Raw genomic sequence first — 55,323 nt, forward strand, 5'->3', positions numbered from 1 at the left:
TTAAAAAAAAGCGGTTTGGCGATTGATTACCAAGGCTTATCTGTTCCGAGCGCCTCAGCCAGGGCCTTGCTGTGTTTTAAGCGGTTTTTTCGTTCTCCGGCGCGCTGAACGGCCGTCTTGTGAAGCATGATTTCTTCCTCGGTTTCAGGCACGATCCGCGGAACGGGCACCGATTTCCCGTTTGAATCGAGCGCGACGAATGTCAGAAACGACGTTGCCGCAAGCTCGCGTTCACCCGTCATCAGATGCTCTTTAATGACTTTGACAAACACCTCCATAGACGATGTGCCGACCCATGTGACGTAGGATTCAAGACATACGGAATCCTGTTGGCCGATCGGGCGCAAAAAATCTACAGAGTCCATTGAGGCCGTGACTGTTTCACATCGGCAGTGGCGGGCCGCGGAAATTGAGGCGATGTCATCTATGTAGCTCATCAGCTTTCCGCCAAACAGTGTATTGTGATTATTCGTATCGAGCGGAAAAACCCTGCTTGTCTTGACAACCCTTGTTTCTTTGCAAAACCTTGATTCTGGCAAATTCATATGATTTAAACTCCCCTTTGTGTCTGGTCGTACTGCATCTGTACCTTATTAAACAATAATTTGACCATTTTGTCTAAAATTTTAAATGTTAAGTTGGTTAGATATTCTATCAGAAATGTTTCATTATTCATCGCATCCGGGAATAATAAACGCACATTGATTACTGATAGGAGGCTGTCACATGGACGTATCCATTCCCAAATTCACACAGAAACCGGCATGCCGAAGTGAATATGATGCTTTGAAGACCGTTATCTTATGCCGGCCGGAACACATGGCCATCAAAGATATTATTAACGGAACACAAAAACATTTCAAACAAGAAAATATTGACATCCCCGCCGCCCTCAAACAGCATGATGCATTTATTGACATTTTAAAATCCCATCAGATTGAAGTCGTCCTGCTTCCCGCCGATCCCGGTTTGCCTGAGCAGGTATTCACCCGGGATATCGGATTTGTCTTAGGAGAGACGGCGTTTATTTCAAGCATGGCGGCTTCAGTCAGACAGGGAGAAGAAAAAGTCTTTCAAAACCTGCTTGACGAGGAGAACATCCCTTATACGCGGCTCAGAAAAGCGAACATTGAAGGCGGCGACGTCATGATCGCAGACGGCACCGTTTATGCCGGGCTGAGCGAGCGCACGGATAAAACGGCTGTCCGGGAGCTGCAGGAAGCGCTGCCGGAGATGACCGTTGTGCCGATCCCTCTCAAGGAGGATTTCTTACATTTGGACTGTGTATTTAATATGATCTCGGAAACGGAGGCGCTATACTGCAAAAATGGCTTGGGGCAAAAAGAAATTGATCTTCTCGCCGAACGTTTTGAGCTGATAGAAGTGCCTGAAGAAGAGCAATTTACGCTCGGCCCGAATATCCTGTCTATCGGGAATCAGACAATTATCAGCCTGCCCCAGCACCGTCATACGAACCGCGAGCTCAGAAAAAGAGGATATAAAGTCATTGAAACCGAGTTTTCCGAAATTATTAAATCAGGCGGTTCCTTCCGCTGCTGCACCCTTCCGCTTGTCAGAACATCTTAAACATTTACAAGGCAGTTTCCTTCAAGATACGTTAATATAGAGAAGACAAGACTTAAAGGGGGAAACCGAATGGCTAAGTACATAGGATATGCGGGAACATATACAAAAGGCGGAAGCGAAGGTATTTATTGTTTTGAACTTGATACAGAAGCGAAACGGCTCAGCCGGCCGAAGCTGGCTGCAAAGCTCGGCAACCCGACGTACGTCACACCGAACTCTGATAACAGCATGCTGTATTCCATTGAAAAAGCAGACGGTAAAGGCGGCGTGGCAGCCTATCAGATTCATCAGAACAGCGGGGAATTAACTTTTGTGAACCATCAGCTGATTGAAGGCCCGTCACCGTGCCACGTCAGCATTGATGAGAAACACGAATACGTTTTAACCGCGAATTACCACAGCGGAAAAGTGCACGCCTTTCCGGTCAATGAGGACGGAAGCCTGCGGGAGCCGGCAGCCGAAGCCGCTCATACGGGGACCGGCCCTCATGAAAGACAAGAGAAGCCTCATGCCCATTTCGCGGGCTATACACCTGAGCATAACTACATTGCAGCCCTCGATTTAGGGACGGATACGCTGTATACGTACCAAATGAAAAACGGTGCGCTCACTGAGGTGAAAACCCATTCTTTCGCACCCGGTTCAGGGCCGCGCCACATCGTTTTCCATCCGGCGGAGAAATACGCCTATGTCATGACGGAAATCAGCAATGAAGTCATTGCGCTTGAATACAACCCGACCTTAGGTGAATTCAGAGAGCTGCAGGTCATTTCCGCTTTGCCAGAAGGATTTACGGACAAATCGCAGGGCAGCGCGATCCGCATATCTAAAGACGGCAGATTTCTTTATGCCGCCAACCGCGGACATGACAGCATCGCCATCTTTAAGATCAACCAGTATTCTGGTGAATTGTCTCTTCTTGAATGGGTGCCGACAGAAGGAAACTGGCCGCGTGATTTCGCGTTTGATCCGTCCGAAACATTCCTTGTCGCGTCAAATGAAGAAACGGGAAATCTGGTTTTGTTTGAACGCGACTCCGAAACGGGCGTACTGACTCTGCTTCAATCCGACGTACCGGTTCCGTATCCGGTCTGCGTGTCATTTCTCCATCAGGTTTAATCAAAAAGAAAGCTGACGGCATAAGGTCAGCTTTCTTTTTTGTATAAGTGGCAGGCGACAAAACGCCCTGTCTTCACTTCCTCAAGCTCAGGCGTGATTCTCCCGCAGATCTCCATCGCTTCAGGACATCGCGTCCTGAACACACAGCCGCTCGGCGGGTTAAGGGGACTCGGCAGCTCCCCTTTCAGAATGATCCGTTCACGCTTGTCCTCAAGAAGCGGATCAGGAATCGGGATTGAGGATAAAAGCGCCTTCGTGTAAGGGTGAAGCGGTTCCTTATAAAGCGCAGCGCTTTCTGTGATTTCCATCATGCGCCCCAGATACATCACGCCGATCCGGTCGCTGATGTGCTTAACCATTGATAAATCGTGGGCTATAAATAAAAATGTCAGCCCTTTCTCTTTCTGAAGCCTTTTTAAAAGGTTGACGACCTGAGCCTGTACGGACACATCAAGCGCGGAAATCGGCTCATCCGCCACAATAAACTCGGGGTGCAGAGAAAGCGCTCTGGCAATCCCGATTCTCTGCCTCTGTCCGCCGCTGAATTCGTGGGGATACCGGCTGCCGAAATCCGGATGGAGCCCGACAGATTCAAGCAGTTCATCGGCCATCATCAGCCGGGCTTTACGTGTATTGTAAAGATCATGGATTTCCATCGGCTCCATAATAATTTCCCGTACGGTCAAACGCGGATTTAACGAGGCGTACGGGTCTTGGAAAATCATCTGCAGCTTACGGAAGAGGACGGACCGCTGTTCTGCCGCGGTACGGTGTATGTCCGTCCCTTCATATAATACCGAACCGGCAGTCGGGTCATACAGACGGAGAATAACTCTTCCGAGCGTCGATTTACCGCAACCCGATTCTCCGACGAGTCCGAATGTTTCCCCTCTTTGAATGTGAAAACTGACACCGTCGACTGCTTTGACGGCTTTCTTTCTTCCGGCGTCAAAATGCATTTTCAGCCCGCTGACTTCAAGGAGCGGAGATGCCGTCATATTCATTCCCCCTTTTCGCTTATACAGCGGCGTACGGTGCATAATTCTTTTTCATAGACGGTTGCTTTCAAACGCAGCACTTCGATGGCTTTTCCCGTTTTCGGGGAGTGCAGCATCCTGCCGTCTCCAAGCGCCAAACCGACATGGTGGATCGCGCCTTTCCCTTCTTCATAGGCGAAAAACAAAAGGTCAGCCGGCCGGATATCGTTTACTTCTGCGCCGCGTCCCGCTTTTGCCTGGTCCCGGGCATCTCGGGGAAGGGTATAGCCGTTTGCTTTAAATATCGAATACATCAATCCGGAGCAATCAAACCCGAAACCGCTCAGTCCTCCCCATAAATACGGAAGCCCGAGAAACATCATGCCCGTTTCAATGACATCTGCGGCCCGCCCTTCCGTATGCCGAAATTCGTCTGCGTCAGCTTCATTTATGAGCCGTTCCCCGAACGGCGTCATCACACGAAAAAAGCCTTTTTCACGTCCTGATGCCGGAAGACGCGTTAAGAAACTCACTTCCAAGTCCGGTTCGCCGTTTGTGTGATATAAAAAAGCTGTCGGTTTGGTAATCCAGACGGCGGGAGAAGATGTTTGAAAGCCGGATGCTGAAAGCTGGCTTTTCTTCATCCAGCCCGGATATCCGCGCGCGTCCTTTTTTGAAGGCTGACCGGGAACGGCAACAAAAGCCCATTCTCCTTCTTCTTTGAGAAGGATCACCTCTTCCCCGAAGAGCACTTGCGTTTGGACAAGATTGTCCGTGCATAATTGGAGCCGCTCTTCATATCCCATAGCCGCCAGCCATTTTCTGATCTTGGGCGGGTTTTCAAGCATTGGCGCATCATGCGAACGGGGAGATGACGGCAGCGTCCATATGTTGGCTGCCGCCGCTGTTACGGCTGCTCTCATTGTTTCGCCTCCTCTTGTTTCGACACACCGGTAATGCCGAGACCCGGTTCATCGGGGATCGTAATCTGGCTGCCGCTGTATATGATGCCGCCTTTAATGAGATCATTTTTCAGCATAAGCGGCGCATCAAAATCAAACTTTGTCACATTGCGTTTGCCCGCTGCAAAATGGGCTGCGGCGGTGATGCCGAGCTTGGTCTCAATCATGCTGCCGACCATGCATTCCACCCCGCACGTTTCCGCCATCGCATTGATTGTTTCCGCCTGCTTGATGCCGCCCGCTTTCATCAGCTTAATATTGATTAAATCGGCGCTTCTTGTATGCAGCACGCAAAAGGCCTGACGGGGCGTAAACACGCTCTCATCCGCCATAATCGGCGTGTCTACGGCATCAGTGACCTGTTTCAGCCCGCCGATATCGTCTTTGTGAACAGGCTGTTCGACCAGCTCAATGCCGAGTCCGGCGTCTTCCATCTTTCGGATCGCGGCCACGGCTTCTTTCGGCGTCCAGCCTTGATTCGCGTCCAGTCTCAGTTTGACGTTTGCGCCGACACGTGATCTGACCGCCTGAATCCGCGCCACATCGTCTGATATGTCACCTATGCCGACTTTTATTTTTAAAATACGAAACCCTTTATTTACATAATAATCTGCGTCCCCCGCCATCTCCTCTGGAGAATTGACGCTGACGGTAAAATCCGTTTCCAGTGTATTCCGGCAGCCGCCGAGCAGCCGGTAAAGCGGCTGCCCATGCATTTGCGCCCATCCGTCATATACAGCCATATCTACAGCAGCTTTTGCGCTTTGATTTCTTTCCAACAGCCGGCTGATATCATACAGCACAGCTTCCATGCCGGAAAGGCTCCGCCCCAAGAGAGCGGGCTTCAGCACATCGCAAACAGCGCTTTCAATACCGGCCGCGCTGTCACCTGTAATAACAACCGTCGGCGGTGCCTCGCCCCAGCCGGTCAGACCGTTGTCAAATGTGAGCTTCACAATGACAGATTCAGCATGGTAAACCGTGCGCAAAGCGGTCTTAAACGGCTTTTTCAGCGGGACGGATATCCGCCCCGTTTGAATATCTGTTATCCTCACGCCTGATCACTCCCTTCCGGAAACTCCCGATTCAATCGTTACCGCTTTGGCCGCCGTATCCATAACCGCGCGGGCTCCGATCGGAACGGCGAAGCTCGGTGAACAATGACCGATTTTAAAGCCTTTAAGCGCAGGCTTTCCTGATTTGACAATGTAATCGTTCAGCACTTGCTCTAAAGTAAGAGACTTTTCTTTATTCTTCGGTTCGCATTGGTGAAAATCACAGACCAGAATTCCTGCTGCGTCTGACAGTTTTCCGGCCATTTTTAATTGATTCAGCATTCTGTCGATTTGATACGGCTCCTCATCAATATCCTCGATAAACAGCAATTTGTTTTTTGTATCAATTTCAAACGGCGTGCCGAGTGTCGATGTAATGAGGGACAGATTGCCGCCCGCAAGCTCTCCCTCGGCTCTTCCGTCTGTCAGCACCTCTAATGGGGAAATGTCCTCCGTATAGGTGAATTCCGTTTCTGCGAAAAGCTGGTGATATGACGCCTTTGTCAGCGGATCAGCATCATCAAGCCCGACATCCGTACTCAGCATCGGGCCGTGAAATGTGACGAGTCCCGTATTTTGATGAATGGCGGTATGTAAAAACGTAATATCGCTGTATCCCCAGAAAATTTTCGGATTGCGGCGGATTAAGCCGAAGTCCATATCAGCGGCAATGCGGCCCGTGCCGAATCCTCCGCACGCGCATATCACTGCTTTGACTTTCTGATCGCTAAACATGTCATGAAGATCATCGAGACGCGCGCGATCCTCTCCCGCCAAATAGCCGTGACGGGCTTTCAGCGCCCGGCCGGGTTTCACTCGAAGACCAAGCTCATCTTCTAAAAAAAGCAGCGCGGTTTGCAGCATCCTGCTCTCAGGCGGGCTCGCAGGGGCAATCACACCGACCGTGTCGCCTTTTTGCAGTGCTTTCGGTTTATGGTTCATGGCTTTTTCAATCTCCTTTTCCATGGATTGAAAAGTGAAACAGACCGCTCCTTTACCGTCAAAAGAGCGGTATTTGTTTCCGTTGTGATATCAGGACTTTTCCGCCCATTTCAGATCAATGTAACCGACGGGATGCCGGACAATGCCTTTCACACCGCTGTTCTGCAGATGCACCTGATTGTAAAAATAAATCGGAATGATCGGTGCCTCGTTCATGAGCAGCTTTTCCGCTTTATGCATGAGCGCAAAACGTTTTTTTGCATCGGCTTCCTGTTTTGCCTGCTTAATATATTCGTCGTAATCCGCGCTGCCCCAGCCTGTGCGGTTCATGGAATTCCCCGTCTGGAAAGCTTCAAGAAAACTGATCGGATCTGCGTAATCCGGTAAAAATGAGCTTTGAGAAAACTGGAACTTCAGTCCTTTCTGCTCCTCTAAAAAGACGTTCCATTCCATATTGGCGAGCTTAATGTCTATACCGAGCACACTTTTGAGCTTCTGCTGTATCGCTTCCGCTATTTTCTTATGCTCCGGTTTTGTGCTGTATGTCAGTGTGACATCAGGCAGCTTGTCATAATGCTCTTCTGCCATGCCCTTTTCCAGCAGTTTTTTGGCTTCTGATTCATTCGGGGTTAATAAACTGCCGCCCGCTTCGCGGAAATCTTTCCCGTCAGGCTGCGTAAATCCGGGAGATACGAAAGCATGCGCCGGCTTTTCCCTGTTTTTGGTCACATAATCCGTGATTTCTTTTTGATCAATGGCTGCAGCAAACGCTTTTCTGATCTTTTCATTTTGGAACGGCTCCATTTTTACGTTAAAGCGATAGAAATAAAGTCCGGCCTGATCCCACGTGCGGACGTTTTTTCCGCCCATCAGCTGCTCACTCAGTTCTGCCGGCACGAAAGCGGTATCCAAATCCCCCGACTGGAACATTTGATAGTCTGTATTCCGGTCACTGACCATCGCCCATGTGACTTGATCCAGTTTCACCGTCTTTTTATCCCAGTACGTCTCGTTTTTGACCATCGTCATGCTGTCATCATGCTTCCATTCCGTCAGCTTGAACGGTCCGTTGCCGACAAAGGTTTTCGCTTCAGTGAACCATTTCGGATCAGCCTTGGCGGCCCTTTCATTAATCGGGAAATACGCCGGATTGGACACGACGCTCAGAAAATAATCCTGCGGTGCCGCCAATGTGACGACCAGTGTTTTTTTATCTTTTGCCTCAACTTTCACGTCTTCTTTTTTGCCTTTTCCGCTGTTAAATTCTTCCCCGCCTTTGATCATGTAGCCGAGAAACGCGGAAGATGCGCCCGTTTTCGGATCAAGCATCCGTTTCCAGGCGTAGACGAAGTCCTCCGCCGTGACTGGATCGCCATTTGTCCATTTGGCATTATCACGGATATTGAAGGTATATGTCAGCTTATCAGCGGACACCTTCCAGCTTTCCGCCATGGCCGGTTCGGGCTTATTATCTTTTCCAAGCCTCGTTAAGCCTTCCATGATGTTATTCAGCGGCTGCCAGGAAGCATTATTAAATCCGATCGGCGGATCAAGTGAGGTCGGCTCATTTTCGTTATTGAGCCGGAGCACCGTTTCGCCCCCCTGTTCTTTTGCTTTGCCGGGTTCTGTCCCCGCCTGCTCATTGGCCGTACAGCCCATCAAAGCAAACGAAACAACAGCAATCACTCCGATCGCCCATTTCTTTTTCATTTGAATCCCCCTTTTTCCTCTGCTGCCGTCAGCTGTTTGTGCTTCAGCCGCTCTGCACGGTGATCCCGAAGCCAGCAATTGACGAAATGGCTTTTGGATTTCACGGTTGTTTCCGGATATACCTTTTCACAGACGATCATCCTGTCCGGACAGCGGGCGGCAAACGGACAGCCCGGCGGCGGATCGAATAAATCAGGCGGAGTCCCGTCAATCGGCGAAAGCTCACTGTCCTCCATATCCAGCCGCGGCACTGAGCGGAGCAGCCCCTTTGTGTAGGGATGAGCCGGCCGGTAAAAAATATCATGCCTCGTGCCGATTTCGGCGATTTTTCCCGCATACATGACGGCGACCCTGTCAGCGGTTTGAGCGACAACACCGAGGTCATGTGTGATCAGAATTATAGATACGCCTGTTTTTCTTTGAATCTTCTTAAATAATTCAAGGATTTGCGCTTGAATCGTCACGTCAAGAGCCGTTGTCGGTTCATCGGCGATCATGATTTCCGGCTCACAGATCAGCGCCATCGCGATCACGATCCGCTGCCTCATGCCCCCGCTTAATTGGTGAGGATACTGCTTCAGGCGGGATTTCGAATCAGGGATTCCGACCAGATCCAGCATAGCGAGAACCTCGGATTCAGCTTTTTTTCTCGTCATGGCGCGGTGTTCCAACAGCGCTTCCGAAAGCTGATCCCCTATGGTCAACGTCGGATTGAGCGCCGTCATCGGGTCCTGAAAAATCATAGAAATGTCGCGCCCCCGAATTGCCCGCATTTCCCGCTCCGTCATTTGGCAAAGGTCTTTCTGTTTAAATTGTATGCTCCCGGATTCAATCTTTGCCGAATGTTTCGGAAGAAGACCCATCACGGCTTGTGACGTCACGCTTTTTCCGCAGCCCGATTCACCGACGATCGCAAACGTTTCACCTTTATATAAATCAAAGCCGACGCCTCTGACGGCTTTTACGGTGCCGCCGTATGTCGAAAAAGTAACATGCAGATTTTGAACTGAAAGAATTGGCTGCGTCATTTTTCCTACCTCCTCAGTTTCGGATCTAACGCGTCCTGCAAGCCGTCTCCAAGCACGTTAAACGCGTACATCGTTAAGGAAATGAAAAAGGCGGGGAAAAACAGCCGCCACCAATGGCCTGATAAAATCGCTGGAAGCCCGTCGTTTGCCATGACGCCCCAGCTTGCAAACGGCGCCTGAATGCCGAGTCCGAGAAAACTTAGAAATGATTCCGCAAAAATCGCCGCCGGCACCGTCAGCGTCATTTGGACAATAATGGCTCCCATCGTATTCGGCAGCAGATTTTTCTTAATGATCCGAAATGTTTTCGCTCCAAACGTTTTCGAAGCAAGCACGTGTTCATCATGCTTCATCCTCAGCACCTGCCCTCTGACAATCCGCGCCATGCCGACCCATCCCGTCACGGTCAGAGCGACGATGATGGAACCGAGCCCCGGTCCCATCAGCACCATTAACAAAATGACAACGAGCAGATACGGTAAGCCGTAGAGAACTTCGATGATTCTCATCATGGCGCTGTCTGTCCGCCCACCTTTGTAGCCGGCGACGCCTCCGTAAATGACGCCGATCAAAAAGTCGATCAACGCCGCCATCACACCGACAAATAAAGAGATCCTCGCTCCGTACCATGTTCTTGTAAACACGTCCCGCCCAAGCTCGTCGGTTCCGAACCAATGTGAAAAAGACGGCGGAAGATTCTGCTCGGCGAGCGTCTGCCTCGTCACACTGTGCGGTGATATCAGCGGACCGAACACTGCTGAAAGAAACAGGCAGCATAAAATCACAAGGCCGGCCATCGCCAATTTGTTCTTTTTAAGCCGCCGCCACGCATCCTGAGTGTAAGACAGGCTCGGACGCTTCACCGACTCGGTTTCACCCTTTCTTTCCATGCCCGGCTGAAACCAGTCATCTGGCACTTCTGTGTGTTTTACCGTTTCTTGCGGGAGACTCATCAGGCTCACCCTTTCTTATGAAGTTTTATGCGCGGATCCAGCAGGCCGTATGCCAAATCAACCAGAAACAGCATGACGATCAGAATCACACTGTAAAAAACGGTCGTTCCCATAATCACCGGGTAGTCACGCTGATTGATGCTTTCCACGAAATATTTGCCCATCCCCGGAATGGCAAAGATTTTCTCGATGACGAAACTGCCCGTCAGGATACTTGCGGCAAGCGTGCCGAGTACTGTCACAACGGGCATAAGAGCATTTTTCAAGGCGTGTTTGATGATAATTTTGACAGGGGAAAGACCTTTTGCTTTTGCCGTGCGGATATAATCCTGAGTCAGCACTTCTGCCATGCTTGACCTTGTCAGCCTCGCGATAATGGCCATAGGGCCGACGGCAAGCGCAACAGTCGGCAGCACCATGTGTATGGGGCTCGTCCAGGTGGCTGCCGGAAACCATTTCAGATGAACCGCAAATTGCTGAATCAGCAATGTCGCCATAATAAAATTCGGAATGGAAATCCCCAGCACCGCAAGGCTCATGGCTGCATAATCGAGAAAGCCGCCGCGTCTGAGAGCGGCCGTTATGCCGAGCGCAAGTCCTGAAATAACAGCGACAATGATCGCCGTTATGCCAAGCTCAAAGGAAACGGGAAATCCGCGGTCAAGCATGGCGTTTACACTGTCTGACGGTTTTTTGATTGAAGGACCGAAATCAAAGGTGAGAATGGATTTTAGATAAATGGCGTATTGAGTGATAAGAGGTTCGTTCAGATGGTAGTAGGATTCGAGATTTCGCTGGACCGCTTCGTTTGTGCCCCGCTCTTCGTTAAAAGGCGAGCCGGGTATCACTTTCATCATGACAAATGTCAGAGTGGTGATGACGAGCACGGTCACAATCATGGCGATAAAACGTTTGATAAAATACCGCAGCATGCCGTTCACCCCTTTAACAGAATGTTGTTCTCATGGCGAGTTCTGTCATGACGAGCATGGCCTGATAAGCTTCCGGCATGTCTTTTGCCTGAAATTGAACGGTTGTCGTTCCCGGTACAATTTCTGTGCCCGGCATTAAATGGGCCCATTCAGCCTGTCCGTAGTTGGCAAATTCAATGCCTAATACAGGTCGATCAGGCGGTGTCAGCGGCTTGACCTTATCTTTATTTTTGAGCGCATAAGCTGTTTTTTCCGTCAGGAGCCGCCCGGCTTTTTGAGGAGACAGGCATTTGACAGCAGTTCTTGAAATGGATTGTTTGACGGCGGCAGTCGTCACATTCGGTATCAGCTCCTCCGCTTCTTTTGCGGCGCAATCGTCTCCGGCTGCCATGATAACCGGGACGCCGTAAAATCCGGCGAGGTAGGCATTCAGCCCCAGTTCACCGACCGGCTGATCATTTATGTAAAAATGGCGCACGCCGAAAATCATGCTGTGTGACATGACGCCCGGCATCGAGGCTCTTGCATGATAGCCGATAAACATCACGCCCGAATATGATTCATCAAGCCCCTGCATCATAGAAAACGGCTTGACATCCCCCGTGATCAGCTCTGCCTCAGGATGAAGTTTTTCTGCAAGCAGATTATTCATCTTAGAGTGGCTGTCATTCACAGTCACTTCCGTGCATCCGTTATTAAACGCTTCAGCGATGCACCAGTTTGCTTCTTCAGTCATCAGAACCCTGCCGCGCTCATAATTGTGCATGCGGGAATTGACAAATGTTTCATCCGGCAGTCCGGAAATCCCCTCCATGTCTACAGATAGATACAGTTTCATATAATGCCTCCTTTTTTATTTAAATTCCGATATTAAATTATGAATATTCTAACAAATTATATTAAAAAAGGATGAAACATGCAATATACCATTATGCCTTTATAGGAAAAAACAAACCCTTTTCACAGGGAAAAGGGTTTGCTGATAGAAAAAGTTACATCCTGTTTTTGTTTATAGGGTGACCCTGAAACTGTCTGACCGCACTTCTGTATTCGCGATCGGGAATGACCTGATGCCTGATCGGTTCAGGAACCTGCGGCGAAGGCTCTTCAGGCGCCTGCCTGCGTACGGCATGCGGTTTATGCGCCAGCTTATGTCCCATGCCGGTCGCATTCATGACAAATGATAAACACACTAAAAGCAGGCTAAAGATAAAAGCAATTAGAAACAGATCGCTGTATGTCCCCATCAGCTGGTCATGCGGCGATTGTGTGCTGCGCGCCCCCCAAAGCGTGCCCGAAGCATCTCTTTTCGTAAAGTACCCGATTAATACAGGAGCGCCCATATAAATGAACAGCCGTAAAAACTGAACGGCCGTCATGCGTTTCACCAGTTCCGGAAGCGGCCCGCCCAACGCGGCGCCCATCAGTCCGGCCGCCACGATAAGCCCTGTCCCTGCCGCCAGCATCACGAAAAGACCCGCAAATAGAATAAGCGGCAGATGATGATCCGTCGTCATCCATTGAAAATTCACGAACACCAATATCACAGAGCCTGTTATGCCGAGCATGCCCGGGCCGACTTTATCATATGCTAAAGCACTGATGACAGCGGCAACGGCCACGCCTCCCAAAAGGCTCGCATATAAGAATATTAACTGGGTTTGTGATAAATGGTATGCCGTCTGAAGCTCCCCGCGAAATGCAGAAAGGCTGACCGCTATGGAAATGCTGGCCGCGGCGATCATGAAAACACCCAGAATCGGCTTTGGAATAAGCATAAGTTTAATCGAAATCAGCGCATGTTCGTTTCTGTACTGCATAATCAGCAGGATCAGCAGAATGACGAAGCTTCCGCCAAATCCCGCCAATGTATGCCAAGACGAAAAGCCCCATTTCGGCAGATGAATAAACGTATAAGCGGTCAGCACGGCTGATATACCGGCCAAAAGAAAACCGATGCCGTCAAATGGAGATTTTTCAGCATTTTTATGAGCATCATCCCGCAGCCACATATAACTGAAAATCAAGCCGAATAGAGACAGCAGGCCAAAAATGATAAACAGCCAATGCCAATGGCCAGCGCTTGCCGCCGCCGTGCCTAATACGGTCCCCATAATGACGGCTCCGTAAAATCCGCCGATTAACACAAATAATGCGTAATTGCGCCGCTCAATCGGAAACGAAAGCACCAGCATCGGAATCATAATCATCAGCATAGTGCCCGCCGCAGCTCCCTGCAGCAAACGGCCCGCAGCGAGCAGGTAAATATCATTCGTCACAGCAGCGAGCAGCGCACCGATGACACCCGCGGCCATCGAAATCATATAGACAGGCCGGGAGCCGAACCTTTTTCTTAAATACGGCCCAGCCGGCACAAATAAGGCGAATGCCATATTACCGATAATAATCGGATGAAAAGAGTCAAAGTTTTCCCCGCCGACCGTCTGCCGGACAAGGCTTTGGACAGCCGCAAGAGCGGTGTTCGACATCAGTCCCGGCCCGACCGCCAGCACAGCAAGCAGAGAAATAATCCAGTGATGTTTTTCTTTCATTTGACAGCCCCTTTCTAAAATTTGACAAAGTGAAAAAGCTAACAGATTTCCCCCATTAGCTTGACAGAATTTTCATATCTTTTCATGTGAAGGATTGAACATAATATCTTATTTATTATTTCAAATCCGATGGAAATTGTCAACATAGAGCGCCGCCGTCCGATTACGTCTTTTTCACAATTTCCCACAATCTTTTCATTATTATCCCACATTTTTTGTTTAAGATGGAGTCAGTAATAATAGGCAAATCATGCTATGATGAAATAGAGAAACGGAGTGAACATGATGGATAACTATCGTGATGAAAATCGGACAGACCAAAAAGAACAGGAAGTCCTTTTAGTAAAAGAAAATCAGCAGCCGGCGAGATATTCCGAGCCGGACGAGGACAAGAAAAAACGAAGCTTCGGCTGGTTCAGACCGCTTCTCGGCGGGGTGATCGGCGGAGGGCTCGCCCTCGGCATCTATACATTTACGCCGCTTGGAGACCATCAGACTCAAGATACTTCAAATCCGGCTCCCGCTCAGGAAACGTCTTCAGTAACCGCTAAGCAGACATCTTCTGATTCCGGCAGCGGCAAATCGGCAAACAGCTCATCAGCAAATTCAAGCAGCATTTCGAATATGGTGGAAGACATTTCACCGGCGATCGTCGGAATCACCAATCTGCAAAAGCAGCAAAACAGTTCAGATTTATTCGGATTCGGTTCCGGTTCAGATTCGAACTCAAATTCATCGGGTGAAGATGCGGAAACAGGCTCAGGTTCAGGCGTTATCTTTAAGAAAGCAAACGGCAAAGCGTATATTATTACGAATAACCACGTGGTTGAAGGCGCCTCTTCTCTTAAAGTGTCATTATATGACGGCACCGATGTAACAGCTAAACTCGTCGGCCGTGATTCGCTGACAGACTTGGCCGTATTAGAAATCAGTGATAAACACGTAACAAAAACGGCAAGCTTCGGCAGTTCATCCGCTCTCAGAACGGGTGAATCCGTGATCGCCATTGGTGATCCGCTCGGCAAAGACCTTTCCCGCACCGTCACACAGGGAATCGTGAGCGGTTTAAACAGAACGGTCTCGATTTCCACATCAGCCGGCGAGTCAAGTATCAACGTCATTCAAACCGATGCCGCGATCAATCCCGGAAACAGCGGCGGGCCGCTCTTGAATACAGACGGCAAAATCATCGGCATCAACAGCATGAAAATCAGTGAAAATGATGTAGAAGGCATCGGTTTTGCGATTCCGAGCAACGATGTAAAACCGATTGCCGAAGAGCTTCTCACGAAAGGACAGGTGGAGCGCCCTTATATCGGGGTGAGCATGATCGACTTGGAGCAAGTGCCGCAAAACTATCAGGAAGGCACACTCGGCCTTTTCGGCAAACAGCTGAATAAAGGGGTTTACATTCGCGAAGTGGCGCAGGGATCCCCTGCAGCCAAAGCCGGATTAAAAGCAGAAGACATCATTATCAGCTTGAAAGGGAAAGAAACTGACACGGGCAGCGAACTTCGCAATATTCTCTATAAGAATACGAAAGTCGGCAGCACCGTTGACGTGAAGATTATCAGAAACGGCAAGGAAATGACAAAAAAAATGAAACTGACTCAAAAAGAAGAAACTTCGTCTTAACAAAAATCCAAGGCAGCGGCCTTGGATTTTTTATATACAGATGAAACTTTAGGCTTAGATCAGCCGTATGACTTAGTGTACAAAGGAGGATACATACCTATGAAACATACCGGACTTTTGCTGGTCGTTACCGGCCTTATCTTATTGCAGCTGAGCATTCAGCTTCCTCAGCAAAACGTGGCTTGGGGCATGACGCTGGGTGCAAGCATTTTATTGAACCTGACGGGAACCGGCTTGATCATGCGCTCTCTGCACATCCAGACCGGCCGCAGATGAATGAAAAAAACCGCGGGACACGATGTGTTCTTGCGGTTTTTATTTTTGACATAAAAGCACCCTGCCCGCTGGCCGGACAGGGTGTTTCGATTAAGACATATGCTGATCCCGATAAACCTTTTCGTTTTTAATGCCGTACGCTTTTTGCACGATATAGAGCGGACGGTCTTTTGCTTCATCATAAATCCTTCCGATATATTCGCCGATCATTCCGAGCATTAAAAGAACGATGCCGCTGAATAACAGCTGTATCACAATCAGAGAGGACCAGCCCGTTATGGTGCTGTCTGTAAAGAGTTTCATATATAAAACGATAAACATATAGAGAAAACCCGCCCCGGACATCATCATTCCCGCGTAGCTTGCCGCCTTGAGCGGTTTATGGGAGAACGTTGTGATACCGTCCATGGAAAGCTTCAGCATTTTTTTAAGCGGGTATTTCGTTTCTCCCGCAAGCCTCTCATCACGTTCATATTCAACAGCAGTCTGCTTGAAGCCGACCCAGCTGACGAGCCCTCTGACAAAAGGATTTTTCTCTTTTAATCTTTTCATTTCGTCACAGACTTTTCGGTCAAGCAGGCGGAAATCTCCGGTATCGAGCGGAATATCAATATCAGTCACGCTCCGAAGCAGCCGGTAAAACATAGAAGCCGTCTGTTTCTTGAAAAAGGTTTCTCCCTTTCGTTTTGTTCTGACGGCGTACACGACATCGTAGCCTTCTTTCCACTGTTCAATCATATCAAGGATTAGTTCGGGAGGGTCCTGCAAATCGGCGTCAATGACGACGATTGCATTTCCCTCTGCGTAATCCATGCCCGCGGTGATCGCGATCTGGTGTCCGAAGTTTCTGGAAAAATCAATAATTTTCACTCTCGGATCAATCAGACTGTGTTCTCGTAATATTTCAATACTGCGGTCTTTGCTTCCGTCATTAACAAAGATTAATTCATAATGGTCTTTTGTTTGATCCATGACTTCTTTCAGACGCTGATAGGTTGTCTGAATGACGGGTTCTTCGTTATACACCGGGACGACAATTGAATATTGAATATGTCTGCTCATATTTTTTCCTCCTATTCATCAGATTGCAGTTCGTATAGTGAAGCTGACTGATTCATTCCGCCGGGGCCGCCGCCCATCCGGCTGTTTTCACCTGAGGTCTTGCTGCGCTTTGTATCAGCTGCATCATGATTTTTCGTTTTCTGATCTGTGCTTGTTTGCCATTTATCTGAAGATACTTTCTTACCGTTTTTCTCAACCCATTCAACAATTTCGTTGTTTCCGCCTTTGCCCATTCCGGATGTTAAGAAGTATTTTACTTTCCCTTCTTTTACGAGCTTTTTAAATTGAGTCAGCGTGATGGCCGGGTCAGATCCGCTGAATCCGCCGATCGCCATGACCGCTTTTTTCGTTTTGATAATGTAAGGCGCCGCGGTGTTGGAATCCGTTGTTGCAAATAGATAGTCCGCTCCGGCGTTATGTTTCTCTAAATAGTTGATCAGTTTTTTATTTACAGAGGCGTTATTCATTCCCATGCCTTTCCCGCTTGTTGACGCAAGCTGGGGGCCTGTTTCAGGCAATGAGCTGTTGCCCCCGTACAGAAGCGGTGTGCTCGCCCAATATAACGGCATCACCAGCAAGACGAGAAGAGCGGCAAGTGACAGATAATAACTGAACGGTTTTTGGCGCTGTTTGAACACGGACAGAGCGATTGCAGACAAAGCTCCGATAACGCCAACACCGATGCTCCAGCCTGCGCCGATTTGATCAATCCAGTTTCTGAGGATAAACAGCTCAAATCCGGTTGTCACAAAAATAGCTGCCGGCAGAAGCCAAGACTTCCAGCCTGTCTCCGCGCGGTACAGATGAACGAGGGCGACCCATCCCGCACCGGCAAGAGCAGCAATCGGAGGGGCCAGCATAATGAGATAATAATGGTGGAAAAATTCCGCCACACTGAAGAATCCGGCAATCGGCACTAGCCACGCTGCCCAAAAGATCGTTTCCTTCTGTTCTTCTGACAATCTTCTTCTTTCTCTCGCCCCGGCGATCAGTAAACCGGCCATTCCAAAAATCGCAAACGGCAGGAGCCAGCTGATCTGATCAGATAATTCTTGTTGGAAGAGCCGCAACGGACCGGGGGTTCCCGTCCCGAACATTCCTGAACCTGATTGCATTTTCGAGCCGGTGCCTGCGCCTCCTTTTCCCCCGCCGCTTGGAGGGCCTCCTTGACCGCCGCTTGGCATTTGCCCGTTAGATGGAGGTGCCGTCATGTTGCCGTTTTGAGATTTGCCTTCGCTTGAAGACTGTCCGGGCGGCGCCTGCATTTGTGAAGAACCGGCGGAAGAAGCCTTTTCTTTCGAAGCGTTTCCGTGCGGCATGCCCTGACCGCCGCCCGAACTTTGGCCTGTCAGCCGCTGAATGCCGTTATATCCGAAAGCCAATTCCAATACGGAGTTGGTCTGGCTGCTTCCGACATATGGCCGTTTGCCGGCAGGGATATTGTCAACAATGAGCGGCCATGACAACGAAACGGCCGCTAATACGGCCAGCGCGCTTACCAATGAAATGATTTTTTTCTTAATGGTTGTATTTGCCGCAATCATATAGAACAGCAAGAAAGCCGGTAAAATCATATAAGCTTGAAGCATTTTTGTATTAAAACCTACCCCGACGACAAAGAACGCCGCCAGAAGCCAAATCAGTTTTCCTTTTCGAATCGCTTTAAAGAGGAGCCATGTGGCGAACAGCAGGAAAAAGACCAGTAAAGCATCGACATTGTTTGTCCGCGCGACCGCTGCAGCGATCGGGGTGCATGCCATGACAAATGAGGCGATGCGGGCCGCCGTTTTTCCGAACGTCGGCTTTATTAATAAGTACATGAACAGAACCGAGCCTACACCCGCCAATGCTTGAGGCAGGATGACACTCCACCCGTGCATACCGAATATCAGCGCGCTGATCGTTTGAATCTGGTATGTAACAGGCGGTTTATCTACCGTGATAAATCCGGCTGCGTCAAATGAAGCGTAAAAGAAATTATGAAAGCTTTGTAGCATACTCGTTACCGCTGCGGTGTAATAAGGGTTCACCGTATCGTCATTCCAGATGTTGTACATATTCAAGAATGCGGAAACGAGTAAAATGAGGATTAAGACTGCGTCTATCTCGCGTTTTTTCATTTTCACCTGTATTTTCACTCCTTTGGTTGAACTTTGAACAAGTGTAACAACCAAATGTGAAAAATTTATTAATAAACAAAGACAATTATTTTGCCGTTTACAAATGGGTAAAAAGAAGGACAAAACGGTTTTAGAAAGTAAAAAAAGATGCCTCCCTCAAGCCGCGGGAGGCATCTGTCATTATTCCTGATTTATTGAATCGGTTTCAGCCGCGCTTCTATTTCAGAACGGCGGTGTTCGAGATAAGGCGGAAGCGCCACCGTTTTGCCGAGCTCCTCAGGTTTTTCATCAACCATAAATCCCGGACCGTCCGTTGACAATTCAAACAGAATTCCGTTCGGTTCCCGGAAGTACAGCGCTTTGAAATAATAACGCTCTACGATGCCTGAGTTGCTGAAACCTTCTTTTGTAATGATGCGGTGCCATAAAGCAAGCTCCTCTTCATTCTGAACGCGGAAGGCCACATGGTGGACGCTGCCTTTCCCCGGACGCTCGCGCGGAAGATCGTTTCTTTCAATCAGATGGACTTCCGTGCGCGCGCCTCCGTTTCCTGATTCCAGCACTGTAACTGTGCCCCGGTCTTCATGGGTTTCTTTTCCGATTTCAGTGAAGCCGAGCACATCGGTTAACACACGCAGCGTCGGCTCCTCATACGGGACAGTCAATTCAACGGGACCAAGACCGCGGAAAGAATATTCTTCCGGAATGCCGCTTTGTTTCACCGCTTCACCGATGTCTTTTCCTTTTTCGTCAGCCGTCAGTACAAGCCGCTGTCCTTCATGATCCTGAAAAGCGAGTGTCTCTCTGCCCGCTATTGTCACGATGTCGCCATGAGCGACCTGATGCTCTTCGAATCGTTTTTTCCAATATTGCAGCGCTTGTGCATCCGGGACACGCAGGCCGATTGAAGAAATACTGTTTGTTCCCGCATGAAACGGCGCAATCCGCGGGATTTCGAAAAACGTCAATTCAGATCCCGGATTGGCTGTTTCATCACCGTAAAACAAATGATACATCGTCGGTTCATCTTGGTTTACGGACTTTTTCACAAGTTTCAGTCCCAGGATGTCCCGATAGAAATCTAAATTTTTCTGCGCATCAGCCGTCATTGCTGATACATGGTGTATTCCGTTAACTTTCATTATGTTATCCTCCACTCAATTATCTCGATTTCGAGATATTTTATATATACAATTTATGTTATCCGGAGCATAAAGTCAACACATCTGCTTTGCCGGCGGTCCGCAGATTTCCGTCTTCAAAATAACGAACTATAGTAATTTTAAAACTATTAATGTTCGTTTTTAAAATAAGATATTTTCCTTATCAAAAGCGAAAACCTTTGTTTTTAAGCCAAAAACCGAAATCAGAAAATTTATTTTATTCGTGTTTCAGCAATTAGGGTTTACAATATGGAAAATAGTTTTTTCAGCATGACGATTTTACATCTGGAGGGAAAGGATATGCAGATTGAAGAAAACGGACTAAAAAAAGAGATCGGCCTTACCATCGCCCTCTCACTTGTTATCGGCACCATCATCGGTTCCGGCGTATTTATGAAACCAGGCGCCGTGCTTGCCTACTCCGGTGATGCAAAAACCGCGCTTATCGCGTGGCTGTTAGGAGGCATTTTGACGCTAGCAGGCGGCCTGACCGTTGCGGAAATCGGCACTCAGATTCCGAAAACGGGCGGACTTTATACATATCTTGAAGAAGTGTACGGCGAATTTTGGGGCTTTTTATGCGGCTGGGTGCAAATCATCATTTACGGACCCGCGATTATCGGAGCAATCGGCTTGTATTTCGGCTCTTTGATGGCGCACTTGTTCAATTGGGATTCCGGCTGGTCTAAATTGATCGGAATTGCAGCCGTTTTGTTTTTAAGCATCATTAATATTATCGGAACGAAATATGGCGGCATCGTCCAGGGAATTACGACGGTCGGCAAATTGATTCCGATTATCTGCATGATTGTGTTCGGCCTTTGGAAAGGCGATCAGCATATTTTCACAGCCGTTACAAGCAGCATGTCGGAAATGAATTTCGGCGCTGCCATACTGGCTACCTTGTTCGCCTATGACGGCTGGATCCTGCTTGCGGCTCTCGGCGGTGAAATGAAAAACCCGGAAAAACTTCTCCCGAGAGCGATGACGGGCGGACTTTTGGTTGTCACCGCCATTTATCTTTTCATTAACTTCGCACTGCTGCACATTCTTCCCGCGACCGACATTGTCAAACTCGGTGAAAATGCCACAGGCACCGCTGCGGGAATGCTGTTTGGCGGTATCGGAGGAAAATTGATCAGCGTCGGGATCATCGTCAGCATTTTCGGCTGTTTAAACGGAAAGATTCTCGCTTTTCCGCGTGTCTCGTTTGCAATGGCGGAACGGAAACAGCTGCCGTTTGCCAGACAGATTTCACGGGTGCATCCGACGTTCCGCACTCCTTGGATTGCCGTGTCATTTCAGATCGCGCTGGCCATTATTTTTATGATCATCAGCAACCCTGATAAGCTGTCTGAAATCTCTATTTTCATGATTTATATTTTTTACGTCATGGCCTTTTTCGCCGTTTTCATCCTAAGAAAAAAAAGCGGCGGAAAACCGCGCGCCTACAGCGTGCCTCTGTATCCGGTCATTCCTGTTTTGGCCATAGCGGGTTCACTGTTTGTGCTGATCAGCACGATCATTACAGATACACTGAGCTGCGGGCTTTCCATCTTGATCGGTCTTGCCGGACTCCCGCTTTATTTTTGGCTGAAAAACCGCAGAAATGACTGACAAAAACGGTTCCTTTTACGGGAGCCGTTTTTTTTCGGCAAAATCACGTGCAAAAGTTGACAGCAAATTCACATCTTTTGTTATACTTTTTAAGCAAGATGTCTGAATTCGAAGTATGTTACGTTTTTTTGGCAAAGTGGGTAACATAAGAAAAACAGGATGAGACACGTTTTTACGAAAAAATCAAGAGGCGTTTTTTTCGACTTCATCTGTTTTTTTTCGACAAAAGGCTATATAATAATTTGATGTGTGCATTGTCTCATTCAAACAATGGAGGGTTTTTAATGATAAAAAGAAAAAAAGATAAGTTCTCACTCCTTTTAACAGAAATCGCAAAAAATATAGATGAAACTGCAGAGTATTTTGTGAACTTTAAAGTCACAAACCAAACAACACTTAAAGAATTTGCAGATACGTTAAAAGAATACGAAACAAAAGGTGACAATCATGTTCATGTCATGATTAAAGAGCTTAACAAAGCATTCATCACTCCTATTGAACGCGAAGATATCCTTCAGCTGACAAACAGCCTGGATGATGTGCTTGACGGAATTGAACATTTCTCTGCCATGATGGAGATTTTCTCAATTACTTCATCAGACGAGCATATCGACAAATTCAGCGGATACATTAGAGAATGTGCGAAAGAAATTTTAATTGCAACTGAGCTGTTGGCAGAAAACCGCTTAAAGGACATTCAGCCTCACGCCATCAAAATTAAAGAGTATGAGCACAACTGTGACAACCTGCACAGAAAATCATTAAAAAATCTGTTCGGCACAGAAACCGATCCGATTAAAGTGATTCAGTACCGCGAGATTTACGAAACGCTTGAGGAAATTGCCGACTCTTGCCAAAGCGTTGCCAATAACCTTGAAACCATCATTATGAAAAACGCGTAACGAGGGGTTATAATGGATACTCTATTACTTTTAACGATATTAATTGTCATTTGCGCTTTGGTATTTGACTTCATTAACGGATTTCACGATACCGCCAACGCAATCGCCACCTCAGTTTCGACAAAAGCGCTGAAGCCGCGGCACGCGATTATCATGGCCGCCATCATGAACTTTCTCGGAGCCATGACGTTTACCGGTGTGGCGAAAACCATTACGAAAGATATTGTGAATCCTTATACATTAGACAACGGATCGGTTGTCATTCTTGCTGCTTTACTCGCCGCAATCGCCTGGAACTTGATCACATGGTATTTCGGCATTCCGAGCAGCTCTTCACATGCGATTATCGGAGCGATCGCCGGTGCGGCCATTGCAGCATCAGGTTTTGCGACGCTTAATTATAAAGGGTTCATTAAAATTATCGAAGCACTTATTTTATCACCGATCATCGCCTTTGTTCTCGGCTTTATCGTATATTCGATCGTGAAGCTGATTTTTAAAGACAGCAATCTGGCGAAAACAAATAAACGCTTCCGCAGAGTGCAGATTTTGACGGCTGCCATTCAGTCCTATACACACGGAACAAACGACGCGCAAAAAGCGATGGGTATCATTACGATGGCGCTTATGACGGCCAATTTACATAAAAGTGATACGATTCCTTTCTGGGTGCAGCTCTCCTGTGCCCTGGCAATGGGTCTCGGCACATCCATCGGCGGCTGGAAAATCATTAAAACCGTCGGCGGTAAAATTATGAAAATCCGTCCGGTAAACGGCGTATCTGCCGACTTAACCGGCGCAGCCATTATTTTCGGGGCCACGTTTATTCATCTCCCTGTCAGCACGACGCACGTCATTTCGTCTTCCATTCTCGGTGTGGGCGCTTCCCACCGCGTAAAAGGCGTAAACTGGGGAACGGCTAAACGGATGCTCATTACATGGGTCATCACCCTGCCGATTGCAGGCACACTCGGCGCCATCGCCTTTTTCATCTTAGATCTCTTTTTCTAATGACGGCATCCGCTTCTTTACAGAAGCGGTTTTTTTGTGACAGGAAAATGATGTCATGACATAGAATGAACATAGCAGACCATTTTTCGAATTGTGAGGGATGCTCATGCTTGTGTTTTTTCAGATCATGGTGTGGACGATGGCCGCCGCACTCATTTTATATGTGTACGCATCCTGGCGGTATGAGGCAAAGGTAAAAGAAAAAATGTTTGCCATCCGTAAAACGTGGTATTTACTATTTGTACTGGGCTCCATGGTCTATTGGACATATGATCCTGAATCGCTCTTTTCCGCATGGAGACAATATTTGATTGTTGCCGTCTGCTTTGCTCTTATTGATGCGTTTATCTTTTTGAGCGCATATATCAAAAAGCTCGCCGGCAATGAATTAGAGACGGATACGAGGGAGATTTTGGAAGAAAATAACGAAATGCTTCACTCCTACCTTGAAAAACTGAAAACCTATCAATATCTGTTGAAAAATGAACCGATCCATGTATATTATGGAAGTACAGAAGCTTATGCAGAAGGCATCAGCAGACTGCTGGCCGCTTATGGAGAAAAAATGAATGTCACGGCTTCATTGTGCGACTATTCGGCACAGTCGGATAAGGACCGCTTGACGGAGCATATGCCTGATGCGGCAGACGTTCAGTCCCGCCTGAACCGAAAAGACGTCTACTATGATCAAAAGGGCAGGCTTGTGCTTATTCCGTTTACAGTCCAGGATCGCCATTATGTGATCAAACTGACGTCAGAAAACCTGTTGACGGAATTCGATTATTTGCTTTTCACATCACTAACAAGCATTTATGATTTAATGCTGCCAATAGAAGAGGAAGGTGACGGATAATGGAGCAGGCATTTCAAAACGGGCAGCCGGAACAAAGAGCAAAACCGTTCAAAATGTTTAAAAAACGCTCAATGACAAGTATCGCAAGTTACCAGGTCAGCCCTCATACCGCCAGAATTTTCAAAGAAAACGAACGGCTGATTGACAAGTATAAACAAAAAAAAGCTTGATTACACTAAGGACAGGAGACACGGCTCTTGTCCTTATTCCTTTTTTCCTTATATTTCATATAATAAAATCAACAAAGAGATGCGACAGGTGATGATGTGAAGAAAATTGTAAGGCGTGTAAAGTTTGTGGATTACGGACGGTTCGGGCTTTCCGCTTATTCGCTGAGGATGCGGGCGAGGAGTCTCGGGCTATTGAACCGATTAAAAAAGAAGAAAGGCTGAATCCCGTAATGTGATCGGGACCCAGCCTTTTATTTTTTAAAGCTGCATCAGAATTTTCGCTTTTACAGCGGGACCGTAGATGCCGTCAGACGGCAGTCCGTTTACAGATTGGAATCGGGCCACGGCATTTGCGGTTTTCGGTCCGTAGATACCGTCAATGCCGTTATTGACAGCTCCTTTTTCAGGATAAAAATAAAGCGCGGCGAGCGCGTTTTGCACCTGGTATACTTTTTCACCGGACGTGTACGGCTCTGTCAGCTGAATCACCTCATCAGGAAGAGGATACAGTGCTTCAACTGGCGCGCTGACAAACAGCACTTGTCCGACTTTAATCAAATTCGGGTCTGCGATGTTATTCCATTTCTGAAGATCAGCCACACTGACGCCGAATTTTCGCGCGATGGCCGACAGCGTATCTCCTTTTTGAACAGTATACGTCTGTCTTTCCTCAGAACCGATTCCCGCTTTAAACTCGTCCCATGTATCCAACAGTCTTCTCGGACAAAGCTTTCCTGACCAATGCTTGTGCGCAACGACATTTGAAAGCGGGATGCCGTGCGACGTCATTAATGTGCGGATGAGCCATTGGGCGTTTGCCACGGCCTTTGAAAAGTTGCCATCGGCGTTTTCACAAATTTCAATACCGATAGATTTGCGGTTGCCGTCCCCGTTTCCGTCTCCGGCATGCCATCCGCTTTCGTTGAGCGGAAGATGCTGATAAATTTCCGTATCATCGACTGTGAAATGCCAGCTTGTCGGCGTATCGGGGTTTTTCACATAGTTTGCGTGACTTTTGGCGTTAGCGCCGGCTGCGGTATTGGCCGTATTGTGCACCGTAATGTAAATCGGTGTCATTGCATAGCCGGGGCGGTTATTGTTTCCTGTCGGGATAAAATCCTGTGTGATTTTCACCATTTTCTCATCTCTCCTATTTCGATAAATTGTTTATTTTTAATAAAGCCTGCTGTTTTTTCCCTTTTGCTGTGACGTAATTGTTTTTAAACCAGGCTGCGGCTGTCGTTACGATCGTAAAAACGGCCGAACCGGCGGCATACAGCGTATCTGCAAGCTGGCTGACCTGGTCCTCCTGAATATCAAGCGGCGATTTGCCGAACATCAGCAAAGTCTGGTTTAATAAAGCAAGCAAAAGAAGCACCGTCCTGACGACCGTGCCTTTGTCCGCGAATTTCATATCGGTTTCCCCCTTACTTTTGCAGCAGATTGTACATGATGGCGATGGCTCCGCCAATGACGCCCGTGCAGATTGCTGTCACGATCGCTCCTGTAATGGTCCGCTTAATCCATGTTGTGTTTTCGTCAATTTTGTTCAGTTTTTCATTCAGCGTCATGATTTGCTGATCCTGCCGGTCGGATACCCGCTCTAATGCGGCCACCCGCTGTTCAAGCACCTTTTGTTCACCTTTAATGCCTGCAAATTCTTTTTGCACCGCTTGTTCATCCAGAAGCACTTCTGCTCCCCCCTCTTACATTGTTCTCACCTCCCTTCGGAAGCTTCATTCTTAAGAAAATGCTGTGCCTTTGACAGACAGGCTGCCGCCGGAAATGCTCTTGATTTCCATGACGATTTCTTTAAAGCCGGCAATATCAAATAGCCACACTTCTCCTGTGCCTGACGTGCCGGCGGCTGAGGTTCCGTCGTCAGATCTGATTCCCCTGATCGGCACATTTTTCCCCGAGATAGACCTTCCCCAAAACGCGACATGGCCCGACTCAGCCGTGCCGGTGATTTCGACGAGAAGTTTTTTCCAGGTGCCCGCTGAGAAGATGACTCCCTCGCCCGCCTCTGGTGCATCTTCATGAAAAATCACGTCTGTATATGAAAACGCCATATCACCGCCCGTACCGACGGATTGGTATAAAACAAATTCGGACTGCTTTTGATTTCCATTTTCAAAACGGAACCGGTAATATCTTTTTGTCAGGCAGACCCACCCCGAAGCGGTCAGCACTCCGCCTTTGACTGTGACAGAATGTGAAGCTGTCCACGAATTGTTATCTTCGCTCTCTTCGATAAAAAGAGTTCCGCTGCGGTCCGAATAAGCCCAACCCTGTGCTCTGTCTATTAAGACGGCCCCTAAACGGTCTTGTCCGAATTGGCTGTAAACTTCAATTGCCTGCAGCGGCGTGTTGGTAAGCAGCTCTGCCATTCCGGACAAATCAGCAACCGGTGTGGCATAATCGTTTTTGCTACCGCGATAAGCTTTTACGGCGCCTGGCCTGCCAAGTTGATCAGCGGGAAATTCAAATGAATGCTTTATCATTGGCCATCCTCCTTTTTTAAAAATGACAAATAAAAAAAGCCGTTTGGCTTATGACACAGCATTTTTATAGTTTGCGTATGTTTCACCCGTTATTTCTTGAAATTCCTCAGGCGTGATATAGTGCGCGGCCACCCCTTCAGCCAGATCTTCGGCAGAACAGTCATTATAACCCATAGCCTGTTTGACCATTTCTGTTGAGGCCCACTTATAAAACAAAGCATAAACCCAAAAGTTAAGTCTCTTCATTTTTTCATTCTCCTTTTACGTTTAAGAGTTCCAGTTTTAAAGATGCTATTTGCACGCCGAGTGACTGCTGTGCTTGTTCGGCTGCTTTTCTGGCCAATTTCTCATTTGCCAGCTGCGCGCCGAGGCCCGCAAGCTGGTTTAATGAATTTGAATCTGGGACCATATCTTTTTTTAAACTGTTTTTATATGCTTCATCAGCCGTTTCCACCCATTCTTGTTTTTCCTCATCAAAAAATGGGCGCCACATGCCTTCGCCATTTATTTCCGGCGGAAAGTCCGCAGCGTTAGCCGGCATTATATAATCTCCTGTCTCAGAATCCGGATAAAGCTCAACCGGACTGCCTGTATAAATGTTGTCATTGTCATACGGAAATATTAATTTCATATTCTCGCTCCTTTACGTGAGGGCCACAACAAGATCAATGTAATAGCCGTTAACATTATTTTCTATATTGGCCATAATTCCCGTCAGCTTCATATCTCCATTAGAATAAATAACAATCTTACTGTAACCGGTGGTGCCGCTGGCTGCGACCATAGTCACAACGCCTTTGGCCGGCGCACAAGAGGATGGCACACTCCCGAATACCACTTCTCTGTCCGTAAGAACGTGTCCGTTCAGGTGAAGGGTGTTTCCCACTTTGCGATATTGAAGCGGCCTGTCTCCTGACTTAGCGCCATTTTTATAAGGAACATTTATCCAAGGAACATTTTCAGTATCAAGTTCGGTAACGATCCGCCTCCAGCCCTGCCAGCCCAAGTTCAAATCCAAATAGTTCGTGAACATATTATTTTTATAATCGATGGCAATGACATACCCAAACGTTCCCTTTCCCTCACTGTCAATAGAGGTAAAATGAAACATGCCGCGGGTCGAAGCATTGCTCGGACTGTTTGCCGCTTTGCCGGTTGAATAAAAGGTGCCGAACGCCCTGCCGTTTTTCACAATTTTTTCAAGAAAGTTATCTTCATCACCAATCGCGAGAAGAATGCCGCCGCTGTCGTTTGTGATTTTGGAAAGCTGCCCGCCGTTCCACATATTTTTATCCGCCTGTGTGACATGGATGTCTTTTTTATTGGCGTGAGCGTCTACTAGTTTTTGTGCACCTTCTGTGCTGTCCAACTCAACCCAATCACTCCAAACGTTATTTGCCAAAGACTTACGAAATGTTCTGTTGTCATTTGTCATGGCAAGAACATGACCATATGACTTTCCGACGCTGCAGGTCCAAAACCCGCGTCCGCCTGCAGGCGGGGTATTCGCCGCAGTTTTTTCATATGAGAAATAGGTTAATGACGGATAGTTTAACAATTCAGCATGAAGATCAGTTGTGACATTTAATAACGGCTGGCCGTCATCATTCGAAATTTTATTTAACTGCGAATTGTTCCATTTGTCTTTATCAGTTTTTGTTACGTGAATATCTGTTTTATTAGCATGGGCATCTATCTTTGATTGCACATCAGTTGTAGACTCTATAGGATACCAATTGATTGCTGTTTGATTAGAGTTATAGTAAAACCACCATGCGTTACCCTTCACGTCTACGGCATAACCATTACCTATTCCCGGCTGCCCCACTAATTGCATGCCGCGTAAGCTCGTATCTGATGGGTTGTCTGTTACTGCATTGGTTCCGTAAAAAGTTACAGAACCCACGTCTTTTAACGATTCATAAAACGAGCCGGAAGTTAAATTGATTTTTTGAGTTCCGTTATCGGCGGTGATTTTAAATAGCTGTCCTGCATCCCATTTATCCTTATCAGCTATCGTCACATGCCGGTTCTGATCTTGATTGTGCTGGTCGAAATCTTTTTTTGCTGCCTGCTGGACATTATCCACGTTTCCGAGGCCGATTTGGGCCTTTGTCGTTTTGTGCGGGTTGTTCATGTCATTTTTATGGGCCGCCAGATCCGTGTGTGCGTCTTTTATGCCTTTTTCCCAGCGGTTGACGTCATCTTCGTTAATCGGGTCGTCTGGAAGCCAGTCTGTTTTTTCTTCGTAAGCCATCGTTACACCACCTCAAAAGTAAATCTTAAATCAAGCGTTCTGTTATTGCTGAGGTCCAAATTTGTTTTTCGTTCTGTGATGATGCTCCCTGTTTCGTCAAGCATCTGCACGGTTTCAATATGTTTAATGTCTTCTTCCCTGCGTGTGAGAACGGTGACTGCGGCATCTTTTACAGAAATGTCCGCAATCAATGTTTCTTTGCCGTTTAACAGCACTTTTGTGATCCTGTTTTTCAAATCGGCTGCCGCACGCTGTCTGTAAGCGGCTGATATCATGGTAAGACCACCTCGTTATTGTTGAGTGTGACGGAATAACCGACCTTCAGTTCACTGACTTTTCGGTATCTCCGATTGTTGAGAATGACCCGGTCTTTGATTTCCAGTGTTTCGTTTAATGCAGCTCTCAGTGTATACGCCAAATGAGCGGGTTTGATTTTTTCAAGCGTTTCAATCAGGTCGTTCATGTACTGCAGGTCATCAAGCTCCATATCGGCATAAAAACGATATTCCCCCGGAAACATCCGAACATAAGCTGACGGATGTTTTAAAAAACGGTTTAGCGCCTGTTCGATCGCTTGATGGGTGATGGGCGGAATATTCGACATCTTCGAGATCAGCCTGAGCCGTCTCATGTCTTCTGTGTCACCTGACTCCCGCGGTATTTTTAATATTTTTTCCCAGCGGTCAAGCCCCCACGTCGCCGTCGTAATAAAAAGCTGGTCTGTCAAATCGAAAATATCGTTATTCTGCCGCTCAAACTCGGGAGCTTCCGCCTCAAGAATTTCCGCCATCTCTTTTAATTGAGTTAAAAACGGCGGGAGGTATGCCGTCATCTCATCGAGTCTGCTCAAGGATTGTCACCCCTTTGAGTTTAGGAATTTCCACATCACTGAGCACAAGATTTTCCGCCGCACCGTTCATTTTGATATCTGCGTAGTCACTGACGGATGCCGCGTTATAAACGATGTTGTTAATTTGTGATAAGCGGACGGTGTTTTCTTCGAAGGCCATTTTCTTAAATAAATTCAGGATGCCTTTTTCAATCTCCGCTTTCACGTCATCGATCGAGCTGTTCAGTTCAGGCAGCACGGAAGCGGAGATTTCGATCTCTTTCCATACCGCGCTTTCCACTGTTACTGCAGCTCCGATCGGCGCCTGGCCTTCTCCCTGGCCTTCATCCGGGTCAATATAATCCTTTACTTTCTTGATCAGAATATCTGATGCCGGTTCCAAATTCGCATTTGTAATGACAACTTTCACCGTTCCGTCTCCGTTCCAAAGCGGGAAGATTTTCGCTCTGCCGACACCGTCCACTTCTTCAGCCCACTGTTTATAATGCTGTTTATTTGCGCTGACTGCCTCCCGGCGGACTCGGGTAAAATATCGCGTCCTTAAGCTGCTGTCATCTTCTTCCTCACGGCCGGGAATTAATATATCGCCCATGACCGCTTTCTCAAGCCCGGGAATCGTATCAAGCGGCAGCAGATTTTGACCTGTAATGCCGGCATTCCCCGCTTCTCCGGCCGTTTCACATTCGAGCGTTCCATCCTCTGTATATTGAAAATACAGGTTATCGACGAAAAAACGGGAGCCTGTCGGAATGGTGATGCCCGCTGTGAATTCTCCGGCTCTGACCGCTTTTGTGGCAGGTGTTCGTTCAATTCCCGCTTCGGCAGCCCGCCTGTCCAGAAATTCTCCTTGAGCCGTATCGGAAAAAACAAGCTCCAGCACGGTATCAAGCCAAATATAAGACTTTGCGAGCTCAGCGGCCGCAGGCGCGAGCGCATTGTAAATGACGCTTCCTTCTCTCGTATCAATATCCGCCGTAATGCGCGCCAGCATTCTGTCCATAATGCCGTCAAACGTCTGAGCTTCAAACATCCTCTCCCAGCACCTCCTCTATCTCAAGCATGCCCTCATCCGCTTCAACGGTAAAAGAGACGATGAAGGCATCATCTTTTTTCTCAATCTCAAAATTGGCAACAGCCAAAATCCGGTCATCATACAGCAAGGCTTCTTCTATCAGTCTTGGAATCTCCATTTTTTTATAAGCATCCGTCGTGTTCTGATCAGAAAGCACTTCCTGCAGCTCATTACCGATATCATGGCTGAAAACCGAATATGAATACCGTTCTGTGTGAAGAGCGATATAGACGAATTGTCTGATGGCGTCTAGTCCGTTTATCAGTTCATTGGTAATCCGGTTGTTTTCAAAATCAATTCGGTAGGTTTGTGAAGTTTCAATGGCCTCACTCGCATCCTCCAAATCTTCAAATTCGATTTCCGGTGTCAGGGCCATTGCACCCGCTCCTTTTTGATTTGTTCATGTAAAAAAACCCTCTTCAGAAAATGAAGCGGCTTTAACAGGCTGATATCTTTAATACATTTCTGTCCAGACGGATGAATTTTCAAAGTCACACTCCCGGCATTCATCGAATGCGGTTAGATTTTATCCAGCACAAAAAAGGACTGTCCTCCTGTTAATGCGGCGGTCATCACCCGGTCTCCTGCCTGGAGCTGATCATCTCCGCCGGATTTCAGCCGCTTCGGCACAATGAGTGCATCAGACGGAATCAAAAGTTTGTCGTGATCTTTCAGCTTCAGCTCGAGCGGCGAAACCGAGGTCACTTCCGCCGTCATCAGCTCCACCGGCGCTTCGGCGTCAACCGCCCCGACGGCTAAATGTTTAATAGCATCGCTTAATCTCATCAGGATGTCCCCTCCGGAAGTGAGTTTTTCTCCGTGACATCAATCGTCATGATATGTTTTGTTCCTTGGAATTCATGGCGGTCCGTATCTACATAATAAGTTTTCTTCAGCCCGATTTCCGGAATTGAGATATAGACCGGCAATCCGCTTTCCAACCCCGGAATGCCGATCGCCTGTATATTTTTCAGCTCTTTCTTTACGCCTTTTTTCTCAGCCTGCTTCACTTTTGCGCGCTGTTTCAGCTGGGCTTCGTTAATGTCGTCAGAAACCGTTTCGGTATACTGTAAAACGCCGAATGTTTTCATGCCCGCGCTGTCTGACGCGGAAGCCTTCACAGTTTTATCGTCTTTTTGCAGCCGCATGACGACACGGGTTGCGGTATCATCAATTGAAGTGCTGTATTGATACCCTGTAATATTAACTCCTGTTTCCAGCACCCAAATGTCAGACGGATCCGGCCATTCACGCAAGCCGAGTCTGCCTTTTTCTGAATAGAGCTGATAATTGCGGCCCGTCTGGCTTTTTGTCTGTTTTAACGCTTTTAACATCATATCGTAAAGGCTTGTATCATTTTTAAAAACGAGTGATTTAATGGTATGCCCTGTGTTGGCAATGGATGTCACGGGAATTTGAAAATCGCTGGCGATCCTTTTTAATATTTGATCGGCGCGCTTGTTGGAAAACACATAAACGTCCTGGTTTTTCACAAGGTATTGGAGCATATCGTATGCGGTGAAGGCGACGGTATGCTCATCCGGCGTTCTTGCAAAGACAATGCCGCGGAACAGCTCTTTTCCGTTCCATTTGAACAAAACCGTATCCCCTTCTGATACGCCGTAATACGTCTGGCTGCCCTGCTTTACGACAATTGTCGCTTCGATGGAGCGGGGCGCCTGATATCTGTGTCCTTCCAGCGTTACGCTTTCCGTGACAAGCTCGAGCCACTCCGTTTCTTTTATGACAAATAGTTCAATCATCTTCTCACCCGTTTCATTGCGGTATCTTCAGCTTCTGCCCCGGGAAGATCCAATGCCCCGGCTGCCGGATATTCCGTTTGCTGCGCTTAATCATGGCGGTTTTATTCGCGTTCCAGATTTTCCGCCACTCCGTGTGGTTTCCGTAAAACTTGCCGGCGATGTCCCAAAGCGTATCCCCTTTTTTGACGGTATATGTTTTGGGTGAAGCTTTGGATGGGCGCTTCGCTTTCGTTTTTTTCTTTTGTTTGATTTTTCTTGGCGAAGCAGTTTTATATTCTTTCAGTACGATATCAAAATTCCGGTCGCCGATTTCATTGTCACCTTCGCTGTAATTGAAACTTTCAATACTGCATGTAACATTGATTTTTGTTCCTGTAATCAAAAACTGAACGGGTTTTTTCGCTTTCATCCATGTTTCAATAGCTGAAATGGCTTTTTCCGGCGAAGGGATGCTTTGATATTCGGCAATCGGGGTGTATCGTTTCGGAAAAAAAGAAGAGAACGAAATTTCTTTCGCTCCCGGTTCTTCAATAAACGTCACCTCTCCAAGACCCGTGACTTTCACGGAATCATTCTGCACGCTGTTTGCGATATCAATCGCTTCAGGGAGAACGGGAAGCCGGAGCTTGTCCTTCCCCTGTGACAGCCAAAATTCGTAAACAGATTTAGTCAAAAGCAACGGCCCCCTTTGCTCCGGTATAAATGTCTTTTTGCAGTTCATCAATCAGCGCCTGTTTGATTTTGGCGGCGAGGCTGTCGGCGTCCTGTCCGTTATGGAAATGCTGATCGCCGCTGAATTCGATTTTGATCTCTTTTGTTCCCGTTTTTTGCACGGTTTGTCCGCCGCCTTTAACGGCTGCGGAAACCGTGCCGGCTGAAAGTGCCGCGGGTTCCGTCTGGGACGGATCGGACACTTCCATGCCGAGCGCTTGAGCCGCTTTTTGAAGCAGATAACGGCCGCGGATGCCCCGTTCTTCAGGGATGATCCACTCCCGTTTGTTCCCTTCGCCGACACGGGCGATCTGCTCCTTCGTAATCAGACCTCCGTTGGCATAACCGACGTATGGGCCGCCGTGCGCCATACTCTTAATCCCCGGCACATTGTTGATCGAGCCGTATCTGCTTTTAATATAGCCGATGGCGGCAGCGGCGTTGTGGATTGGATTTCTGATATCATTCATTCCCGGCGCTTTGTGAGATTCAAAGGTGCTCGGAATGGTCTGCATTAAGCCCTGTGACGGGTGTCCGGCTTTGGCGTTGCTGTCCCATAAGTTAATGGAATTAGGGTTGCCTCCTGATTCATTCTGTGCGATCGTCATTAATCCGGGAAGCCAGCTGATCGGAGTATTGGTCGCTTTCATTGCGGCTAATAGCCACTCTTTGACGCTTCCTCCCGCTGCACCCATGCCGGAAAAGGCCGCTGCAAGCGAGCCTGCCTGTTTTTCGGCGTATTTTTTCACGTCAACTGAGCTGAGCCCTTTGACGACGCCGACTGAAGCAAAGCGTCCGAGACTCATCATGACACGGGAAGGAGAGTGAATATCAAGCTCTTCCCTGAATGCGTCCTCGACTTTTTTGGCCAAATCTTTGGCCGCCTGTTTGACTTCGCTTCCCTTCGCATTCATCCCTGATACGAAGTGTCCGATCAGGCCTGACCCCCAGCCGTTCGCAGAATCTCTTGATTGCACAAACGGTTTATTGATGTGTGTGCTCACGTATTGCGCGGTTCCCGTATCTTTCGCATTCTGTCCGGCCGAAAATCCTTTAACTGTAGCGGTGCCCCACGAGGACGATTGATTGACCGCCGATTGATAAGGTGTTTTCACCTTTGTTTTTAAAAACGAATCGGTGCCCGTCTGTGACGTATTCTGACCTTTCGCATAGCCCGCAACGACTTGCTTTCCGTAATCGGGCGAAGACGAGATGAGGGCGTTAAACGGCGTACCGATGTTTTTCTCTTTCCAGCCGTTCATATCCACCGCTTTATTGCTGATCCCGCTGTCAAAGCCTTCTGTAAACTGTTTGCCGAGTGATGAAGCCGTCCCGGCAAATCCGGAAGCATCCACAGACGCAGCGGCCGATACAGACGCCGAAGAAGAAACACCGCCTGCTCCCGCCGGTGCAGCGGAAGACTGAGCCGAAGCCGCTCCCATATCGTCGACGACACGCATGCCGAGCTTAGACGCAGCTTGTGAAAGCAGCATTTTCCCTCGGCCGCGGTTGTTGTCAACGGGAATAACAAATTCTTTACCGGCTTCACCGATCCACGAAATGGTCGGCTTTGTAATGAAGCCGCCTGTGGCGTTTTTGTCCGTTTTTTTCTTTTTATCTCCGCCGCCTGTGACGAAGTCCATTACGCCTGAAATCAATTTGCCTCCGGTTTTATCCCAAATCTTTTTCACCCAGTCGAATGCTGCAGAAAAAGCATCTGATATGGCTGTTCCCACTTTTACAAGAGGTTCTTTTATATTTTTCTCAAACCAGCCGCTTAACCCTTTCCATATATCCTTTACAGTATCTAAAGCAGTCGTGAAAGCGTCTGATATTCCTTTTCCGACTTTTTCCACCATGTTTTTCACCGGGTTCCAGACTATATCCATGAACCAGCCGGATACCGTACTGAAAACAGATTTAATTTTATCCCAAGCTCCTGTGATCTTACTCCAAATGGACGTCGCTACTCCGACTACAGCCGATTTTACGGGCTCCCAGACAGTGCTCATAAACCAGCCGGATACTGTACTGAAGACACCTTGAATCGTCGTCCACGCATTCACGATATTTGACCAAATGCTTGTCGCCACTCCGACTACTGCCGTTGAAACCGGCGTCCATACATTCTCCATGAACCAGGATGACACCGTGCCGAAAATCCCTTGAATCGTCGTCCACGCATTCACGATATTTGACCAAATGCTTGTCGCCACTCCGACTACTGCCGTTGAAACCGGCGTCCACACATTCTCCATGAACCATGATGAAACGCTTCCCCAAGTATCTTGTATTGTTGTCCAAGCACTTTGTGCCGCTTCGGAAATATCATTCCACGTGTCTTTCAGAGTCCCTGAATCAAAGGCCTCTCCTAAGCTGGAACCGCCTAAACTGCCGGCGATGCCGCCTACCGCGCCGCCAATTAATGTGCCCACTCCGGGAACAACGCTGCCTATTGCCGCGCCGGCCGCTGCGCCGGCAAGACCGCCTCCCGCCGAGCCGACTTTCTCCCCTGCATTATCTTTATTGATGCCGGCTAAATCAGTAAGTGACAACAATTCACCTATGCCTGGAATTCCTTTAGCGGCACCTTTCAACCCTTTCATACCGCCTTTCAGCGCCTTTGAACCTCCCAAGTCTTTCAAAAATGCGCCGATTCCTTTACCTGCCCCTTTTGTTTTCGGCGTGTTTACAGATGCCTGTTTGCTTTCCTTTACAGAGGAGCCTTTTTTCGAAGATTTATTTCGCCCTTCGACTTTACTGCTTTTGCCCATTGTCACTCCGGTACAGCAGCAGCATCCCCCAAAAGCCCCGCCGGTTTTTTTGGCTGACTTTCCTGAAGATTTTGGCGCTGTTGCCGTGCGCTGTGAACCTTTTGTCAGATCAGGACGCTTCGGGCCGTTGGAGCCGCCGGCAGAAAGGCCGCCCTTACTCTTTTCTTTTTTCGTGCCGCCGCCTAATAATCCGCCGATATTGAGTTTGCCTAATTTTTCGGCGATGCCTGCGAATATTTTTTCTATTAATTCCCCGGCTTTTTCGATGATTTTGTCCGGGCTGAATTTCTCAAATTTCTTTGCAATCTTGCCGACAATTTTATCAACAAATGCCTCAGCTTTTTCGATGATCGCATCAGGACTGAACTTGCCGAACTTTTTATCAATGCCTCCGAACAGTGAGGATGTAAACTGCTCCACTTTTTCCAGAATCTTATCCGGATTGAGAAAATCGAATTTCTCAGAAATTCGGTCGATCGTGTCATTTACAAATTGTTCGGCGCGGTCGATTAGCTTATCAGGACTGAATTTACCGACAACGTCGTCGACTTTCTTCATAAACGAATCAGTAAAATGATCCAGCTCTTTCAATATGGCTTCCGGACTAAATTTGCTGACAACGTCATCTACCTTTTTCATAAATGAATCAGTGAATTTATCCAGTTCTTTCAATATGGCTTCCGGACTGAATTTACTCACGATTCCGTCTACCTTTTTCATAAACGAATCAGCGAATTTATCCAGCTCCGCTAAAATCGTTGCCGGGCTGAATTTGCTTGCGATCTCGTCCACTTTTCCCATGAATGATGTCGTGAACTTGTCCAGCTCCGCTAAAATCGTTGCCGGGCTGAATTTGCTCGCGATTTCATCTACTTTTCCCATGAATGACGTCGTGAACTTATCCAGCTCGGTTAAAATCGTTTCCGGACTGAATTTGCTCGCGATCTCGTCCACTTTTCCCATGAATGACGTCGTGAACTTGTCCAGCTCGGTTAAAATCGTTTCCGGACTGAATTTGCTTGCGATTTCATCCACTTTTCCCATGAATGACGTCGTGAACTTATCCAGCTCCGCTAAAATTGTTGCCGGGCTGAATTTGCTTGCGATTTCGTCCACTTTTCCCATGAATGACGTCGTGAACTTGTCCAGTTCGGCTAATATTGTTGCCGGGCTGAATTTGCTTGCGATCTCGTCCACTTTTCCCATGAATGATGTCGTGAACTTGTCCAGCTCCGCTAAAATCGTTGCCGGGCTGAATTTACTCGCGATTTCGTCCACTTTTCCCATAAATGACGTCGTGAACTTGTCAAGTTCCGCTAAAATGGTTTCCGGACTGAATTTGCTTGCGATCTCGTCCACTTTTCCCATAAATGACGTCGTGAACTTATCCAGCTCGGTTAAAATCGTTTCCGGACTGAATTTGCTTGCGATCTCGTCCACTTTTCCCATGAATGACGTCGTGAACTTGTCCAGCTCGGTTAAAATTGTTTCCGGACTGAATTTGCTTGCAATTTCGTCTGCCTTTTTCATAAAGTTTGCGGCGAATTTGTCCAGTTCCGCGATAATCGTTTCCGGATAGAACTTGGATGCGATGTCATTGACTTTTTTCATGAAGGTGTCTGCAACGGAATCAAGCATTGAAAAATCGGTTTTCGGCGAAGCAGGAGCAGCAGATGCAGAAGCTTTTCCGAATTCCGGCATATTCTTTTGCATTGCAGCCAGCTGTGCTGTCACCTTTTCGTTTAACGATAATTGAATGACATTGTTTTTTCCCGTCAGCGAATCAATGCCCGATGAAATTCGGCCGACTGTTTTCATGACATGATCTATGACGCGTATAGTGACGGAGTACCCGTTTTTTAACGCAGATTGCATGTAGCGTTTGATGCGTTCCATGGCAGGGGTCACTTCGTCTGACGCATACAGTGAAACGGTAAATCCTTTGAAACCCGCAGCCAGATTCCGCAATCTCTCAAATGCCGCTGTCGCGCTGTCTTTTGCTCCTATTTTAATGGTTAAAGACGCAGGCAGACCCGCTAATTGGGCTTGCACCTTTTGAATGACGGCACTGGCTCCGTCTTCAGCTGAAATAGAGATCGTTTGTGCGCCCAGCTTTCTTTTCATAGAGCGCTGAATGCGGTCAATTGTTCTTAAAACAGATTTACTCTCTTTGCGTATATCAATTTCACTTTGGCGTTTTGTCATTTTCCTGTATTTCTCAAGCGCTCTGAAGCCATTTTGGATTTTCCTTATTTTCTTTGAAACCCGATCTTCCAATTCAAAACGGGCGGTCAGCTTTGCCATGATGTCGCTCCCCCTTTCTTCGCTTGTTTTTCAAGAATGTCCAGCTTGTAACCGATTAAACCGTACAGCAGCGCCTTAAAATGCCTCGGTGCTTCATATAACTCTTTCAGTTCTGATGGAGAATAATGAAGCTCGTGCATCGCGTAATAAAGATACACGGCTTCCTTATTCCCATCTTTTATCAGTTTTTTGCTTCTTGCTCCAGATCTTCTAATTCATCTTCAAAACCATTGATCTCAATCGCTTTATTCAGCCAATTTGCATATTCGCCGCCGACTGAAAGAACGCGTTTTGCGACTTCGACCGGATCTGCCGTTTTGTAGGCATCACGGAGCTCCTTAGACCGGAAATCAGGGTAAATCGTAGATTCAACTGCGATCCGCGCATAAAAGCGCTGGCTGTCTAAGTCTTTTACGCGGCCTCTGCCTTTTACATTTTTATAAGTCGTGCTTTCCTTTTCCAGTTCATCAATGCGTTCCGTCGTAATGGCTTTAAAAATAAAAGGCACGATGTTTCCTTTTTTATCGACAAAACGCTTTGAAAGCGGAACGCGGATCTCCTCAGCTTCGACTGTTTTACCCGGCATAAAGAATGACAGATCATATACTTGTTCGTTTTTTTCGCTCATGATGAAAACTCCCTTACTCTTTTTTTTATAAAAAACAGGCCTGTACAAGGCCTGTTTCACTCATACTGATTTTGATTAAAACGTTTCAGAAAGCTTTTCCGGCACATCGAAATCTTCAAAGGTAAACGGCACTTCTTCTTCAAGCGCCTCTGAGTCTACGTCCAGTCCGGCGATTTTTGCAGAATCAAAGTTGACGTCATACAGGGTGACGCGTTCTGTTCCGCGGCCTGATGATTTGTCGTCAAGAACGGCTTGCAGCGTAAAATACGGGTCGCTGCCTTTTTTCACGTAATCCATCATAAGCACGGCGAATTTGGATGTAACTTTATAGAACGTCGCCGTGCCCGTTCCGTTGGCGCCAGTCGTTTTATGCCCAGTCATGCGGCGTCCCATGATGTTTACTTCTGATTTGTTTTTTTCTACGTTTGCTTCAAAGGTTTTAATATGCGCCATCTCTTCTCCATCGAGAAATAAACGGCCTTCTTTTCCTGAAATTGTATTTTGTGCTTTTAATGCCATCTTAGTTTACCTCCACATTAAAGTAGAATTTTTCTGCTGCATCCACAGGCTGCACGGCGAGATCAATTAAAAAGCCGTCGCGGTCTTCATTAAGGCCGATTGTAATGTCTTTATCTGAATCAAAGTTAGCGATGCCGCCCGCATCCTGAAGCGTTGTCAAATATTGAATAATCATCGTTTTGACGAATTGAAGGCCGTCGTTTGTCGCTGGAAGATCGCTTCCGGTGCCTTTTTTCGATTTAATTAAAGCTTTCAGTTCACGTGTCAAATCGTTATTCACCGCATCAAGCACACGGACGATTTTGTTTTTCGCGAACTTTTTGTTTTTCTCTGCCGTAAATGTCACCAATGAGTTGATATCTTTTTCAACGCTGACTGACTTATCACGGGCGTCATAAGAGAAAAGGAATTCACCTTTGGAAAGGCGTTCGATCACTTCATCATGAGTCAGACGATGCAGCACATCGACCGCGCCTTCATATTCAACGAAAGTTAAGGATTGGTTAAATGCAGCGCCGGCACTTGCGCCTGCCACCCACGCGGTCGCATCTTCAGCTTTAATTTCGGTTCCGTCTTCAAGCAGGACGCCCTCAGTCACATTGATGATACCTTCGTAATCTCCGTTGTAATGGGCAGTCACCCCTTGCACTTTCTGTCCCTGCGCATCGCGAAGGCGTTTAATGAATGCGGCAAATGTCGCTTTCAGCTGATCGTTATCCGCGACAGGAAGAGCGATGACATCGAAATTCTCCGTTTCAGCCGCAGCTAAAAAATCCGTATAGTCTGAGTTGACCGGCGCTTTATCAGTTCCTCCCGCAAGACGGATGCCTGCCTGAGGATTTAACGTTTCTCCGGACTCTTCGTCAGTGCCTGTCAGCGGGATGGAAGCCGACAGCTCGCCCGTTCCCGTGAATGTGACATAGCCGTTCGCTTTTAACTCCTCGGCCTTTTTCACCGTTTGTTTGTCAACTTCCGCTTCATCCATGTATGTGGTCACATCGAAAGCAGTCTGGTCAAGGACGTTCTCACTGATGCGGATAATGATGTCATTTCCTTTTGAACCGCCGTACAAAGCGGTTGCTTTTACACCTTGCGAAAGATCGGCGCTCGCTCTGATTCCCTCTGTCAGACGGTACATCAAAACGGTTTTTGCTTTCTTTTTCGCCTCGCGCAGCAGAATCAGTGACGGATCTTCAATACTGAGCCCTACTTTTTTATTCAAATCTTCAATGCTTGAAATAGAGACGAATGTTTTCGCTTCCCCCCAGTTAGATGCGACGGGCAGGGCGACAATCCCCCGTTCACCGATTGTGACCCGCTCCTGGGCTGTTGTCTTAAAGTTAAAATAGATCCCGGCACGTTCTTTTTCTTTTCCTTGCGTAAATGTTCCGCCGTTCATTATTGCATGACCTCCTTGGTTAAAAATGCTTGAATGTAAGTCTGGGCTTGCGCTTTTGTCATTTGTTTCTGCTTCACGCCGAATAAAGCCCCCTGGAGAATCTCAGGTTTTACGCCGAAAAGCTCCTTCGCGTGCTTTGTTAAATCCGCCGTGTCAAAAAGAATCGCTCGTTCTGCTGTTGCGGCATTTTTCTTTTTATGTTCTTTCACTTTTGTTTCACCCCGCTGTTAATGTCCACATCCCGCAGTGCGGGAGATGTTTGTTTCTGATAGTAGTAGCGGCTCGTCCAGCGGATGGTGATCACTGCCTCGCCTTTGTCTCCGACTCTTGTTTCGATACGGCTGATGCGGACGAAATCACCCGTATCCTCTCCTGATTCCGTAAGCAGCGGAATGATCTGTCTTGATTCTCTCACCGCATCAGCAATCCGGTCGGCTGCAGAGAGCGCCTGCACCGAGTCAGTATGAAACAGCTTCACATTCAGACTGTATGTCTTCTTAAAGGTAGAGACTGTGTCATTCTCGTCAAAAACATACGGGGGCGGGATGTAAAGGGACGGCACTTGAAATTGTTCAGGCAGTTCATTTTCATATACGGGCACGCCGCACTGCTGATACAAAAAAGCGGCGATTGAACCGGTCTCGCGATTCATCCGTTATCTCCCCCCTAACGTGTTGAGCCACTGATTGAAGCGCTTGTCCAGCGAACCGGCGAAGATGGTTTCATACATAAGAAGGGCTTTGTCCCAAAACCCATTCCCGCTGATCCACTGTTTTTTGAGGGCCATTCCGGTTGAAGCTGACGGATCATAGATGAACCGGGAGCCTTGAAAATACCCGGGCACCCATCTGACATTTTCATCTGAGACGGTCCAATGTCCGTCATTTATGAATGAGGCATACTCTACATTAGTGCCGATTTCAAGGGTCAGTCCCCCGTTTTCAATGATCCATACATGATCCTGCGCTCCTTTTCGGAAGGAAGACAGCAGGTTTTCTGTATCAATCCCTCCCGAATGCATGAGCTCCTCCCGTACCAGGTCGAGAAAATCCTCCCCTGATTGTTCCAGCCATCGGCCAGCCTGACGGGCAAATTCTCCGGATGATGTCTTTTGCAGCGACCGATTCCATTTTTCCAGGCTTTTTTTGCTCATAGTCTGTCATCTCTCACAGCGATGGCCTCCCAATGGTGCTGTCTTGCTTTCTTCGGCATTTCCAGAATATACGCCTGTCCTTCCCAAATGATTTTGTCATTAACACGCACTGCAGCCTCTTTCGGAAAATGAACGAGAAACCGCTGATATACTTTATGATCAGGCGCAAGCTGAATAAGCCGCTGCTGTTTTTCAACAAACAGGCACGGCACGTCTTCAGCGTCGGGAACGTCCGGATAAGTAAAAACAGGCTGGAGCTTTTCAGCGGGAATGCCGAAGCGCCCGGCCTTCGGAACTGACACCGTCTCATGATAAATATCGCATCTGTCAGTGAGCAGCCGTTCATAGCTCATAACGGTCTCACCTTAGCGCTTATAGAAACCGGGGAATAGCCCGGCGCGATATATTCACAGAGCAGATGGTATACCGCCGGTTTTCGGATTCCGCCTTCCCCCGACACTGTATAGGAATAGTCGCCTATCTTTTCAGATTGATAGGCGGAAGCGGCGGCTTCATTCTGATTGATCAGCGCAAAATATTGAGAAAGCTTTAATAACGCAAGCTTAACCTTCTCGGGAAGCGGTGAGTAAACAGGATCAGTGAACGAGTGCCCCGCCATTCTGGCCGCTTCCGCTTCCGCCTCCAGAATGTCCTGTATAAGCAGCGGCTCCGGCCTGTTTTTGACTTCATCATAAACTGAATATGAGGCAACATCAGACGGCTGAATTAACATAACTGCCACCCCCGGCTTATTCTTTAACGTTTACGATTTTGGCGCTTGCATCTTCTTCTTCAAATTTGCTGTCAAGTTTAGCCGTCAGTACGATAATAAATTTTCGGCTGCGGATATCTTTATCTACTTCGATTCGGATATTCCGTGAAAAACCGAGAATGATATTTTTCGGGTGAGTCAAAATGATGTCGGACGCATCGTACTGGGAATCACCTTCTCCGACTGAGTACGGCTGCAGATTGGAAACCCCTTTGACCGGAACGCCGAATGCTGAGGATAAACCGCCCTGCACCGCAAGATCCCCCAGATTGGTCTGACGGTCAGCCACACGGTCTTTCCATTCAATCTCCATGCCCTGAGACGTGTAGAATCTGAATTCCTGAGGCAGGCGTAAATATTTTGCCGGAATGGCTTTCAAACCTTTTTTAAATGTAGCTCTGGACAGCTCTTCCCCATTTCCGTCGATGACGTGAGACACAGTCTGTTTACGGATTCCGTCAAGCTGTGCCAAATACGGATCAGAAGAAGATGTATCGCCGTTTACGACAAGCTCTTCAATATCAACTGCCGCCCGCTCCGCTAAAATCTGCATGATTGTCTGCTGCAGACCGTCTTTTTCAATGTTGTTTTCAAGCGTGTCATAGGTGATGTTAATTTCCGCAATGACTTCTTTCGTATTCAGCTGCACCGTACTTGTTGCCGGGACGGTCAGCTGATCGTCCGTTAAGGCTTTTCCTTCCTCAGCAGCACGCAGAATACGCTGGCCGAAACCGATTTTTTCAAATTTCTGCGAGTCGTTTTCCATTTGAATCACACGTGATTCGCTGAAAATGGTCGGCGTGTTCTGCACCATGCGGATAAATGCTGAAGCTTGTGCGGGATTCATTAAACCGCCGCTTTTTAAAGCGGAAAGTGACATTTCCGCCTTTCTGATGATATCTTGATTTCTCACTAACAGTTCCTCCTTCTGACTGGGCTTAAAGCAGTCCGCTCCAAATGGATTTTTTAACAGGTTCTTGGCCGCCCGTCTCTTCTTCCGGCTGCTTTGAAGCGCCTCTTGCTTTTTCAAGCGCTTCGATGCGTTTAATAATCGGCGCCAGCATGTCCTCGACAAGCGTTTTCAGTTTTTCTTCATCAGACTGTGCAGGCGCCCCGTCTTTGTCTTCCGTATTTTGCTCCATACTGTCAAGCCGCTTTAAGAGCGGGTGCAGCGCGTGTTCAATCGATTCTCTTACATCATCTTTTCTCATCTTGTTCAAGTCCTCTCCCTTGCGGTATCTTGATTTGCGGTCACGGTCGAGAAATTGCTTGACCGCGCCGATTAAGCCGGCTTGCTTTTCCGCCGGCTCCTCGTAAACATCAGCGGTTCCCGCCATGCTGTAGCCTGTAATGACACCTGCTTTAATCTGATCCCATACTTCATCGGAGGCTTTGGTGACAAGCACCCAAGATCCTTTCCGGATCACAGCATTCCCGATTTCAAAGTCATCCGGGGCGACGTACGACTCCACCACCTCGCCGGTTCCGCCTTCAAAATTATGATTTGTATCAATGTTGCGGGCGTCCGCCAAAAAACCGTGAGCGGCCTTTTCAATCTCTTCGGCCGTCATATAATCGCCATGGGCATCCGGGACATTCGGCTCGTAAACGATGCCGTAGACAAGCTTCTGCTCATCAGGTTCGCTTTTTGTAAACACCTGCACCTTTTTTTCAAATGACGGAAGGCCGGCTGCTTTTGTGAAAAAAAATTCTGTTTGGTTCGCCGCTTTATCGACATAACTCACAAAACTGATGACGGCATTTCTTAATTCTCTCGGCACGAGATGTTTTCACCCCCTTTCAGGATTGCTCTTTTTTCCCTTTCAGCACCGGCCGGCTGTAGTACTCTTCCGGCCATTCCTCAAGCGTTTTGCCGAGCACTCTTCCGGCCAGATCACGGAGGTCATTAGGAGAAACCGCGCCGGCGGAGATAAATGGCGTAAGCACCTTCGCAATTTCAAGCGGATCGCGAAAATCAGGCCCTTTTAATGTGAGCTGTACATCGTGAAGCCCCAGTTCAGGCAAAAATAACGTATTGAGCTTATTAATCAGCGTTTTCCGCTCCGGCTGAAACACCTGCTCCTCCGTGATTTTGCGTGCCGTATCGGCTGTGGCTTTGTTGTATTCCTGCGCCTCGCCCGTATAAAGCGGCGGGAGACGAAACGCGGAGCGGAGTTTATTTCTGCTTTTGTCGTCATATTCAAGAAACAGCGCATCCTCCTGCAGAATTTCCGCAAGTGATTTAATTTCCACAGACACAGGCGTAATGTCTTCGCCTCCGTGAAGGTCTTTTTCCTTCGCAATGCCTTCCGCCTCAATCAGCAAAAATTTGTGGGCGTTTTCCACCCCTTCAAGGTCATTCATATAATCGTGAAGCTCTTTGTACGATGCTTCTGACAGCATACCGTTTTCAACCGTAATGGCGGCCGGCACGTGACGGCCCTGTTTGAAATACATAAAATTCAGTTCTTCCGCTTTCCGGGCGCCGTACAGATTGACGATATTGCCGACCCAGCGCGGAATACCGTACGTTCCGCTTCCGATTTTTAAGTGAACGGCTTCATTTGCCCTGTACTTTTCAGGCAGGGTTTTTACGTATTCGCCGGTTCTCATGTCCATCATACGGGGATCGCCGTATTCCTTGAAAAACACTTTCCGTCCGTTCAGCATCTGAACATATTTACGGAACCGTTTTTGCCTTTTAATCGTTTTGGATGCGCCGTTTTCTTCATAGGAAAACGTGACCTCAACAGGATCAGTCACACCGCATACCCGCATATGCTTTACATCCAGATATTCAATCCCCGCCGGTTTTCCCAGCCCGTCCCGGAGCACCTCGAGAAAACCGTTGCCTGTTTTTTCACGGTCTTCTATCGCATATCCGAGGATCGTCTCAGCCGATTCATCAAAATGAAGACATTTGTAAAAGCTCTCCAGCTTCATCCAGTTTTTTTCGGCCCGCGCCTTTTTGCCCGGGGAGCATTCTGAACTATTTACGTCAAAGGTATATTCCACATCGAATCCAAAACCCGTAATATTAACCCGGTATGCGTCAATGCACTGCTGAAGAATGGTCGAATATTCGGCGATCGTTTTCAGCTCGATCAGATTATAGGGCGGTGAAATGATATCTTCTCCGTACAGATCGGCAAATTGATCTTCGTGCATCTGCCTTGCCTGCGGCGCGGCCATTTTTGATTTAATGACGGTGGCTCTAACGTTTTGATTGTTGGGCAACGTTTACCTCCTCCTTTCCCGATTCGGACGCATCCGTTTTTGCGATGACTCTTTCAGATCCGCCGCGTCATAATCATCCAGCGCGTACCAAATGGCTGAAAGTGTGTGGGGATCAATTGAAAACTCATCTTCCGACAGAGCGCCGTTTTTGTTTTTCGCATATGTTAAGTTCTGCAATTCGCGGATCGTATTTTCACAGCTGTCTGAGCAATAGATGTGTCTGAACCGTTTCAGCTTTTTCGTATACTGGAGCCTTGAGCCGGGAAATTTTTTGGCCGCGACCATACAAAAGCCCTGCCTGCGGAAATATTGGATGCTTTTCGGCTCGGCCGAATCCGCCTTGATCAGCTCTTTTTGATCCGCCAATTCCTGAAGCTCTTCAGCTGTCTGGTCATCGGTCATTTTGTTTTTGTAATACTCCCAGAAAATATAAAGCTCTTTTTGATCGGGATCGACGGCAAGCCGGATGACCGCATTGTATGACTCTTCAAAACCGAAATCCATGCCCGTCCGAAACAGAGGGCGCCTGATGGCGGCAATCCTCTCTGTTACTTCGTTGTGCTCCAGGACCTGAAATTGCGGAAATACACGGATGCCGTTCACGCCGAACTGTCCTTTGCGGGCGATCCGGTACAAATCGGGATCGTATTGCCGTAAGCTGTCCAGCTGCTTAATATAGCTTTTCGGCAAAAACAGATTGTCGCACGCTGTGGAATGATGGTAATACGTATCTCCCTTAACGACGGTGCCTTTTTCATACAGCATCTGATCATCCAAAACGAACCGTTTTTTTTGCTCATCACGAAAAAAATGCCGGTACGTCCAATTGGAAGTGCCGACGGGATTTGTGGTGCATATCATATGAAGCGAAAGCTCGGGATGGCGCAGACGGCCGATCAGCTCCTTAAAGCCTTCATATTTCACTTCTGAGCATTCTTCAATCCAAATCAGAGAAATATGATGAATGGATTTCAATTTGGCCGGGTTGTCCATCCCCTTAAACATAATCCGGCTTCCGTTTGAAAATCTCAGCTGCATCGGTGAAGACACGGCCTTTACGGCATGTCCCAGCTTAAGCTCTTCGATAATGTCCTCAAACAAGGCAAAGGTAGAATCTCTGTGCGTATCGAAAACTTCCCGCACCACAAGCGCCGTCCGCTTTTCACGAAGCAGCTTCAAGATGATTTTCAGCGCGGTATGATAGCTTTTTGACGACCCATAGCCTCCGACGAGAAATTGGTACGTTTCATTCCAATTGAATAAATAATCTTCAAAGCGCGGGTTGACCGCTTTTTCAATCATGGCCGTTCCTCTTTCCGCGTAATGACAATGTCAATCGGCTTTTGGCTGTCTTCTGATTTTTCCAGCTTCTGCTGCGCCAGCTTTAATTTTTCATTTTCAATTTTTTGTTTAAATTGATCGGGGAAAAGGTCAAAGTACAACGACAGCTTTTCAAGAGCCTTCATTTTGTCGGCAAGCTTGATTGCAATGCCTTCTTTCCCGAGTTTTGCCTCCGTAACGATCGTTCCGTCCAGCAGATTCGAATCTTTAACATCAACGTAGCTGATTTCCTGCATAATCGGATTATCATTTTCGTCAAAGAGCGGCCCTGATTTTCCGAAGGCCTGAACCTCTTTTTTTCCGAAGGTTACATAATCGGTAATGTCGGCAAAAGCGATTTTCACATAGACTTGAAGAACGTCCATCGCTTCGACAAACACTTTATTGACCATTTCCTTTTTCATGCGGCTGATTTCTTTGGCGACTTTTTCGTTTTTTAACAGCCTGCTTCCCGTGACATGCGCGCTTTCCGGTGAATACCCGGCTTTTATCGCAGATTGGGTGGCGTTAAAGCTTTTCACATAATAAAGACAAAACAGCCGCTGCCGTTCGTTTAACTCATCACTTTCGGCCGGGGCGATTTTTCCGCCGCTTTCCGCGTTCTTATCGAGCGCCTCGTCCCAGCGCCCTTCTTTTTTCCATCTGCCGATCGTTCTTGCGGATACGCCTGATTTGCCGGCAAGGGCGCGGTTTGTGATGCGGCCTTTATGAGACTGATAGATTGTAAATGCCTGTTCTCTTTTTGCGTTTTTCATGCTACGGCATCACCGCCACCTCCGACATGGATGTCTATAATAAAAAGCGGCTTCTTTCGGGCCGCTTTTTGTAATCGTCTGTTCACTTCTAAGTGGCAAACGTATGACAACATTTTAAGCAGGCGACTGATTTCTTTGTTCCTGCTGTTTTTGAATTTTCAGAAGCGCCCGTTTGACCGTCGTCTGTACGGTTGATTTTTTTACATTCAGCAATGCGGCGATTCGTTCATATGAAAAGCATTCCGCTTTGTGGAGCAGCAGTATTTCTTTTTCTCTTTCCGTTAAAACGGCTAATGCTTCCCGCAGTCTGATTCTGTCTTCTTCAGTCACATTCCCGGAAGGTTCGAACATCAGCGCCTGTGAATAGGTATCTATGATTCTCGGATCTTTAATCAGCATCCTTTGATAAGCGTCTCTGCGGTCTATTGCTCTTCTTATGCCGGGCTGCCGGCCTTTTTCAAGCCATTCGGTGACATATTCCAAATCTGTAATGATCGTTCTGATGATTTTTTTATCTTTCAGTTCTTCTGAAGTCAGAGCCGATTCATCGGCTTCCCCCAGCTGCTTGTACCATTTTTTCGTCTCTTTCAGCGTGCGTTTATATTCAAATAGTAAGTCTTCCATCATAGATCCTCCTCTTTTTCGGACAAAAAAAGGACACCGACCAATGCGCAGCATATGTGCGATTGATCAGTGTCCGCAGGCTTTCCGTCTTGGACGTATTCTGTTTTCTCGATTAATTCAATTTAAAGCCGATTTCATATTCGACACGGGCCAGGTCGCCTTTTCTCGTTTCGACAAGCGTTTTGCCGTGCTCCGGCGCCTCTGCGAGCCAGGCTTCATTCTTCAGCCCGTCTACAATAATCACCCGCACCTTGCCTTCTTCCAGCTGGCTTTTTAATGTTGTATGTTCAATGTCTGACAGTTTTTTAGGATTCATGTTTTACGCCCTCCGTCTTTTTCAGGATATTTACTTCATGTATGAGGCTTTCGAGATTATTTATGAATGCTTCTTTTTCTTCAGCGCTTTCTCCCCGGAGCAGGCGGAGAGCCGTTTCGGCCGCCTCAAAAAGTTCCGGGGCTTTCGCCATCATTGCCGCGTTGATCCGCTGTGAGTATGAACTTAAGTTGAAAACGGCCGCGATAAGCCTTCCGTTTGAATAAGGAAATTTCTCTTTTTCCGCTTCGCTGTAAGCAGAATAAATGTAAATGGGTTTTTCTTCTCCGCTGTGTACGGCCCGCCATGGAGCGGGGCTGTTGTTTACTTGCAATGTTTATCCTCACTTTCCATCAGCCTCATGCCATGCTTCAATTTGCTTTTCGATCCGTTTCGCCCTGAACAGCAGGCAAAAAAGCCATTTGATATATTTATACACGTGCATCAAGCCTCGCTTTTGCGTCTTGAACCATTCGCTCAAGACGTTTAATGACCGGCGTTAAATCTGTTCCTGTTTTGCAGTTCGGGCAAGGGTGAAAGACAGCGCCGAAACTTGTTTCCGTCACAACGACCCTCTTTGGCCCGCACAGTTTACACATTATCTCGCCCCCTCTAATCTGTGGTTGACTTCGTATGGGTTTCCATTAATGATGACTAAATAATCGCTGCACATCTCATACATTCTTGTGCCCAATGCTTCATCAACCTGCACCAGCTCGTCACACGCCAGCTCACTCGAGATAAGAAGCGGTTTATGATTTAAATAGCGGTAATTCACGACGGCGTACATTTGTTCAATCTGCCAATCGGTCGCCCGGGGTTTTCCGTTCAGCGGTTTGAACAGATCGTCAATAAAGAGCACATCCGCCCGTTTCATACGGGTCAGTTTTGTATCGAGCAGATCAAAATCATTTTTTAAATCTGTAAATCCCTCCACAAAAGGAAAATACAGCACCGGTGTCTGCTTCTGTCTCATGACATGATTGCTGAGAGCAGTCAGAATGTGGGTTTTCCCCGATCCCGGACGCCCTAATAGGGCAATGCTGTTTTTCCGGCAGTTTTTAATCTTGTCGAAGTTGTCAGCAAATTCAAGGGCGCATTCATATGCGTCAACGATCGCCTGAGGCTTGCCCTGCGTAATAAATCCTTTGAAATCCAGCTTCCGAAAAGCGCCTGTAATCTCACTTGCGCTGAGGATGCGCTCTGCTTTTCGTTCCGCGGCGCAGCGGCACTTGACCCACACATCCATTCCCAGCTGTTTTTCGAGATAACCGCCCTGATCTTTACAGAGCGGACAGTCAAAGCGGCTTTCGTCTGATTCTTCCGGTCTGTCCGCCAGTAATGGACGTTTTCCGTTTTTCAGGTCGGCCAGTATCTGCTCGATCGTTCGTTTTGTCATGTATCGTATTCCTCTCTTTTTTTGTTGTGATTGTCCTTCCCGCAATTCGTGCATTCAAGCGGTCCTCCATAAACTTGGCGCAATAGCTGAAAGCCTTGATCGTTTCAGCTGAAGAGGTGCGCCGCTGTTCAAAAGCTGTAAAGCATTCGCCGAGCCATTTGATTGCTTCTTGTGCTGACGCACCGAGGGAAACAATACGGGCGATGGCCTGATAATCCCGGGGCGACGGGTATACGCTCCGCCCCTCCTGTGCAGACCTTAATCTGATAAAATGGGCGGCAATTTCGGTAATCGCTTCTTCAGCAGTATGATTTTTTGTTATATCTATTTCTCTCTGGACATTTTTGTCCCGGTGATCTGCCGATATTGTCCGGTCAGTTGCTTCCGGGCGGGGCAATGTCCCTTTTTGCGTGAATCTTTTCGAGTGTTTTACGGAGATGATAAGTCCGTAAGGCGCGCGGACGGTTTTGATATATTCATGCTGTTCCAAGCTCTCGAGCCACCGCCTGACGGTTTTTTCACTGACTGCGAATACATCGGCCATTTCTCTTGCTTTTACTGGCTTATGTCCGAGGACAAGCCCCCACTTGACGCCGTCTTTTACGTGTTCCTTTGTCGTTGAACTGATGAACCATAAAAACAGCCATAAAGCGGAACCTATTTTGTCATAATGTTCAGAATTCAATAATCCGGAATAGATAAAAAACGGGTAGCTTTTACGATTCATAACGGACATCTCCGTTTTTCTTCAAACTTATATAGTGTTCATACTGCAATCGGTTATCAAATCGGAACACCGGAAGTCCGCAAGCGGTAAAAGATATCGACCCGCCTGCTTTTCCTAAACTTCTTTGGTCAGCCGGATTGCTGCTGAAACGGATGATAATCGGATGCATCTCTCACCCTCCTGATCAATTTCTTATCATATTTTGATACATTTAGTATCCCTGTGATGTTGATTATAAACGATACTTTTCGTATCATCAAGACCTTTTTGATACTTTTTTTATCATCGCTTTATTTTGATACATTTTGTATCTATAATGATAAGTAACTTAGGGTGTTGAAAAAAGAGAGGTCGTTCGGATGATAGGCGGAAGATTGAAAAGTCTCAGAGGAAAAAAAACGCAGGAAGAAGTCGCAAATCATATCGGTGTCTCGCGCGCCAGATATTCTCATTATGAAAACGGCCGATCTGAACCCGATTATGAAACGCTGCAAAAGCTTGCGGATTATTTCAAAGTGTCGACGGATTATTTGTTAACCGGAAAAGAACCTTCAGATGAAGACATGTTTGCCGATCCCGACCTGCAGATCGCATATCGGGACATGCAGGACTTTTCACCGGAAAGCAAACAGCAGGCCATTGAATTCATTAATTATTTAAAAGAAAAAGAGAAAAACCGCAGGCCGAAACATAAATAATTCGCTCTTTTCCTTAAAATGCTTAACGTTCAGCCGATATAATATCTGAATGTTTATTTTTGAAAGAAAAGGGAATTGATTCAAAGTCCGATCAGGGCTTTTCTTTCTCGCTTAAAAAAGAACATATGTTCGAAAGGGTGTATTCAATTGGGCGATTTTTTAACACATCTTGAGGAATACGTCAAAAACTTATATTGCCGCATGGGAATGACCGCCCCCCTCCATATTGATATGCAAACGATTGCCAAGGAGCTTGACATTTGGATTCATTTTGAAGATACGCACAGCATGATGCTGAAGCGGGACGGCATGTACAGCATCGTCCTGAACCAAAAAAAGTCACCTGAGGAGCAATGGGAGGATTTTGCACACGAACTGTGCCATGTGCTGAAGCATACCGGGAACCATTTCCACATGAACAAGCTGTTCAGGGAACTGCAGGAATTCCAGGCCAACCATTTTATGTACCACTTCTGTGTACCGACCTTTATGCTGTTAAACATGGAGCTTCCTCAGCGGAGGAACCACGCCGTCATTTTAATCGCAGCCGCTTTCCGGGTGACGGCGTCATTTGCGGAAAAAAGGCTTGAGCTGTTTGAACGGCGTAAAGCAGGTATTCAATTTCAGAAGCGGCTCACTTGTCTGCTATCCGACAAGCGGCCGAATGTGTATTACGAAGGCAGGCAGACACACTTGCATGCCGCTGAAGAAAAATCGCCGTATTTTATTGAAAACTAGCGATTCTCTGCCGGCTGAAAACGCAGCCGGCAGAATGTCATCATTTTGACATCGGAGGAAAAGTTTTTGCATTATGAAGCTGTTCTCACCGTGCTGCCAGCCAAGCACTTCTTGCTCCCCACAGACCCAGTGAACCCTGTTCATTTATCATAAAAACCGAGTTTGACGGCATCTACATACCGAAAAAACAGATCCGTTGGCGTGTATTCTTCTCCCCGGCAGCCAAAATTGCTGAACAGCGCATTTCTCTGTGCCGTGCTTACTTCCAATTGCAGCCCCATTTTCCTTTTTGTCCGATTCACAATATTCCCGGGGTTTACACCTGCCAGCCGATTGTTCATGTCCGTCAGCTCGGCGCTAAAACCCGCTTCACGCAGCAGATCACAAATCAGTCTGGCCTTTTCCAGATCCGCGCCCCCGACGAGTGTATTTGCCGTTTCCCGATCATGGTACCCATGAAAAGCCAATGCATAATGATGAGCGGTCACTTTTTCTAAAGCCAGCGGTTCATCAAAGCGTGTGCTTGTCAAGTGGAGGGAACGGTTGCCGCACTGCTTTGTGCCTTCAAATAAGTAAATTGAACTTTGGTCAGAAAATGCCCGCACCAGTTCACTGACACCGGGCTCAATTCTGCCGCCGTGGGGAGCGAGGACGATATGTTCACTTCCCTCATTTTCTTCATAGATAATTCTGTATTCCGATTCAGCAGCGGAAAGAGCTGCGAAGCTGTCATATCGATCTTTCATGTTTAACATGCTCTCCTTTTTCAGTCAGCACCAGTTTACTCTACTCATCTAGGAATGAAAACCTTTTTATAGTATGATTTGAAAGAATACGTATCAGGGGGGATCTATCATGGGGTTTATCAATGGATTGCTGGGTAATGCGTCGACAATATCGAAGGCTGAAGCAAAAGAAGAACTGGCCCGTATTCTGCTGGAAGGTGAGAATGTCAACGCCGCGTTTAAACTCGTCCGCGATATCATTGTCTTTACGGATAAGCGTCTTATTCTTGTTGATAAACAGGGACTTACGGGTAAGAAAACAGAGATTCAATCCATTCCGTACAAAAGCATTTCCAGATTCAGCGTAGAAACCGCCGGCCGCTTTGACTTAGATTCAGAGCTGAAAATTTGGATTTCCGGCGCGGACATTCCCGCTGTCTCAAAGCAGTTTAAAAAAGATGAAAGCATTTATGATATTCAAAAGGCTCTTGCCGCAGTTTGTATGTAAGAAAAACGGAAGCCCGGGGAGCTTCCGTTTTATTGATTACAGCTTTTCCTCGATTTTTGCCTTCGTTTTCGGGCCGTAAATTCCGTCTGCCGTTAATCCGCTGACGGATTGAAAACGTTTTACGGCATTTGCCGTTTTCGGACCGTAAACGCCGTCAATCCCGTGATATTTTGCGCCTTTATCAGGATAAAAATAAAGGGCGGATAAAGCATTTTGCACTTGTTTCACGTTTGTCCCTTTCGTCAGCGGGTTTGTCACTTTAATCACTCCGGACGGGAGCGGATAGGAAGACGCCGCCTGACTTTTCGAGGAAGATCCCGTCTGAGACAGCTTGATCACCTGCCCGACTGTAATGTGATTCGGGTCGGTGATATGGTTTAAGCTTTGCAGCGATTTTACACTGACACCGTGTGATGCGGCAATCTCCGACAAGGTGTCGCCTTTTTTCACATGATATTCAGATACCGACGAAGAAACGGCGGCCTTTTTCGCCGGCATACTGCCGTTTAATTTCTTTTCAATTTTCGCCTTCACTTCATCCCAGCGGCCTTCAGACAAAATGCGGTGCGGGCAGTACTTTCCGTTCCAGTCCTGGTGCTTTCTGATTCTGTCAATCCCCCAGCCCCGCTCCTTCAGAAGCTGAGCGGCAAACTCAATCGCCAGTTCTTCTGCGGCTCTGTACCGTTCGCCGCCTGACTTGCTGTAACAGATTTCTATAGCAATCGACTTCCGGTTTCCGGTGCCGTTTGTGCCGTCTCCCGAATGCCAGGCATTCCGGTCCAGCGGAATGCCCTGAATCACTTCTTTGTCATCGACTGCAAAATGATAGCTCGTTGATTCGCTGTTCCCCGTCATATAGCTGATTTCATTGGCGGCGGATGCGTCGTTTGCCGTGTTATGAATGGTAATATACTCCGGCGTCATTG

At 47.5% G+C, this 55,323-nt stretch carries 65 protein-coding genes (1 of these 65 cut by a window edge); 13 read left to right on the forward strand and 52 right to left on the reverse strand.

The annotated features are described in order from the left end of the window. Positions 1-26: 26 nt before the first annotated feature. The gene (locus AC1DN5_RS06860) at positions 27-545 is read right to left on the reverse strand and encodes an acyl-CoA thioesterase (RefSeq protein WP_366969492.1); all 519 of its coding nucleotides are present in this window, start codon (positions 543-545) and stop codon (positions 27-29) included. 181 nt (positions 546-726) lie between these two features. Here AC1DN5_RS06860 and AC1DN5_RS06865 point away from each other — a divergent pair, with 181 nt between their 5' ends. Continuing rightward, positions 727-1,587, forward strand: a complete 861-nt coding sequence (locus AC1DN5_RS06865; RefSeq protein ID WP_099744345.1) for a dimethylarginine dimethylaminohydrolase family protein — start codon at positions 727-729, stop codon at positions 1,585-1,587. A gap of 69 nt (positions 1,588-1,656) precedes the next feature. Next, positions 1,657-2,706: a lactonase family protein gene (locus AC1DN5_RS06870; protein WP_047475371.1), complete on the forward strand. Its 1,050-nt coding sequence runs from the start codon at positions 1,657-1,659 to the stop codon at positions 2,704-2,706. A 26-nt stretch (positions 2,707-2,732) separates the two neighbouring features. On the opposite strand, the gene AC1DN5_RS06875 is transcribed toward AC1DN5_RS06870, so the two are convergent. The 10 genes from AC1DN5_RS06875 to AC1DN5_RS06920 form a co-directional block, all read right to left on the reverse strand. Beyond that, positions 2,733-3,704 (reverse strand): ABC transporter ATP-binding protein, encoded by a 972-nt coding sequence (locus tag AC1DN5_RS06875; protein ID WP_366969493.1) that lies wholly within the window; start codon positions 3,702-3,704, stop codon positions 2,733-2,735. 2 nt (positions 3,705-3,706) lie between these two features. Continuing rightward, on the reverse strand, positions 3,707-4,606 hold the full coding sequence (locus AC1DN5_RS06880) for a C40 family peptidase (protein WP_366969494.1): 900 nt from the start codon (positions 4,604-4,606) through the stop codon (positions 3,707-3,709). Next, positions 4,603-5,700 carry a mandelate racemase/muconate lactonizing enzyme family protein gene (locus AC1DN5_RS06885; protein WP_366969495.1) on the reverse strand — a complete coding sequence of 366 codons (1,098 nt, stop codon included), beginning with the start codon at positions 5,698-5,700 and terminating at the stop codon, positions 4,603-4,605. Before AC1DN5_RS06885 ends, AC1DN5_RS06880 begins: the two co-directional genes overlap by 4 nt. Before the next feature lie 6 nt (positions 5,701-5,706). After that, complete coding sequence (locus AC1DN5_RS06890) at positions 5,707-6,666, reverse strand: S66 peptidase family protein (RefSeq protein ID WP_366969496.1); 960 nt, start codon at positions 6,664-6,666, stop codon at positions 5,707-5,709. Between the two features lie 66 nt (positions 6,667-6,732). Continuing rightward, positions 6,733-8,352, reverse strand: coding sequence for a peptide ABC transporter substrate-binding protein (locus tag AC1DN5_RS06895; protein ID WP_366969497.1), 1,620 nt, complete (start codon positions 8,350-8,352; stop codon positions 6,733-6,735). Beyond that, positions 8,349-9,380 (reverse strand): ABC transporter ATP-binding protein, encoded by a 1,032-nt coding sequence (locus tag AC1DN5_RS06900; RefSeq protein WP_366969498.1) that lies wholly within the window; start codon positions 9,378-9,380, stop codon positions 8,349-8,351. The genes AC1DN5_RS06895 and AC1DN5_RS06900 overlap by 4 nt, the downstream gene beginning before the upstream one ends. Positions 9,381-9,385: 5 nt before the next feature. Next, entirely contained in the window at positions 9,386-10,333 is a 948-nt protein-coding gene (locus tag AC1DN5_RS06905; protein WP_047475384.1) for an ABC transporter permease, read from the reverse strand. Positions 10,334-10,338: 5 nt separating this feature from the next. Continuing rightward, positions 10,339-11,265: an ABC transporter permease gene (locus tag AC1DN5_RS06910; protein ID WP_366969500.1), complete on the reverse strand. Its 927-nt coding sequence runs from the start codon at positions 11,263-11,265 to the stop codon at positions 10,339-10,341. Between the two features lie 13 nt (positions 11,266-11,278). Continuing rightward, positions 11,279-12,103 carry a M55 family metallopeptidase gene (locus AC1DN5_RS06915; protein ID WP_016936418.1) on the reverse strand — a complete coding sequence of 275 codons (825 nt, stop codon included), beginning with the start codon at positions 12,101-12,103 and terminating at the stop codon, positions 11,279-11,281. A 154-nt stretch (positions 12,104-12,257) separates the two neighbouring features. Then, positions 12,258-13,817: an MFS transporter gene (locus AC1DN5_RS06920; protein WP_045925703.1), complete on the reverse strand. Its 1,560-nt coding sequence runs from the start codon at positions 13,815-13,817 to the stop codon at positions 12,258-12,260. A 285-nt stretch (positions 13,818-14,102) separates the two neighbouring features. On the opposite strand from AC1DN5_RS06920, the gene htrA reads away from it, so the two are divergent. Both htrA and AC1DN5_RS06930 read left to right on the forward strand, forming a co-directional pair. Beyond that, entirely contained in the window at positions 14,103-15,452 is a 1,350-nt protein-coding gene (htrA, locus tag AC1DN5_RS06925) for a serine protease HtrA (RefSeq protein ID WP_366969674.1), read from the forward strand. A 99-nt stretch (positions 15,453-15,551) separates the two neighbouring features. Continuing rightward, on the forward strand, positions 15,552-15,728 hold the full coding sequence (locus AC1DN5_RS06930) for a hypothetical protein (RefSeq protein ID WP_173425957.1): 177 nt from the start codon (positions 15,552-15,554) through the stop codon (positions 15,726-15,728). Between the two features lie 90 nt (positions 15,729-15,818). Here the strand turns inward: AC1DN5_RS06930 and AC1DN5_RS06935 are convergent, their stop codons facing one another. The 3 genes from AC1DN5_RS06935 to AC1DN5_RS06945 all read right to left on the reverse strand — a co-directional run bounded on the left by AC1DN5_RS06935 (position 15,819) and on the right by AC1DN5_RS06945 (position 20,052). Next, on the reverse strand, positions 15,819-16,790 hold the full coding sequence (locus AC1DN5_RS06935; protein WP_045925705.1) for a glycosyltransferase family 2 protein: 972 nt from the start codon (positions 16,788-16,790) through the stop codon (positions 15,819-15,821). 11 nt (positions 16,791-16,801) lie between these two features. After that, positions 16,802-18,916 carry an ArnT family glycosyltransferase gene (locus tag AC1DN5_RS06940; protein ID WP_366969501.1) on the reverse strand — a complete coding sequence of 705 codons (2,115 nt, stop codon included), beginning with the start codon at positions 18,914-18,916 and terminating at the stop codon, positions 16,802-16,804. 185 nt (positions 18,917-19,101) lie between these two features. Next, positions 19,102-20,052 (reverse strand): ring-cleaving dioxygenase, encoded by a 951-nt coding sequence (locus tag AC1DN5_RS06945; RefSeq protein ID WP_366969502.1) that lies wholly within the window; start codon positions 20,050-20,052, stop codon positions 19,102-19,104. 321 nt (positions 20,053-20,373) lie between these two features. Between AC1DN5_RS06945 and AC1DN5_RS06950 the strand changes: the two genes are divergently transcribed. From AC1DN5_RS06950 to AC1DN5_RS06975, 6 genes are all read left to right on the forward strand, one after another. Next, the gene (locus AC1DN5_RS06950) at positions 20,374-21,690 is read left to right on the forward strand and encodes an APC family permease (RefSeq protein WP_049628328.1); all 1,317 of its coding nucleotides are present in this window, start codon (positions 20,374-20,376) and stop codon (positions 21,688-21,690) included. A gap of 284 nt (positions 21,691-21,974) precedes the next feature. Then, entirely contained in the window at positions 21,975-22,592 is a 618-nt protein-coding gene (locus tag AC1DN5_RS06955) for a DUF47 domain-containing protein (protein ID WP_016936426.1), read from the forward strand. Positions 22,593-22,604: 12 nt separating this feature from the next. Next, on the forward strand, positions 22,605-23,603 hold the full coding sequence (locus AC1DN5_RS06960) for an inorganic phosphate transporter (RefSeq protein ID WP_016936427.1): 999 nt from the start codon (positions 22,605-22,607) through the stop codon (positions 23,601-23,603). A gap of 106 nt (positions 23,604-23,709) precedes the next feature. After that, positions 23,710-24,456: a type II toxin-antitoxin system SpoIISA family toxin gene (locus AC1DN5_RS06965; protein WP_366969503.1), complete on the forward strand. Its 747-nt coding sequence runs from the start codon at positions 23,710-23,712 to the stop codon at positions 24,454-24,456. Beyond that, positions 24,456-24,626, forward strand: a complete 171-nt coding sequence (locus tag AC1DN5_RS06970) for a type II toxin-antitoxin system SpoIISB family antitoxin (RefSeq protein WP_003154807.1) — start codon at positions 24,456-24,458, stop codon at positions 24,624-24,626. Before AC1DN5_RS06965 ends, AC1DN5_RS06970 begins: the two co-directional genes overlap by 1 nt. A 96-nt stretch (positions 24,627-24,722) precedes the next feature. Beyond that, positions 24,723-24,848 (forward strand): hypothetical protein, encoded by a 126-nt coding sequence (locus AC1DN5_RS06975; RefSeq protein WP_141228459.1) that lies wholly within the window; start codon positions 24,723-24,725, stop codon positions 24,846-24,848. A gap of 36 nt (positions 24,849-24,884) precedes the next feature. Here the strand turns inward: AC1DN5_RS06975 and AC1DN5_RS06980 are convergent, their stop codons facing one another. The 36 genes from AC1DN5_RS06980 to AC1DN5_RS07155 all read right to left on the reverse strand — a co-directional run bounded on the left by AC1DN5_RS06980 (position 24,885) and on the right by AC1DN5_RS07155 (position 51,897). Further along, positions 24,885-25,763 (reverse strand): N-acetylmuramoyl-L-alanine amidase, encoded by an 879-nt coding sequence (locus AC1DN5_RS06980; protein ID WP_366969505.1) that lies wholly within the window; start codon positions 25,761-25,763, stop codon positions 24,885-24,887. 13 nt (positions 25,764-25,776) lie between these two features. Next, a complete protein-coding gene (locus tag AC1DN5_RS06985) occupies positions 25,777-26,040 on the reverse strand; it encodes a phage holin (RefSeq protein ID WP_016936430.1) in 264 nt (87 codons plus the stop codon). 13 nt (positions 26,041-26,053) lie between these two features. Then, a complete protein-coding gene (locus tag AC1DN5_RS06990) occupies positions 26,054-26,317 on the reverse strand; it encodes a hemolysin XhlA family protein (protein ID WP_003154815.1) in 264 nt (87 codons plus the stop codon). A 51-nt stretch (positions 26,318-26,368) separates the two neighbouring features. After that, complete coding sequence (gene xepA, locus AC1DN5_RS06995; protein ID WP_366969507.1) at positions 26,369-27,130, reverse strand: phage-like element PBSX protein XepA; 762 nt, start codon at positions 27,128-27,130, stop codon at positions 26,369-26,371. Positions 27,131-27,178: 48 nt separating this feature from the next. After that, positions 27,179-27,376, reverse strand: a complete 198-nt coding sequence (locus AC1DN5_RS07000; protein WP_016936432.1) for an XkdX family protein — start codon at positions 27,374-27,376, stop codon at positions 27,179-27,181. A 4-nt stretch (positions 27,377-27,380) separates the two neighbouring features. After that, a complete protein-coding gene (locus AC1DN5_RS07005) occupies positions 27,381-27,761 on the reverse strand; it encodes an XkdW family protein (RefSeq protein ID WP_366969508.1) in 381 nt (126 codons plus the stop codon). 12 nt (positions 27,762-27,773) lie between these two features. Next, positions 27,774-29,387 carry a hypothetical protein gene (locus AC1DN5_RS07010; protein WP_366969509.1) on the reverse strand — a complete coding sequence of 538 codons (1,614 nt, stop codon included), beginning with the start codon at positions 29,385-29,387 and terminating at the stop codon, positions 27,774-27,776. A 2-nt stretch (positions 29,388-29,389) separates the two neighbouring features. Beyond that, complete coding sequence (locus AC1DN5_RS07015) at positions 29,390-29,662, reverse strand: hypothetical protein (protein ID WP_064778770.1); 273 nt, start codon at positions 29,660-29,662, stop codon at positions 29,390-29,392. Then, complete coding sequence (locus AC1DN5_RS07020; protein WP_016936436.1) at positions 29,659-30,237, reverse strand: YmfQ family protein; 579 nt, start codon at positions 30,235-30,237, stop codon at positions 29,659-29,661. Before AC1DN5_RS07020 ends, AC1DN5_RS07015 begins: the two co-directional genes overlap by 4 nt. Then, on the reverse strand, positions 30,221-31,267 hold the full coding sequence (locus AC1DN5_RS07025) for a baseplate J/gp47 family protein (RefSeq protein WP_045925716.1): 1,047 nt from the start codon (positions 31,265-31,267) through the stop codon (positions 30,221-30,223). Before AC1DN5_RS07025 ends, AC1DN5_RS07020 begins: the two co-directional genes overlap by 17 nt. Further along, positions 31,260-31,685: a DUF2634 domain-containing protein gene (locus AC1DN5_RS07030; protein ID WP_060963006.1), complete on the reverse strand. Its 426-nt coding sequence runs from the start codon at positions 31,683-31,685 to the stop codon at positions 31,260-31,262. The genes AC1DN5_RS07025 and AC1DN5_RS07030 overlap by 8 nt, the downstream gene beginning before the upstream one ends. Before the next feature lie 143 nt (positions 31,686-31,828). Beyond that, on the reverse strand, positions 31,829-32,095 hold the full coding sequence (locus AC1DN5_RS07035) for a DUF2577 family protein (RefSeq protein ID WP_016936440.1): 267 nt from the start codon (positions 32,093-32,095) through the stop codon (positions 31,829-31,831). Continuing rightward, positions 32,095-33,072, reverse strand: coding sequence for an XkdQ/YqbQ family protein (locus tag AC1DN5_RS07040; RefSeq protein ID WP_188153951.1), 978 nt, complete (start codon positions 33,070-33,072; stop codon positions 32,095-32,097). Before AC1DN5_RS07040 ends, AC1DN5_RS07035 begins: the two co-directional genes overlap by 1 nt. Positions 33,073-33,085: 13 nt before the next feature. Then, positions 33,086-33,745, reverse strand: a complete 660-nt coding sequence (locus AC1DN5_RS07045; protein WP_016936442.1) for a LysM peptidoglycan-binding domain-containing protein — start codon at positions 33,743-33,745, stop codon at positions 33,086-33,088. Next, a complete protein-coding gene (locus tag AC1DN5_RS07050; protein WP_366969510.1) occupies positions 33,738-38,861 on the reverse strand; it encodes a transglycosylase SLT domain-containing protein in 5,124 nt (1,707 codons plus the stop codon). The genes AC1DN5_RS07045 and AC1DN5_RS07050 overlap by 8 nt, the downstream gene beginning before the upstream one ends. Beyond that, a complete protein-coding gene (locus AC1DN5_RS07055) occupies positions 38,849-39,001 on the reverse strand; it encodes a hypothetical protein (protein ID WP_015239684.1) in 153 nt (50 codons plus the stop codon). Before AC1DN5_RS07055 ends, AC1DN5_RS07050 begins: the two co-directional genes overlap by 13 nt. A gap of 41 nt (positions 39,002-39,042) precedes the next feature. Continuing rightward, complete coding sequence (locus AC1DN5_RS07060) at positions 39,043-39,489, reverse strand: phage tail assembly chaperone (protein WP_003154836.1); 447 nt, start codon at positions 39,487-39,489, stop codon at positions 39,043-39,045. A gap of 75 nt (positions 39,490-39,564) precedes the next feature. Then, positions 39,565-40,008, reverse strand: a complete 444-nt coding sequence (locus tag AC1DN5_RS07065; protein WP_003154837.1) for a phage tail tube protein — start codon at positions 40,006-40,008, stop codon at positions 39,565-39,567. Position 40,009: 1 nt separating this feature from the next. Then, entirely contained in the window at positions 40,010-41,407 is a 1,398-nt protein-coding gene (locus tag AC1DN5_RS07070) for a phage tail sheath family protein (protein WP_045925721.1), read from the reverse strand. Next, positions 41,407-41,616, reverse strand: a complete 210-nt coding sequence (locus AC1DN5_RS07075) for a YqzN/YkzM domain-containing protein (RefSeq protein ID WP_047475412.1) — start codon at positions 41,614-41,616, stop codon at positions 41,407-41,409. The genes AC1DN5_RS07070 and AC1DN5_RS07075 overlap by 1 nt, the downstream gene beginning before the upstream one ends. After that, positions 41,613-42,059 carry a hypothetical protein gene (locus AC1DN5_RS07080; protein WP_064778318.1) on the reverse strand — a complete coding sequence of 149 codons (447 nt, stop codon included), beginning with the start codon at positions 42,057-42,059 and terminating at the stop codon, positions 41,613-41,615. The genes AC1DN5_RS07075 and AC1DN5_RS07080 overlap by 4 nt, the downstream gene beginning before the upstream one ends. Before the next feature lie 3 nt (positions 42,060-42,062). Continuing rightward, positions 42,063-42,560, reverse strand: coding sequence for an HK97 gp10 family phage protein (locus AC1DN5_RS07085; protein WP_366969511.1), 498 nt, complete (start codon positions 42,558-42,560; stop codon positions 42,063-42,065). Then, a complete protein-coding gene (locus AC1DN5_RS07090) occupies positions 42,557-42,913 on the reverse strand; it encodes a DUF3599 family protein (RefSeq protein WP_016936448.1) in 357 nt (118 codons plus the stop codon). The genes AC1DN5_RS07085 and AC1DN5_RS07090 overlap by 4 nt, the downstream gene beginning before the upstream one ends. Continuing rightward, a complete protein-coding gene (gene yqbG / locus AC1DN5_RS07095; RefSeq protein WP_099744180.1) occupies positions 42,910-43,293 on the reverse strand; it encodes a protein YqbG in 384 nt (127 codons plus the stop codon). Before yqbG ends, AC1DN5_RS07090 begins: the two co-directional genes overlap by 4 nt. Before the next feature lie 16 nt (positions 43,294-43,309). After that, entirely contained in the window at positions 43,310-44,245 is a 936-nt protein-coding gene (locus tag AC1DN5_RS07100; RefSeq protein ID WP_007407274.1) for a phage major capsid protein, read from the reverse strand. A 25-nt stretch (positions 44,246-44,270) separates the two neighbouring features. Further along, on the reverse strand, positions 44,271-45,113 hold the full coding sequence (locus tag AC1DN5_RS07105) for an XkdF-like putative serine protease domain-containing protein (protein ID WP_366969513.1): 843 nt from the start codon (positions 45,111-45,113) through the stop codon (positions 44,271-44,273). A gap of 19 nt (positions 45,114-45,132) precedes the next feature. Then, positions 45,133-46,524: a phage portal protein gene (locus tag AC1DN5_RS07110; protein WP_099744186.1), complete on the reverse strand. Its 1,392-nt coding sequence runs from the start codon at positions 46,522-46,524 to the stop codon at positions 45,133-45,135. Between the two features lie 48 nt (positions 46,525-46,572). Beyond that, positions 46,573-47,871 (reverse strand): PBSX family phage terminase large subunit, encoded by a 1,299-nt coding sequence (locus tag AC1DN5_RS07115; RefSeq protein WP_016936452.1) that lies wholly within the window; start codon positions 47,869-47,871, stop codon positions 46,573-46,575. Further along, on the reverse strand, positions 47,868-48,665 hold the full coding sequence (locus tag AC1DN5_RS07120) for a terminase small subunit (protein WP_016936453.1): 798 nt from the start codon (positions 48,663-48,665) through the stop codon (positions 47,868-47,870). The genes AC1DN5_RS07115 and AC1DN5_RS07120 overlap by 4 nt, the downstream gene beginning before the upstream one ends. 114 nt (positions 48,666-48,779) lie before the next feature. Beyond that, positions 48,780-49,289, reverse strand: coding sequence for a sigma-70 family RNA polymerase sigma factor (locus AC1DN5_RS07125; protein ID WP_099744181.1), 510 nt, complete (start codon positions 49,287-49,289; stop codon positions 48,780-48,782). A gap of 112 nt (positions 49,290-49,401) precedes the next feature. Next, positions 49,402-49,605, reverse strand: coding sequence for an XtrA/YqaO family protein (locus tag AC1DN5_RS07130; protein WP_045925401.1), 204 nt, complete (start codon positions 49,603-49,605; stop codon positions 49,402-49,404). Beyond that, positions 49,595-49,936: a hypothetical protein gene (locus tag AC1DN5_RS07135; protein WP_045925400.1), complete on the reverse strand. Its 342-nt coding sequence runs from the start codon at positions 49,934-49,936 to the stop codon at positions 49,595-49,597. Before AC1DN5_RS07135 ends, AC1DN5_RS07130 begins: the two co-directional genes overlap by 11 nt. Positions 49,937-50,033: 97 nt before the next feature. After that, entirely contained in the window at positions 50,034-50,201 is a 168-nt protein-coding gene (locus AC1DN5_RS07140) for a hypothetical protein (protein ID WP_095240868.1), read from the reverse strand. Then, entirely contained in the window at positions 50,201-51,001 is an 801-nt protein-coding gene (locus tag AC1DN5_RS07145; protein WP_099744182.1) for an ATP-binding protein, read from the reverse strand. The genes AC1DN5_RS07140 and AC1DN5_RS07145 overlap by 1 nt, the downstream gene beginning before the upstream one ends. After that, positions 50,901-51,728, reverse strand: coding sequence for a hypothetical protein (locus tag AC1DN5_RS07150; RefSeq protein ID WP_016936460.1), 828 nt, complete (start codon positions 51,726-51,728; stop codon positions 50,901-50,903). The genes AC1DN5_RS07145 and AC1DN5_RS07150 overlap by 101 nt, the downstream gene beginning before the upstream one ends. Further along, entirely contained in the window at positions 51,718-51,897 is a 180-nt protein-coding gene (locus AC1DN5_RS07155) for a hypothetical protein (RefSeq protein ID WP_047475424.1), read from the reverse strand. The genes AC1DN5_RS07150 and AC1DN5_RS07155 overlap by 11 nt, the downstream gene beginning before the upstream one ends. A 190-nt stretch (positions 51,898-52,087) precedes the next feature. Between AC1DN5_RS07155 and xre the strand changes: the two genes are divergently transcribed. Together xre and AC1DN5_RS07165 are read left to right on the forward strand one after the other, a co-directional pair. Further along, complete coding sequence (gene xre / locus AC1DN5_RS07160) at positions 52,088-52,426, forward strand: HTH-type transcriptional regulator Xre (protein WP_016936462.1); 339 nt, start codon at positions 52,088-52,090, stop codon at positions 52,424-52,426. Positions 52,427-52,573: 147 nt separating this feature from the next. Then, complete coding sequence (locus AC1DN5_RS07165) at positions 52,574-53,164, forward strand: ImmA/IrrE family metallo-endopeptidase (protein ID WP_045925396.1); 591 nt, start codon at positions 52,574-52,576, stop codon at positions 53,162-53,164. Between the two features lie 140 nt (positions 53,165-53,304). Here AC1DN5_RS07165 and AC1DN5_RS07170 read toward each other — a convergent pair whose 3' ends face one another. Further along, positions 53,305-53,910 carry a poly-gamma-glutamate hydrolase family protein gene (locus AC1DN5_RS07170; protein ID WP_099744183.1) on the reverse strand — a complete coding sequence of 202 codons (606 nt, stop codon included), beginning with the start codon at positions 53,908-53,910 and terminating at the stop codon, positions 53,305-53,307. A gap of 109 nt (positions 53,911-54,019) precedes the next feature. Between AC1DN5_RS07170 and AC1DN5_RS07175 the strand changes: the two genes are divergently transcribed. Next, positions 54,020-54,397: a PH domain-containing protein gene (locus AC1DN5_RS07175; RefSeq protein WP_095240870.1), complete on the forward strand. Its 378-nt coding sequence runs from the start codon at positions 54,020-54,022 to the stop codon at positions 54,395-54,397. A gap of 36 nt (positions 54,398-54,433) precedes the next feature. On the opposite strand, the gene AC1DN5_RS07180 is transcribed toward AC1DN5_RS07175, so the two are convergent. Continuing rightward, on the reverse strand, positions 54,434-55,323 hold the 3' portion of the coding sequence (locus AC1DN5_RS07180; protein WP_099744184.1) for an N-acetylmuramoyl-L-alanine amidase. The gene runs 64 nt beyond the window's last position; 890 of the gene's 954 nt are visible here — the last part of the coding sequence; the start codon falls outside the window, past its right edge — the gene reads right to left on this strand; it ends in the stop codon at positions 54,434-54,436.

The sequence above is a fragment of the Bacillus sp. 01N42_2 genome, assembly GCF_056399565.1.

Excerpts from the sequence above, each read along its gene's own strand:
- AC1DN5_RS07140 (WP_095240868.1), bottom strand. The coding sequence starts at position 50,201 with ATGTGTAAACTGTGCGGGCCAAAGAGGGTCGTTGTGACGGAAACAAGT.
- AC1DN5_RS07030 (WP_060963006.1), bottom strand. The coding sequence starts at position 31,685 with ATGGCCCTGACACCGGAAATCGAATTTGAAGATTTGGAGGATGCGAGT.
- AC1DN5_RS06945 (WP_366969502.1), bottom strand. The coding sequence starts at position 20,052 with ATGAAAGTTAACGGAATACACCATGTATCAGCAATGACGGCTGATGCG.
- xepA (WP_366969507.1), bottom strand. The coding sequence starts at position 27,130 with ATGATAAAGCATTCATTTGAATTTCCCGCTGATCAACTTGGCAGGCCA.
- AC1DN5_RS07115 (WP_016936452.1), bottom strand. The coding sequence starts at position 47,871 with ATGATTGAAAAAGCGGTCAACCCGCGCTTTGAAGATTATTTATTCAAT.
- AC1DN5_RS06880 (WP_366969494.1), bottom strand. The coding sequence starts at position 4,606 with ATGAGAGCAGCCGTAACAGCGGCGGCAGCCAACATATGGACGCTGCCG.
- AC1DN5_RS07050 (WP_366969510.1), bottom strand. The coding sequence starts at position 38,861 with ATGGCAAAGCTGACCGCCCGTTTTGAATTGGAAGATCGGGTTTCAAAG.
- AC1DN5_RS06950 (WP_049628328.1), top strand. The coding sequence starts at position 20,374 with ATGCAGATTGAAGAAAACGGACTAAAAAAAGAGATCGGCCTTACCATC.
- AC1DN5_RS07175 (WP_095240870.1), top strand. The coding sequence starts at position 54,020 with ATGGGGTTTATCAATGGATTGCTGGGTAATGCGTCGACAATATCGAAG.
- AC1DN5_RS07035 (WP_016936440.1), bottom strand. The coding sequence starts at position 32,095 with ATGAGATTAAGCGATGCTATTAAACATTTAGCCGTCGGGGCGGTTGAC.
- AC1DN5_RS07155 (WP_047475424.1), bottom strand. The coding sequence starts at position 51,897 with ATGCATCCGATTATCATCCGTTTCAGCAGCAATCCGGCTGACCAAAGA.
- AC1DN5_RS07015 (WP_064778770.1), bottom strand. The coding sequence starts at position 29,662 with ATGATATCAGCCGCTTACAGACAGCGTGCGGCAGCCGATTTGAAAAAC.
- AC1DN5_RS07110 (WP_099744186.1), bottom strand. The coding sequence starts at position 46,524 with ATGGCCGCGCCGCAGGCAAGGCAGATGCACGAAGATCAATTTGCCGAT.
- AC1DN5_RS06890 (WP_366969496.1), bottom strand. The coding sequence starts at position 6,666 with ATGGAAAAGGAGATTGAAAAAGCCATGAACCATAAACCGAAAGCACTG.
- AC1DN5_RS06985 (WP_016936430.1), bottom strand. The coding sequence starts at position 26,040 with ATGAAATTCGCGGACAAAGGCACGGTCGTCAGGACGGTGCTTCTTTTG.
- AC1DN5_RS07005 (WP_366969508.1), bottom strand. The coding sequence starts at position 27,761 with ATGAAATTAATATTTCCGTATGACAATGACAACATTTATACAGGCAGT.
- AC1DN5_RS07130 (WP_045925401.1), bottom strand. The coding sequence starts at position 49,605 with ATGAATCCTAAAAAACTGTCAGACATTGAACATACAACATTAAAAAGC.
- AC1DN5_RS06905 (WP_047475384.1), bottom strand. The coding sequence starts at position 10,333 with ATGAGTCTCCCGCAAGAAACGGTAAAACACACAGAAGTGCCAGATGAC.
- AC1DN5_RS06915 (WP_016936418.1), bottom strand. The coding sequence starts at position 12,103 with ATGAAACTGTATCTATCTGTAGACATGGAGGGGATTTCCGGACTGCCG.
- AC1DN5_RS07010 (WP_366969509.1), bottom strand. The coding sequence starts at position 29,387 with ATGGCTTACGAAGAAAAAACAGACTGGCTTCCAGACGACCCGATTAAC.
- AC1DN5_RS06865 (WP_099744345.1), top strand. The coding sequence starts at position 727 with ATGGACGTATCCATTCCCAAATTCACACAGAAACCGGCATGCCGAAGT.
- AC1DN5_RS06960 (WP_016936427.1), top strand. The coding sequence starts at position 22,605 with ATGGATACTCTATTACTTTTAACGATATTAATTGTCATTTGCGCTTTG.
- yqbG (WP_099744180.1), bottom strand. The coding sequence starts at position 43,293 with ATGTTAATTCAGCCGTCTGATGTTGCCTCATATTCAGTTTATGATGAA.
- AC1DN5_RS07125 (WP_099744181.1), bottom strand. The coding sequence starts at position 49,289 with ATGGAAGACTTACTATTTGAATATAAACGCACGCTGAAAGAGACGAAA.
- AC1DN5_RS06930 (WP_173425957.1), top strand. The coding sequence starts at position 15,552 with ATGAAACATACCGGACTTTTGCTGGTCGTTACCGGCCTTATCTTATTG.
- AC1DN5_RS07025 (WP_045925716.1), bottom strand. The coding sequence starts at position 31,267 with ATGTTTGAAGCTCAGACGTTTGACGGCATTATGGACAGAATGCTGGCG.
- AC1DN5_RS07090 (WP_016936448.1), bottom strand. The coding sequence starts at position 42,913 with ATGAGCTATGAACGGCTGCTCACTGACAGATGCGATATTTATCATGAG.
- AC1DN5_RS06860 (WP_366969492.1), bottom strand. The coding sequence starts at position 545 with ATGAATTTGCCAGAATCAAGGTTTTGCAAAGAAACAAGGGTTGTCAAG.
- AC1DN5_RS06970 (WP_003154807.1), top strand. The coding sequence starts at position 24,456 with ATGGAGCAGGCATTTCAAAACGGGCAGCCGGAACAAAGAGCAAAACCG.
- AC1DN5_RS07000 (WP_016936432.1), bottom strand. The coding sequence starts at position 27,376 with ATGAAGAGACTTAACTTTTGGGTTTATGCTTTGTTTTATAAGTGGGCC.
- AC1DN5_RS06920 (WP_045925703.1), bottom strand. The coding sequence starts at position 13,817 with ATGAAAGAAAAACATCACTGGATTATTTCTCTGCTTGCTGTGCTGGCG.
- AC1DN5_RS06910 (WP_366969500.1), bottom strand. The coding sequence starts at position 11,265 with ATGCTGCGGTATTTTATCAAACGTTTTATCGCCATGATTGTGACCGTG.
- AC1DN5_RS07120 (WP_016936453.1), bottom strand. The coding sequence starts at position 48,665 with ATGAAAAACGCAAAAAGAGAACAGGCATTTACAATCTATCAGTCTCAT.
- htrA (WP_366969674.1), top strand. The coding sequence starts at position 14,103 with ATGGATAACTATCGTGATGAAAATCGGACAGACCAAAAAGAACAGGAA.
- AC1DN5_RS07170 (WP_099744183.1), bottom strand. The coding sequence starts at position 53,910 with ATGAAAGATCGATATGACAGCTTCGCAGCTCTTTCCGCTGCTGAATCG.
- AC1DN5_RS06900 (WP_366969498.1), bottom strand. The coding sequence starts at position 9,380 with ATGACGCAGCCAATTCTTTCAGTTCAAAATCTGCATGTTACTTTTTCG.
- AC1DN5_RS06875 (WP_366969493.1), bottom strand. The coding sequence starts at position 3,704 with ATGACGGCATCTCCGCTCCTTGAAGTCAGCGGGCTGAAAATGCATTTT.
- AC1DN5_RS07070 (WP_045925721.1), bottom strand. The coding sequence starts at position 41,407 with ATGAACGGCGGAACATTTACGCAAGGAAAAGAAAAAGAACGTGCCGGG.
- AC1DN5_RS06955 (WP_016936426.1), top strand. The coding sequence starts at position 21,975 with ATGATAAAAAGAAAAAAAGATAAGTTCTCACTCCTTTTAACAGAAATC.
- AC1DN5_RS07150 (WP_016936460.1), bottom strand. The coding sequence starts at position 51,728 with ATGAATCGTAAAAGCTACCCGTTTTTTATCTATTCCGGATTATTGAAT.
- AC1DN5_RS06965 (WP_366969503.1), top strand. The coding sequence starts at position 23,710 with ATGCTTGTGTTTTTTCAGATCATGGTGTGGACGATGGCCGCCGCACTC.
- xre (WP_016936462.1), top strand. The coding sequence starts at position 52,088 with ATGATAGGCGGAAGATTGAAAAGTCTCAGAGGAAAAAAAACGCAGGAA.
- AC1DN5_RS07145 (WP_099744182.1), bottom strand. The coding sequence starts at position 51,001 with ATGACAAAACGAACGATCGAGCAGATACTGGCCGACCTGAAAAACGGA.
- AC1DN5_RS07040 (WP_188153951.1), bottom strand. The coding sequence starts at position 33,072 with ATGATTGAACTATTTGTCATAAAAGAAACGGAGTGGCTCGAGCTTGTC.
- AC1DN5_RS06870 (WP_047475371.1), top strand. The coding sequence starts at position 1,657 with ATGGCTAAGTACATAGGATATGCGGGAACATATACAAAAGGCGGAAGC.
- AC1DN5_RS06895 (WP_366969497.1), bottom strand. The coding sequence starts at position 8,352 with ATGAAAAAGAAATGGGCGATCGGAGTGATTGCTGTTGTTTCGTTTGCT.
- AC1DN5_RS07085 (WP_366969511.1), bottom strand. The coding sequence starts at position 42,560 with ATGAGCAAAAAAAGCCTGGAAAAATGGAATCGGTCGCTGCAAAAGACA.
- AC1DN5_RS07065 (WP_003154837.1), bottom strand. The coding sequence starts at position 40,008 with ATGGCATTAAAAGCACAAAATACAATTTCAGGAAAAGAAGGCCGTTTA.
- AC1DN5_RS07080 (WP_064778318.1), bottom strand. The coding sequence starts at position 42,059 with ATGAATCGCGAGACCGGTTCAATCGCCGCTTTTTTGTATCAGCAGTGC.
- AC1DN5_RS07060 (WP_003154836.1), bottom strand. The coding sequence starts at position 39,489 with ATGAGCGAAAAAAACGAACAAGTATATGATCTGTCATTCTTTATGCCG.
- AC1DN5_RS06935 (WP_045925705.1), bottom strand. The coding sequence starts at position 16,790 with ATGAGCAGACATATTCAATATTCAATTGTCGTCCCGGTGTATAACGAA.
- AC1DN5_RS07055 (WP_015239684.1), bottom strand. The coding sequence starts at position 39,001 with ATGCACGAGCTTCATTATTCTCCATCAGAACTGAAAGAGTTATATGAA.
- AC1DN5_RS06980 (WP_366969505.1), bottom strand. The coding sequence starts at position 25,763 with ATGGTGAAAATCACACAGGATTTTATCCCGACAGGAAACAATAACCGC.